This window comes from uncultured Dysgonomonas sp. (assembly GCF_900079725.1).
In the GTDB taxonomy this organism is placed as follows: Bacteria; Bacteroidota; Bacteroidia; order Bacteroidales; family Dysgonomonadaceae; genus Dysgonomonas.
On the sequence record NZ_LT599032.1, the window covers coordinates 5,157,797 to 5,215,467 of the forward strand.

55 protein-coding genes and 4 pseudogenes (2 of these 59 running past the window's edge) are annotated in these 57,671 nt (G+C 40.5%); 15 read left to right on the plus strand and 44 right to left on the minus strand.

Annotated features, from left to right (window positions below):
- From QZL88_RS20875 to QZL88_RS20900, 6 genes are all read left to right on the plus strand, one after another.
- Window positions 1-464, plus strand: partial view of a fusion protein gene (locus QZL88_RS20875; RefSeq protein ID WP_296944888.1) — the 3' portion only. The gene continues 538 nt to the left of window position 1, outside the view; the window shows 464 of its 1,002 coding nt (coding positions 539-1,002); the start codon falls outside the window, past its left edge; it ends in the stop codon at window positions 462-464.
- 50 nt (window positions 465-514) lie between these two features.
- Window positions 515-925, plus strand: coding sequence for a PcfK-like family protein (locus QZL88_RS20880; RefSeq protein ID WP_296944891.1), 411 nt, complete (start codon window positions 515-517; stop codon window positions 923-925).
- A gap of 11 nt (window positions 926-936) precedes the next feature.
- Entirely contained in the window at window positions 937-2,232 is a 1,296-nt protein-coding gene (locus tag QZL88_RS20885; protein WP_296944894.1) for a PcfJ domain-containing protein, read from the plus strand.
- Window positions 2,229-2,414 (plus strand): hypothetical protein, encoded by a 186-nt coding sequence (locus QZL88_RS20890; protein ID WP_296944896.1) that lies wholly within the window; start codon window positions 2,229-2,231, stop codon window positions 2,412-2,414. Before QZL88_RS20885 ends, QZL88_RS20890 begins: the two co-directional genes overlap by 4 nt.
- Window positions 2,404-2,583: an NADH-quinone oxidoreductase subunit F gene (locus tag QZL88_RS20895; RefSeq protein ID WP_296944898.1), complete on the plus strand. Its 180-nt coding sequence runs from the start codon at window positions 2,404-2,406 to the stop codon at window positions 2,581-2,583. The genes QZL88_RS20890 and QZL88_RS20895 overlap by 11 nt, the downstream gene beginning before the upstream one ends.
- 210 nt (window positions 2,584-2,793) lie before the next feature.
- The gene (locus QZL88_RS20900; protein WP_296944899.1) at window positions 2,794-3,174 is read left to right on the plus strand and encodes a hypothetical protein; all 381 of its coding nucleotides are present in this window, start codon (window positions 2,794-2,796) and stop codon (window positions 3,172-3,174) included.
- A gap of 81 nt (window positions 3,175-3,255) precedes the next feature.
- Here the strand turns inward: QZL88_RS20900 and arsA are convergent, their stop codons facing one another.
- The 34 genes and pseudogenes from arsA to QZL88_RS21070 all read right to left on the minus strand — a co-directional run bounded on the left by arsA (window position 3,256) and on the right by QZL88_RS21070 (window position 29,819).
- Window positions 3,256-4,974, minus strand: a complete 1,719-nt coding sequence (gene arsA / locus QZL88_RS20905; RefSeq protein WP_296944902.1) for an arsenical pump-driving ATPase — start codon at window positions 4,972-4,974, stop codon at window positions 3,256-3,258.
- A 92-nt stretch (window positions 4,975-5,066) separates the two neighbouring features.
- Window positions 5,067-5,417, minus strand: a complete 351-nt coding sequence (arsD, locus tag QZL88_RS20910; protein ID WP_296944904.1) for an arsenite efflux transporter metallochaperone ArsD — start codon at window positions 5,415-5,417, stop codon at window positions 5,067-5,069.
- A gap of 11 nt (window positions 5,418-5,428) precedes the next feature.
- Window positions 5,429-5,659 (minus strand): thioredoxin family protein, encoded by a 231-nt coding sequence (locus QZL88_RS20915; RefSeq protein WP_296944907.1) that lies wholly within the window; start codon window positions 5,657-5,659, stop codon window positions 5,429-5,431.
- Window positions 5,660-5,684: 25 nt separating this feature from the next.
- The gene (locus tag QZL88_RS20920) at window positions 5,685-6,434 is read right to left on the minus strand and encodes an isocitrate lyase/phosphoenolpyruvate mutase family protein (protein WP_296944910.1); all 750 of its coding nucleotides are present in this window, start codon (window positions 6,432-6,434) and stop codon (window positions 5,685-5,687) included.
- Window positions 6,435-6,445: 11 nt separating this feature from the next.
- Window positions 6,446-7,144 carry an aromatic aminobenezylarsenical efflux permease ArsG family transporter gene (locus QZL88_RS20925; RefSeq protein WP_296944913.1) on the minus strand — a complete coding sequence of 233 codons (699 nt, stop codon included), beginning with the start codon at window positions 7,142-7,144 and terminating at the stop codon, window positions 6,446-6,448.
- Window positions 7,144-7,575, minus strand: a complete 432-nt coding sequence (locus tag QZL88_RS20930; protein ID WP_296944916.1) for a nitrophenyl compound nitroreductase subunit ArsF family protein — start codon at window positions 7,573-7,575, stop codon at window positions 7,144-7,146. Before QZL88_RS20930 ends, QZL88_RS20925 begins: the two co-directional genes overlap by 1 nt.
- Before the next feature lie 32 nt (window positions 7,576-7,607).
- Window positions 7,608-8,642 (minus strand): ACR3 family arsenite efflux transporter, encoded by a 1,035-nt coding sequence (gene arsB / locus QZL88_RS20935; RefSeq protein WP_296944919.1) that lies wholly within the window; start codon window positions 8,640-8,642, stop codon window positions 7,608-7,610.
- A complete protein-coding gene (locus tag QZL88_RS20940; protein WP_296944922.1) occupies window positions 8,635-9,069 on the minus strand; it encodes an arsenate reductase ArsC in 435 nt (144 codons plus the stop codon). Before QZL88_RS20940 ends, arsB begins: the two co-directional genes overlap by 8 nt.
- A gap of 11 nt (window positions 9,070-9,080) precedes the next feature.
- On the minus strand, window positions 9,081-9,914 hold the full coding sequence (arsM, locus tag QZL88_RS20945) for an arsenite methyltransferase (RefSeq protein WP_296944925.1): 834 nt from the start codon (window positions 9,912-9,914) through the stop codon (window positions 9,081-9,083).
- A 67-nt stretch (window positions 9,915-9,981) separates the two neighbouring features.
- Window positions 9,982-10,308: a metalloregulator ArsR/SmtB family transcription factor gene (locus QZL88_RS20950; protein WP_006801256.1), complete on the minus strand. Its 327-nt coding sequence runs from the start codon at window positions 10,306-10,308 to the stop codon at window positions 9,982-9,984.
- A gap of 212 nt (window positions 10,309-10,520) precedes the next feature.
- Window positions 10,521-11,135: an NUDIX domain-containing protein gene (locus QZL88_RS20955; protein WP_296944931.1), complete on the minus strand. Its 615-nt coding sequence runs from the start codon at window positions 11,133-11,135 to the stop codon at window positions 10,521-10,523.
- Window positions 11,136-11,219: 84 nt separating this feature from the next.
- On the minus strand, window positions 11,220-11,684 hold the full coding sequence (locus QZL88_RS20960; protein ID WP_296944935.1) for a GNAT family N-acetyltransferase: 465 nt from the start codon (window positions 11,682-11,684) through the stop codon (window positions 11,220-11,222).
- A 2-nt stretch (window positions 11,685-11,686) separates the two neighbouring features.
- Window positions 11,687-12,130, minus strand: a complete 444-nt coding sequence (locus QZL88_RS20965) for a PH domain-containing protein (protein ID WP_296944938.1) — start codon at window positions 12,128-12,130, stop codon at window positions 11,687-11,689.
- 95 nt (window positions 12,131-12,225) lie between these two features.
- Window positions 12,226-12,804, minus strand: a complete 579-nt coding sequence (locus QZL88_RS20970; RefSeq protein ID WP_296944940.1) for a M23 family metallopeptidase — start codon at window positions 12,802-12,804, stop codon at window positions 12,226-12,228.
- A 168-nt stretch (window positions 12,805-12,972) separates the two neighbouring features.
- Window positions 12,973-13,428 carry a DUF3872 domain-containing protein gene (locus tag QZL88_RS20975; protein WP_296945151.1) on the minus strand — a complete coding sequence of 152 codons (456 nt, stop codon included), beginning with the start codon at window positions 13,426-13,428 and terminating at the stop codon, window positions 12,973-12,975.
- A 43-nt stretch (window positions 13,429-13,471) separates the two neighbouring features.
- Window positions 13,472-14,056, minus strand: a complete 585-nt coding sequence (locus QZL88_RS20980) for a conjugal transfer protein TraO (protein WP_296944942.1) — start codon at window positions 14,054-14,056, stop codon at window positions 13,472-13,474.
- A gap of 1 nt (window position 14,057) precedes the next feature.
- A complete protein-coding gene (gene traN / locus QZL88_RS20985) occupies window positions 14,058-14,999 on the minus strand; it encodes a conjugative transposon protein TraN (RefSeq protein WP_296944944.1) in 942 nt (313 codons plus the stop codon).
- A 45-nt stretch (window positions 15,000-15,044) separates the two neighbouring features.
- Window positions 15,045-16,427, minus strand: a complete 1,383-nt coding sequence (traM, locus tag QZL88_RS20990) for a conjugative transposon protein TraM (protein ID WP_296944946.1) — start codon at window positions 16,425-16,427, stop codon at window positions 15,045-15,047.
- The gene (locus QZL88_RS20995) at window positions 16,427-16,696 is read right to left on the minus strand and encodes a TraL conjugative transposon family protein (protein ID WP_296944949.1); all 270 of its coding nucleotides are present in this window, start codon (window positions 16,694-16,696) and stop codon (window positions 16,427-16,429) included. Before QZL88_RS20995 ends, traM begins: the two co-directional genes overlap by 1 nt.
- Before the next feature lie 8 nt (window positions 16,697-16,704).
- Window positions 16,705-17,328: a conjugative transposon protein TraK gene (traK, locus tag QZL88_RS21000; RefSeq protein WP_296944951.1), complete on the minus strand. Its 624-nt coding sequence runs from the start codon at window positions 17,326-17,328 to the stop codon at window positions 16,705-16,707.
- A 45-nt stretch (window positions 17,329-17,373) separates the two neighbouring features.
- On the minus strand, window positions 17,374-18,375 hold the full coding sequence (gene traJ, locus QZL88_RS21005; RefSeq protein ID WP_296944954.1) for a conjugative transposon protein TraJ: 1,002 nt from the start codon (window positions 18,373-18,375) through the stop codon (window positions 17,374-17,376).
- Between the two features lie 2 nt (window positions 18,376-18,377).
- Window positions 18,378-18,998, minus strand: a complete 621-nt coding sequence (locus QZL88_RS21010) for a DUF4141 domain-containing protein (RefSeq protein WP_296944957.1) — start codon at window positions 18,996-18,998, stop codon at window positions 18,378-18,380.
- Between the two features lie 64 nt (window positions 18,999-19,062).
- Complete coding sequence (locus tag QZL88_RS21015) at window positions 19,063-19,377, minus strand: DUF3876 domain-containing protein (protein ID WP_296944960.1); 315 nt, start codon at window positions 19,375-19,377, stop codon at window positions 19,063-19,065.
- A 13-nt stretch (window positions 19,378-19,390) separates the two neighbouring features.
- Entirely contained in the window at window positions 19,391-19,975 is a 585-nt protein-coding gene (locus QZL88_RS21020) for a TraG family conjugative transposon ATPase (protein ID WP_296944963.1), read from the minus strand.
- Window positions 19,953-21,635 (minus strand): group II intron reverse transcriptase/maturase, encoded by a 1,683-nt coding sequence (ltrA, locus tag QZL88_RS21025; RefSeq protein WP_296937715.1) that lies wholly within the window; start codon window positions 21,633-21,635, stop codon window positions 19,953-19,955. The genes QZL88_RS21020 and ltrA (QZL88_RS21025) overlap by 23 nt, the downstream gene beginning before the upstream one ends.
- Before the next feature lie 626 nt (window positions 21,636-22,261).
- A pseudogene (locus QZL88_RS21030) lies at window positions 22,262-22,888 on the minus strand (TraG family conjugative transposon ATPase); the annotation flags it as partial.
- Between the two features lie 94 nt (window positions 22,889-22,982).
- Entirely contained in the window at window positions 22,983-24,665 is a 1,683-nt protein-coding gene (gene ltrA, locus QZL88_RS21035) for a group II intron reverse transcriptase/maturase (protein ID WP_296937713.1), read from the minus strand.
- Window positions 24,666-25,268: 603 nt separating this feature from the next.
- Window positions 25,269-26,663 (minus strand): annotated as a pseudogene (locus tag QZL88_RS21040) (TraG family conjugative transposon ATPase); the annotation flags it as partial.
- Window positions 26,656-26,991, minus strand: a complete 336-nt coding sequence (locus tag QZL88_RS21045; RefSeq protein ID WP_296944965.1) for a DUF4133 domain-containing protein — start codon at window positions 26,989-26,991, stop codon at window positions 26,656-26,658. The gene QZL88_RS21045 and the pseudogene QZL88_RS21040, both read right to left, overlap by 8 nt.
- Before the next feature lie 23 nt (window positions 26,992-27,014).
- Window positions 27,015-27,317 carry a DUF4134 domain-containing protein gene (locus QZL88_RS21050; RefSeq protein ID WP_006844193.1) on the minus strand — a complete coding sequence of 101 codons (303 nt, stop codon included), beginning with the start codon at window positions 27,315-27,317 and terminating at the stop codon, window positions 27,015-27,017.
- A 170-nt stretch (window positions 27,318-27,487) separates the two neighbouring features.
- Window positions 27,488-28,231 (minus strand): hypothetical protein, encoded by a 744-nt coding sequence (locus tag QZL88_RS21055; protein WP_296944967.1) that lies wholly within the window; start codon window positions 28,229-28,231, stop codon window positions 27,488-27,490.
- A gap of 15 nt (window positions 28,232-28,246) precedes the next feature.
- A complete protein-coding gene (locus tag QZL88_RS21060; protein ID WP_296944969.1) occupies window positions 28,247-28,561 on the minus strand; it encodes a DUF3408 domain-containing protein in 315 nt (104 codons plus the stop codon).
- A gap of 37 nt (window positions 28,562-28,598) precedes the next feature.
- Window positions 28,599-29,057 carry a DUF3408 domain-containing protein gene (locus tag QZL88_RS21065; RefSeq protein WP_296944971.1) on the minus strand — a complete coding sequence of 153 codons (459 nt, stop codon included), beginning with the start codon at window positions 29,055-29,057 and terminating at the stop codon, window positions 28,599-28,601.
- A 6-nt stretch (window positions 29,058-29,063) separates the two neighbouring features.
- A complete protein-coding gene (locus tag QZL88_RS21070) occupies window positions 29,064-29,819 on the minus strand; it encodes a ParA family protein (protein ID WP_296944974.1) in 756 nt (251 codons plus the stop codon).
- 794 nt (window positions 29,820-30,613) lie between these two features.
- Here QZL88_RS21070 and mobA point away from each other — a divergent pair.
- The 5 genes and pseudogenes from mobA to mobC all read left to right on the plus strand — a co-directional run bounded on the left by mobA (window position 30,614) and on the right by mobC (window position 36,836).
- Complete coding sequence (gene mobA / locus QZL88_RS21075) at window positions 30,614-31,045, plus strand: conjugal transfer protein MobA (protein ID WP_296941389.1); 432 nt, start codon at window positions 30,614-30,616, stop codon at window positions 31,043-31,045.
- 2 nt (window positions 31,046-31,047) lie between these two features.
- Window positions 31,048-31,395, plus strand: a pseudogene (locus QZL88_RS21080) (relaxase/mobilization nuclease domain-containing protein); the annotation flags it as partial.
- A 565-nt stretch (window positions 31,396-31,960) separates the two neighbouring features.
- Window positions 31,961-33,766: a reverse transcriptase/maturase family protein gene (locus tag QZL88_RS21085; protein WP_296941388.1), complete on the plus strand. Its 1,806-nt coding sequence runs from the start codon at window positions 31,961-31,963 to the stop codon at window positions 33,764-33,766.
- Between the two features lie 291 nt (window positions 33,767-34,057).
- Entirely contained in the window at window positions 34,058-34,792 is a 735-nt protein-coding gene (locus QZL88_RS21090) for a hypothetical protein (RefSeq protein ID WP_296944976.1), read from the plus strand.
- A gap of 34 nt (window positions 34,793-34,826) precedes the next feature.
- Window positions 34,827-36,836 carry a conjugal transfer protein MobC gene (mobC, locus tag QZL88_RS21095; protein ID WP_291028664.1) on the plus strand — a complete coding sequence of 670 codons (2,010 nt, stop codon included), beginning with the start codon at window positions 34,827-34,829 and terminating at the stop codon, window positions 36,834-36,836.
- Window positions 36,837-36,909: 73 nt separating this feature from the next.
- Here the strand turns inward: mobC and QZL88_RS21100 are convergent, their stop codons facing one another.
- Window positions 36,910-37,083 carry a histone H1 gene (locus QZL88_RS21100; RefSeq protein WP_006801225.1) on the minus strand — a complete coding sequence of 58 codons (174 nt, stop codon included), beginning with the start codon at window positions 37,081-37,083 and terminating at the stop codon, window positions 36,910-36,912.
- A gap of 297 nt (window positions 37,084-37,380) precedes the next feature.
- On the opposite strand from QZL88_RS21100, the gene QZL88_RS21105 reads away from it, so the two are divergent.
- The 4 genes from QZL88_RS21105 (at window position 37,381) to QZL88_RS21120 (ending at window position 47,475) form a co-directional block, all read left to right on the plus strand.
- A complete protein-coding gene (locus tag QZL88_RS21105) occupies window positions 37,381-38,940 on the plus strand; it encodes a DUF3945 domain-containing protein (RefSeq protein WP_006801224.1) in 1,560 nt (519 codons plus the stop codon).
- Between the two features lie 35 nt (window positions 38,941-38,975).
- On the plus strand, window positions 38,976-41,084 hold the full coding sequence (locus tag QZL88_RS21110; RefSeq protein WP_291028663.1) for a type IA DNA topoisomerase: 2,109 nt from the start codon (window positions 38,976-38,978) through the stop codon (window positions 41,082-41,084).
- Between the two features lie 144 nt (window positions 41,085-41,228).
- Entirely contained in the window at window positions 41,229-41,672 is a 444-nt protein-coding gene (locus tag QZL88_RS21115; RefSeq protein WP_006801222.1) for a DUF1896 family protein, read from the plus strand.
- Window positions 41,662-47,475 carry an N-6 DNA methylase gene (locus QZL88_RS21120; RefSeq protein ID WP_296944986.1) on the plus strand — a complete coding sequence of 1,938 codons (5,814 nt, stop codon included), beginning with the start codon at window positions 41,662-41,664 and terminating at the stop codon, window positions 47,473-47,475. The genes QZL88_RS21115 and QZL88_RS21120 overlap by 11 nt, the downstream gene beginning before the upstream one ends.
- 34 nt (window positions 47,476-47,509) lie before the next feature.
- Here QZL88_RS21120 and QZL88_RS21125 read toward each other — a convergent pair whose 3' ends face one another.
- From QZL88_RS21125 to QZL88_RS21165, 9 genes and pseudogenes are all read right to left on the minus strand, one after another.
- Complete coding sequence (locus QZL88_RS21125) at window positions 47,510-47,830, minus strand: helix-turn-helix domain-containing protein (RefSeq protein WP_006801220.1); 321 nt, start codon at window positions 47,828-47,830, stop codon at window positions 47,510-47,512.
- Entirely contained in the window at window positions 47,827-48,141 is a 315-nt protein-coding gene (locus QZL88_RS21130) for a helix-turn-helix domain-containing protein (RefSeq protein WP_006801219.1), read from the minus strand. Before QZL88_RS21130 ends, QZL88_RS21125 begins: the two co-directional genes overlap by 4 nt.
- Before the next feature lie 199 nt (window positions 48,142-48,340).
- Window positions 48,341-49,171, minus strand: a complete 831-nt coding sequence (locus QZL88_RS21135) for an RteC domain-containing protein (protein WP_006801218.1) — start codon at window positions 49,169-49,171, stop codon at window positions 48,341-48,343.
- Window positions 49,172-49,654: 483 nt separating this feature from the next.
- Window positions 49,655-51,742 carry a heavy metal translocating P-type ATPase gene (locus QZL88_RS21140; protein ID WP_306539935.1) on the minus strand — a complete coding sequence of 696 codons (2,088 nt, stop codon included), beginning with the start codon at window positions 51,740-51,742 and terminating at the stop codon, window positions 49,655-49,657.
- A 305-nt stretch (window positions 51,743-52,047) separates the two neighbouring features.
- Window positions 52,048-52,446 (minus strand): heavy-metal-associated domain-containing protein, encoded by a 399-nt coding sequence (locus QZL88_RS21145; RefSeq protein WP_135107447.1) that lies wholly within the window; start codon window positions 52,444-52,446, stop codon window positions 52,048-52,050.
- Window positions 52,447-52,486: 40 nt separating this feature from the next.
- Window positions 52,487-52,753, minus strand: a pseudogene (locus QZL88_RS21150) (heavy-metal-associated domain-containing protein); the annotation flags it as partial.
- Between the two features lie 180 nt (window positions 52,754-52,933).
- Window positions 52,934-54,607 carry an efflux RND transporter periplasmic adaptor subunit gene (locus tag QZL88_RS21155; RefSeq protein ID WP_006801214.1) on the minus strand — a complete coding sequence of 558 codons (1,674 nt, stop codon included), beginning with the start codon at window positions 54,605-54,607 and terminating at the stop codon, window positions 52,934-52,936.
- Complete coding sequence (locus QZL88_RS21160; RefSeq protein ID WP_006801213.1) at window positions 54,594-56,099, minus strand: TolC family protein; 1,506 nt, start codon at window positions 56,097-56,099, stop codon at window positions 54,594-54,596. Before QZL88_RS21160 ends, QZL88_RS21155 begins: the two co-directional genes overlap by 14 nt.
- Window positions 56,100-56,112: 13 nt before the next feature.
- Window positions 56,113-57,671, minus strand: the 3' end of a protein-coding gene (locus QZL88_RS21165; protein WP_006801212.1) for an efflux RND transporter permease subunit. It continues 2,266 nt past the right edge of the window; 1,559 of the gene's 3,825 nt are visible here — the last part of the coding sequence; the start codon falls outside the window, past its right edge; the stop codon is at window positions 56,113-56,115.

The window sequence follows — 57,671 nt, forward strand, 5'->3', positions numbered from 1 at the left end:
GGAAACATGCATCCAACTTCGAGGAAACAGCCTATTTAGCGGAGTACAACGTAGATTATGAACATCGGGAAAAGTATTCGATGGGTGCAGGGTATTATTTAGGCGAAAGCAAATATAGTGGATGGATAATAGAAAAAGTGTCCATGTACAGCCGTGAGGGTATGATAAAGGAATTTGCCTACACCGCAGGGTGTGAAGATAACATCCGCATCAAAAAGACCGATGATACACCTCCACCGCCACCAAGCGACCAGAACAGCACAAGCAAGAACGGTTGCACAGTAGTAGAGTATTCAGCCAAAGCCCTTGCTGTATTCGGAGAAACAAGAGCCATCAAAGACGAACTCAAAGCGATGGGAGGAAAGTTTAACAACCGACTGACCTTTAACGGAAAAAGGTTGGCAGGATGGATATTTTCAAAATCGCAGGAGCAACGCTTAGCCTACTATTTCGGACTAGATTAATTAAATAATAACAAGGGGCAGAGCCTTTCTGCTCCATAATACCCAAAGATATGAAAGCAACAAACCATTTTCAAAATACGATAAAAGCATATTTAGACAAACGTGCCGAAATAGATTTACTTTTTTCATTTCGCTATTCTCTACCCGAAAAGAAGTTAGAGGATTGCGTTACTTATATTCTAAATCAAGTACAGAAAAGCGGTTGCAATGGTTTTCACGATGATGAGATATTCGGCATGGCGGTACATTTCTATGACGAAGATAACATCGAGGTAGGTCAGCCGATAAATGCCCATATAGCAGTAAATCATGTAGTAGTATTAACAGCCGAAGAAAAAGAGAAAGCACGTCAAGATGCTATGCAGAGGGCACAAGACGAAGTCTATCGAAAGATGACACAGCCAACCAAGAAAGCCAAAAGAGTAGCATTAAATCCCCAACCAAGTCTATTTGACTTTTAAATTATCGACCTATGAAACCAAAGAATAAACTCCAAAAACAAGTAGTAGAAGCAAGTAAAACATTGCCTAAACTAACTAAAATGCAAATCCAATGGGGATATGACCACGTTATCCAATATGTTGGACGCAGAACCGAAAAAGGAATCGTTACTTGTACCAAGTGCGGTCACACATGGCAAGGGATGGGAGAATTAGCAAATACCCTTTTGGGTTGTGAGTGCCCGAATTGTAAATCTAAGCTAATAGCCAAAACCACCAAGAAACGGACATTCGATGACAGTTATTATATGAACATCATCACGGCTCACAAAGGCTATCAAGTGATGCGCACCATCATGTTAAGTTATAAATCCAAAATAGGAGAACCGACAAAACTTTCATATTCCGAAGTGATGCAACGTTGGATTGCTCCCGATGGGAAACATTACACCTTTGCCCGATGTCGCCAGACGATGGGAACGTGCTGTATTGATTTATGGATATTTTATACCCCTTTGGAACTAAGAAATGAGAATACTAACAATAAGTTTTATATAAATATCTATGACAAGATAGGAAGCATGGGCGAGATATACCCACGTCAGAAACTTATACCCGAATTGAAAAGAACCGGTTATAAGAAAGCTTTGTATGGACAGAACTCATTAGACTTATTCCGTACCCTACTCAGTGATAGTAGAGCCGAGACACTTATCAAAGCAGGCTATACAAAGCTATTAGAGCGTATTATGAATATGGGTTGGAAGAATATTGATAGTTATTGGCAATCCATCAAAATAGCTATCCGCAATCACTACAAAATTGAAGATGCCATTCTTTGGTGCGACTATATAGATATGCTTCGATTCTTCGGTAAAGATTTGCACAATGCAAAATACATTTGTCCGACTAACCTAAAAGCGGAACATGATCGATATGTTATTAAGAGAGCCAAAGCAGATGCACAAGCCGAAGTCGAAAAGCAACTTGCAAAGGAGGATTCATTCAGAGAACAAAAAGGCAAATTTTTCGGACTTGCATTTTCGGATGGTACTATTAGTATTCGTGTGTTGGAGAGCGTAGCGGATATAATATTGGAAGGAGAAATGATGCATCATTGCGTAGGTGGTTATCACTCAAAAGCCGATTCACTGATACTTTCGGCTTGGATTGATGGCAAACGTATTGAAACAATTGAGGTATCTATATCTCAACTCAAAGTTATTCAGTCGAGAGGTGTTTGCAATAAGAATACTAAGCACCACGATAGAATAATTCAACTTGTAGAGCAAAATATATCACTGATAGAAACTCGATTAGCAGCATGATGAAAGAAAATATTTACACCTTATTTGTTGGCTTCCTAAAATTGGGAGAATTCAAATCTATTTTGGAAGCCAAGCAGTTTGCTCGAAGTAGTAACCTAACAGGGGCATTCAATCTCATTGGAGAGCATTATAGAGATAGTTGGTATGTGTTTAAAGCGGAAATTGAAGATAATGAGAATTAAAGATATAACAGGGAAGTCCATCGAAGTGACTCATCTGAATAAAGCTATCAAGCAGTGTAAATTGTGCCGAAATAGTCCATATCTGATGGATTCGGGGCATATAGTTGGAGAGAATCACACGTTTATGCTTTTACAACTCGAAGAACTGAAACAAAAAACAAAGACTTGACGGTGGAGAGAAATTTCCGCCACTTCTATTCTTATGAGATCTGCAAATTATTTTGAAGAAAATGTAAAATAATTTGCAGATCATTTCTTAAAAAGAAGTTTTGAACAGGTGGAAAAGTTTTCGCATTAAGCGCAATAAATTGATTATTTTTATTATACTATTGTGGTTGATAATTTATTTATTAACAATTTAGATTTTAGTATTATGCAAATGAAAGACTTAGAAACAACGCTGAGATTATCTGTTACACAAATTGCAGATAAGGATAGCGAAGGTAAAGAACGACTGGTGATTGAAGTTTTGGAGGACTGTAATTTGTTCGATTATATGGTTTTGGATACTACATATGATAACGATAATAGTGTATCAAACCTTTTGAGGCATTGTTATCTGTTTCCTAATCATGAAGTAAAAAAAGGAGAAGCCGTACTACTCTATTCTACAAAAGGGAAGAATTACAAGGGGCAGTTCTGTAACTCAAAAAGGACTTACCATGCTTTCTATTGGGGACTAGACAAATCAATCTGGAATAATGAAAAAGATAAAGCACTGTTATTAAAAATAGCAAATAGGATTGAAACAAGTGTATGACATATTTTTTATCCTTACTCAATTTTAACAAAAATCCCAAGAAAAACTCTTGGGATTTTTTGCTTTAATTTGTCTTATCTATCAGATAGATTCTTTCCACCCAATAACGGCAAAATTGCCGTTGGAAATTTCGCTTACTTTATCAATCCATTGTATCTCACTTTGTGCTTTTGTTTTCAGGAACGGGCTGTTAGTCGGAGTAAGCAAAAGACTTGAATTTACCACCCACCATTTGTTTTTTATTCCTGCCCGTTGCAAATCCTCTTGTAAGCGTTGAGCTTCAAAAACTGGCGTTGTTTCCGGTAGCGTAACTATCACTACATCCGTTTCCTTTTCATTGCGTAAACGGGGCAAAAGGTTCTGAACGGCAGGCGTGATATTTCCCTGCGTGCGTTCCACCTCCTTGTGATAGCTTTGTGTTGAATCCAGTAACAATAATGTATGCCCGGTTGGTGCGGTATCAATTACCACCACTTCATTATCGGCTTTCGCCACAATTTCGGCAAAGGAATTAAAGACGGCAATTTCCTGTGTACATGGTGAACGTAAATCTTCTTCGATATAGCTTAAATCCGCATTACCCATTGTTTCCCTTGCCTTATCCAGTATGTTTTTCTGATAGGCTGCCAATACCGCTTTTTCGTCTATATGGCTTACTGTGATACCGTCCACCTTTGTTTCGACAAAGGATAAATGGTTAGCCGGGTCGGTAGTAGTTAGGTGTACTTTCACGCCTTTTTTGGCTAATCCCCTTGCGATATTCCCTGCAATGGTCGTTTTGCCTACGCCACCTTTACCCATCGTAAAGATTACCCGTTTGCCTGAACTGTACAGGTCGTCAATAATATTGTCTATTGTTTGAAAATCTTTGGTATTGACTTCCTTTTGTATGGTTTCTGCCTGAACGTCACTATTCAGCATATTACGGATATTATCAATCCCTGTCATATTATAGGAACGAAGCGGGACAATATAAGTGTTCAGTTTTAATAATGCTTCGGAACGGTTATTCAGGGCGTTTTGCTGACGTTGGTATATCTGTTTTGAAACAGTATCGTTTTCATCGTAGTTCTCCAATACGCCGTTAATAATCAGGTTTTGAGAAATAATATTCAAGTCCAACAATTCTTTTGATGAACGTTCTACCTCTTTCAACGGGCTTTCATCCGGTCGGCTTACAAGTATTAACGTTGTCTGCTTGCTGTCTGATAAAGTTGCTACCGCATTTTTATAGACTTCTTTCCTGTCCTCCAATCCTGAAAGCTGACCTAAACAAGATGCACCGGAAGTATTTTCCGCTATAAAGGTATTCCATGCGGATGGCAGTTGCAGCATACGCAAGGTATGTCCGGTAGGTGCTGTATCAAAGATTATAAAATCATATCCTTTGCGTTTATCTTCATTGGTGATAAAGTCTGAAAACTCGTTGAATGCTGCTATCTCTATGGTACATGAGCCTGAAAGTTGTTCTTCCATATTGGTAATAACGCTTTCGGGCAGCTTACCCCTAAACGGTGCGATTACTGATTCCCTGTATTCGGCTGCTGCCTGTTCCGGGTCTAAGTTTACTACTGTCAGGTTGGGAACTTCTTTTATTTGTATTCCTTTATTATCTAAATCCATATTAAAGACATCCTGTAAATTAGATGCGGGGTCGGTACTGATTAAAAGGACTTTCTTACCACTATCGGCAAGGTTTACGGCTGTGGCACAGGCTATAGATGTTTTACCTACTCCGCCTTTGCCTGTAAAGAATATATATTTTGTCAGGTCAATACCCGATGGGTTATATTTTTTCATATCGCTTGTAATTTATTTATTGGGACAATAACATCCTTTTCTATTCGTATGGAATAGATTAATTCATTGAAAAATAAAAGGATAATGATTTATTATTTTACGGTGAGTTCTTCCTCTTTTACGTTCATCCATCCTGCTATCTGTGCATTGGTCGGGTATTGCTTTGTCAATACTATTTCGCCGTCCAATGTTGTGATAGGCAGAACATCCGCAGATTCTCTCATCAGGCATTCGTTGATTGTCTTGTTATCTACATATACCTGTGGATGGTCACGCAGGTTAAACCTTTCAATGGTAATCCCTTTCTTTTTCAGGCTTTCGATAACTACTGCAATACGCATCAGTTCCGGGTCTATGTTCACCCCGCACAATCCGGTAGGGCAGCATAGGGCAGGGTCGTAAATCTTCACTTCCTTGCGGGTATCTAATTTTAAATCCAACATTGCTTTATTATTTAATTGATTACTTGTTTTATTTCTTCTTCTGTCGGAACATAGCCCTTTATCTTTACTTCCCCGTCTACCACAACGGCAGGCAGTGACATGATGTTATATTTGACTATTTCCAATATATCTTCTTCTTTCTTCAAAGTCGCCGTACTGTTTGTATCTGCCATTACTTTGGCTACCCGGTCATAGGTTGTTTTGCAGTTGGGGCAACCTGTACCCAAAACAATTATTTCCATATTATTTGTTTTTTAATATTCATTTTTACTTCAAAATCTCTTTTATCTCTTTTTCGAGTTGTGTATAAACTTGTTTGTTTAAGAGGTTCCCTGTGCTGATACGTTTTATATTTAGTGCTTTTAATGTATCCAAATTAGGTAAATTCGGAGTGTACATTACATTCACAGGTAAATCAGTGCATTGAGTTATTTCTTTAATATTTTCAATTCTATCCAGATATGGAAAAAATAATCCGTCGATTCTCAATTCTTTATACAAATCAATTCTTGCTTTGGCATCATCTATTGCGTTAGGTAGTTTAAGCAAAAAGGAATCGCATCGTATGTTGACAAAGATGTCAATTTGGTGTTGATGCAATAATTTAATCACTGCTCCGATTTTTTGAACAAAAATCTCCTTGTTGGCTATTACCCTTTTTCTATCTATTATATAACTATCTTCAATGTTTATCCCAACAACCCCTAATTCATGTAGCTTTAGAATATTCTCGAAAATACGTCGCGAATCTGCTGAGAACCCACCTTCAATATCAACTGACAGGGGTAAGTCTACACATTGCCTAATTCTTTTTACAACATATAAGTATTCTTCAAAAGATATCTCTTCTCCATCGTCATAACCTAATGAGTTAGCAATTCCCGCACTCGTTGTCGCTATTGCTTTGAAGCCTGATTTCTCATAAACCTTTGCACTTTGCACATTCCAAACATTTCCTATAAGTAAAGGACTCGATAGATAATGTAACTGCCTGAAATATTCCGTATTATTATCCATATTTACTCATTTTATAGATTCATTACTATATAATATATCCCCACTACGATAAATACTGCCGAAACAATACGCCTGAACCAAACCTCAAAACTTTTCATCCTGTTATAGAATTTGCCTACATTCGACATACTGTAAGCCAATAAATAGGCAATGATTATAACGGGCAGCCCGGTAGCTATGGCGAACACAGGGGGCAGAATCAACCCCGATGCACTGCTGATAGTCATAGGGATAAGCACCCCGAAATATAATACACCGCTATAAGGGCAGAAAGCCAATGCGAACAATACACCCAGAAGAAAAGCGTTCAGGTAATTTTTCTTCATCTTCTTTTCGCTTACTTTCGATGTAAACCTGTTTAAAGACGGAATATTGAATTTGATAATATCGAGCATCAGGATACCAATAATGACTAAAGCTATTCCCAAGTATAAACCGCTAATGTTTTGCAGCAATTTTGCTACCTGAAATTTGCTTGCACCAAAATAAAATACCAATCCTAAAGCCGTATAGCTGAAAGTACGTCCAAGTGTATAGAATATACCATTGAATAGTACACGTTTTTTATCGGCTATATCTTTACTGAGGTAGGCTGTTGCTGTTATATTAGTTGCTAACGGGCAAGGGCTTATAGCTGTCATTAAGCCTAATATAAAAGCCGTAAGTATAGGAATATCCGAATTATCTACTATCTGTTGAAGAAACTCCATTAGTCAATACGTTTATTAACTTCTTCTTTTATTAGGTTGGTAAGTACATCAGGCGAGTTCACCGCATTGGCAAAAGCCTGTTCAGTCAAATCCGTTGAGTTTTCCCCTTTAGCGATAAGCAGGGAACTAAAAGCAATTTCGTACTTTTCCACTAAATCTTTGTTTACGGCTTCATCTATGTTTATTTCCGTATATTTTACTTTCGGATTATCCTTGTAATTCTCGGCTATTGCATTTTTAGTTACATTCTCAATCGCTATACAGGTTCTACAGCGTTGTTTGCCGTGAAAATAATAGACGTTCACAACCGAAGCGTCCGTTGTTGTTACAGTCTGTTCCTGCGTCGGGTTTTCCGCTTGTTTATTTTCGGTTTTGTTTCCGCAAGCTATAAAGAATACAGCAAGCAATACGATTAAGATACTTTTGTTCATACGATTAATGATTTGTTAGTTTTACATGATACTTATTTGTAATATTTCTTTTTGAGCCAAAAGGCTATATTTACCAAAAGGATAAGTACAGGCACTTCGACAAGTGGGCCGACTACGCCTGCAAAGGCTTGCCCGCTATGTAAACCGAATACACCGATAGCAACTGCAATAGCCAGTTCAAAGTTATTGCCTGTGGCTGTAAATGCTATCGAAGCATTTTTATCGTAAGACGCCCCCATTAGTTTGCCTGCAAAGAAGCTAAGGAAGAACATCACCACGAAATAGATAAGTAGCGGTATGGCGATACGCACAACATCTAACGGTATTTGTACTATCAGTTCACCTTTCAGGCTGAACATTAATACAATGGTAAATAATAATGCTATCAGGGTAATGGGTGATATGGCAGGGATAAATTTTTCTTTGTACCATTGTTCTCCTTTGATTTTAACCAATATCAAACGGCTTAGAATACCCATCAGGAAAGGAATACCTAAATAGATCGCCACTGTTTCGGCTATTGTACCTATGGATATATCCACAATTGCACCTTCAAAGCCAAATAACGGTGGTAACTTGGTTACGAATATCCACGCATAGAAACTATAAAAGAATACCTGAAAGATACTGTTCAGGGCAACCAATCCCGCACCGTATTCGGTATTGCCTTCTGCCAAGTCATTCCATACAAGCACCATAGCGATACATCTCGCAAAACCAATCAAGATGACTCCGACCATATATTCGGGGTAATCATGTAAAAAGAGAATGGCAAGTAAAAACATTAATACAGGGCCGATAATCCAATTCAGGATTAACGAAATAGATAATATTTTCACATTGGAAAATACTTTCGGAAGTTGTTTATAATCCACTTTTGCCAATGGCGGGTACATCATCAGAATCAGACCTATTGCCAGAGGAATGTTTGTTGTACCGCTCGACATGGAATCAATGTAACTGCTGAAAGACGGTATAAAATACCCCAATCCTACACCGATAGCCATTGCAAGGAATATCCAAAGAGTGAGATTCTTATCTAAGAAACTCATTTTCTTCTTACTCATTATCTTTCAATTTTTCGATATATAGTTTATAAAATGCTTCTTTTATTTCATCTCGTACTCGGATGTATTCCGAATGTATAAATTCGGGAGTCCCCACAGCTTCGGAAGGGTCGTCAAAACCGATGTGCAAACGGTTCTTTACTTTTCCTGAAAAAGTAGGACAACTTTCGTTTGCCCCTCCGCAGACGGTTATCACATAGTCCCATTCATCGTTTCGGTATTTATCCACACTGTCGGAAGTATGGTGGGATATATCTACTCCGGCTTCTTTCATTACTTCTATAGCTTTGGGATTAACCTTTCCGCTTGCATTTGTTCCTGCGGAATAAACAGACAATGAAGGATCGAAGGATTGTAAAAATCCGTGTGCCATCTGGCTACGGCAACTATTGCCTGTGCAAAGAATTAAAATTTTCTGTGTATTCATATCAAATATTTTTAATAGCATCCGGAATCACATCCGCATGCGCTTTCAGGTTTTACACCTGTTACTGTAATAGATAGTATCTTTGAATTATTCTCCTTATATTCATGGAATGATTTTTCATCAAGATGTTCTTTTAAAATATCATCCGGAACAACAATAGATTTTTCCTTTTGTATTTTCACCTGTAAAAAACCTGCGCTGAAAATCTTAACCATATACTGCTCTTTAGGAATTGCTCCTGCAATGCATCCTGCATAAAATTCTGCCACTTGTTTGATGGATGCAGGTAATTCGTCTTCTAAAACCACATCCGAGATGCAGAAATGACCGCCGGGTTTTAAAACCCTGAAAATTTCATGGAAGATTTTATCTTTTGATGGCAATAAGTTTAATACGCAGTTGCTTATTACAACGTCAACAGAATTACCGCCAATAGGCATATCTTCTATATCTCCTTTGCGGAAAGTAACGTTACTAAAACCTCTCTTTTGTGCGTTATCTCTTGCCTTTTCTATCATAGCATCTGTGAAATCAATACCGATGACTTTTCCGGTTTCTCCTACTTCAGCATGGGCAACAAAACAATCATTTCCCGCACCGGAACCCAAGTCCACAACAAAATCACCTTTTTTTAATCCGGCAAAGGCTGTAGGAAGTCCACACCCCAGACCTAAATCCGCGTCGGCTTCGTAGCCGTCAAGCTTGCTGTAATCTTCATTCATGATGTTATACACATTATCAGAAGAACAGCATCCCGGGCTACAACACGAAGACTGGTTATCATTTTGTAAAGCAAGTGCGCTGTACTTTTGCTTTACCATTTCTTTAATTTCTTTGTTTTCCATATATAATAATATAATTCGTAATTACACATACAATTCGCAATAACACGAACATTGGAGATAAATTTTTTTATTTGGTCTTGCAGCTTTCTTCATTGTTGATTTCAACGAAAAATGCAGAAAACATTTTTCTTGCTTTCTCCCAATTTTCTTCGTTTATACAGTATTTGACTGTCGGCAATGTAATTGTACCCTGAATCAATTCCGCATCTTTCAATTCGTTCAGATGTTGCGAAAGGGTGCTTTTTGCTATTGGCAATATTTCGGACATATCGCCATGATAGCAACATGATTCGTTGGCAAGCATTTCTAATATAGCGATGCGGATAGGATGCCCCATTGCTTTAGCGAAACGTGCGAGTTGTTCTTGTTCGGCAGTAAGTTCTTTCTTTGACATATCTCTATTTATATTTATAGTTCGCAAATATACGAATATATTTTTAATTCGCAATACTACGAACGACGTATTTTTATTTTTTAATTAAGCTTTATATAAGTACAATAGAGTGAAGTTATAAAATAAATAATCTCTGAGATAGTTAATAAAAGTAGTCAGATTATTATTTTTCCTCATTTACGAACTTATCCAAACCAGAAATAATGTTTTCTTTATCTTAGTTTTCGGAAATGTTTAATCCGAAAAGTATAATATTCAGGACATAATGCACATAGGTTCGAACGGTTAAATATTTTTGTGGAAAGTTGATAACTGTTATTCACTGTTATGAAACCATTGACCTGAACTTCATAATGTTCATCAACCATTACTTTTTCTAATTCTGATACAGGAACTTCGTAAATACCCATAACTTCATCTTCTTGAAGTGTAAAATCTTGTGGCGAAAATTTACCTTCTAAAGTGAAAATATTGGTGAACTCGTTGTCGATAATGTTGGGAAGCGTTATACTAATTGGCAGATAACCCAGATATTTAAGGTCAGAAAAATCTACCTTAATACCAAGTTCTTCTTCAATTTCACGAATACCATCAGATAGGCTTTCTGTTGAGAGAAGATGACCTGCAGCAGTAATATCGAATAACCCTGCGTAGTCTTTTTTTGTATCAGAGCGTTGTTGAAAATAAAGATAAGTTTCAGAACTATCCCGATAATAAAACCAACAATGAAAGGTTTCGTGCCAAAGGCCGATGCGATGCGTCTCATCTCTTGTTGCAATTCCTATTTTAGTGTAAGATTCGTCGAATACACTGAATCTTTCTTCCATCCTTTTTATATGATTTATTTTACACTCTACTTATAATAGGCTATTTGGTTAAGTTAATTTAGTAGGTTGGCAAACCTAACGAATTTATTTATTTGCATAATACCTCATAGCCGAATATTCAATTTCTTTAAAGCCGAGTTTTTCATAAAGTCGTTTCCCGGCTTTAGTGGAATAGAGGTCAAGAACCGATACGAAAATATTATCGGCATCAACAATCAGAGAGTTCATTAGAGAGGTTGCATAACCCTTTCCCCGATGTTCAGGATAAGTAAATACATTCATTATCGTTCCGTATCTACCGTTCGGATTATTCAGTCCCGGAGGTCTTTCATCGATGATTAGGAAAGCCGTAGAAACAATCTCTCCATCAATCTCCATGATATAAGCCGTGAAGTTCTCTTGTGGCACGTATTCTTGAAAATACTCTCGTAGTTTAGGTTCTAATTTAGACTTATCTTCGGCACTCAATTCGACTTCTGTTGAAATATAATCGAATCGGAGCTTCACGAGTATATCAATATCGACGACGATTCTCACTCTATCATCCATAGTTACCCTATCTGCGTATTTATTTCTTTCCTAAAAGCCAATGGATCGGCTATATATGGATATGAGCTTGTCGCACCACCCGTTGTTACAGTAATTGTACCGAAATTAAATATCCTACCAAAAATACTCTGTTTGATGTGCAGACCCTCACACTTAGCCAATACCAGATCTACAGCTCTGCGACTGACAACTCCCGTTTTAAGTACCACTCGCTTATTAGTAACAGCATAAGCCGAACCTGCTTTTACAAGCAGCCTTTGCACAAGCGATACCACTCCGATAAATAACAGGAATATCCCACCATAATGTAATACACCTGTTTCCGAACCAGATAACCACCAGCCCAACAATAGGAGGATGAGCGGTTGCACAAACAGGAAGAAGTGCAATTTTGCAACATATTTTATCTCTTCTCCGGATTGTAGATTTTTCTGTATGTAGTTCATAAGCTATTGATTTGTTCCAAAGTTAATAAGTTTCGTTTATTTCTGATATTTAACAGTTATATTTTTCTGTATTTTTTTCGTTATAGGTTTGTCTCTCAATACCTCAAACAATAGCACCATCCAATCGGATTCAAATAACGTTTACCTTTTCTTACTTCATAATGCAAGTGGCTTCCCGTTACTATTCCCGTACTACCCACACAAGCTATTTGTTGGGTAATGCTTATTCGTTCCCCCACATTTACCAATATCCGACTTAAATGTGCATAGAATGAACGAAAACCACCTGCGTGTTGAATCTCTATAAAATAGCCATACCCCACATTGTAACCTTTGCCAATCACTATTCCGTTACCTGTGGCATACACCGGAGTTCCTTTTACTTGTGGAATATCAATTCCTGTATGAAATTTTCGTCTTTTGTAGCATGGGTGCTTTCGCATCCCGAACCCTGATGAAATACGCCCAGACTTCTTTATTGGAGATATTACAGGATAGTCAGATAATTCGTCAATAGTCATTTGTAAAGAATCTGCTATTTGCTGAAATTCTATAATGGAATAAATCGGCTTCATACATTGTTCTATTTGTGATTTTCTGTTTGAAGAATTACTTTGCTGTCCCCATGCAGGCAAATGAAGTAAAGCTATCAATAGAATTGTTATATATTTCATTGTCAAGTCTTATAGGATAAACGCCCAAATAATCTTCGAGCGTTTATCTGATTGTTCACTATTCAATTTCTTCACCCCACAACTCAATGTCTGTAGGAGCAGTTACATAAGCATAAATCATATTTACCCAAGTAACTATGTATGAGATTACCATCATCGTCATCATGGCTATTCCGTTTCAGTTGGTAAATCTTCCTCGTTACCCCGATCATTTTGGAAAGAAAATGTCTTTTGCACTACCTGTCCGTGGCTATCTTCAATATATACATCTATCACTTGTTGGTCAGTGCTGTGAGATGTGTAATACATCCGAAACGTTTCCTTTTCCAATAGATATAAATCGTTTGGAAGAAGAACTGTGCCATTATCGAGCCGAAGCTCACCTTTGCCATCCACTTGAAAATACCGAATGTAGAATTTAGTATCTTGAAATTCCCCTTCCTTTACAATCTGTGCACGGATTTCCGCCACCTCTCCCTGAACGATTTTTTTCTGAACTGGCATACAAACCAGATCAAATGCGTAAACCTTGTTAATATCCATATCGTTACTACAGGCTAAGGCCAGCAGCATTATAGCTGCTAGCCACGCTGTTATCCCGAAAAAAGTCTTTATTTTTTTCATCATTGTATTTGTATATTTTGTTAAACAAAAGAGGCTGTGCCTCTTAGTTGATTATAAATTTGATTCCTACACCGAATTGTCCGTGAAAATGTCCCGTAGAGTTGCCCCAGAGGATGCGTTCTCGCCCCGTAACAAGTAGCACAACACGATCTGTCAGGTACGTTTCAATCTCCAGTGTGATAGCCCCGCCATAGATAAAAGCATCTTTATGTTGAAGTGTAGAGCCATCGTACAAGGTCTTTTCGCCCCAGTTCGATGTTTCATAGCCTGCAAGGGCAGAACCACCCAACGAAAGGAAAATTGTTTTAGACCGATCAGTCAGAAAATTGTAGTAATAACCTCCCTCAGCCGTGAATTGAGCTATCGGTAATCGTGTTTCCCTATATGGATAATAGCGTTCCAGATATTCTGCACCGAATACCCATTTGTTGCCGTTCTTGGCATAAGTCGCCATTGCCACACCGAAATAATATCCCGCTTCATTATCGTTCTTGGATGAATAGATTCCATCCACCATTCCACCTGTGAGTTGTATGCCTCGCATACCCGGCAGTGAACGTTGTGCGTGTACTTGGTCTGTAAAGACCAGACACAACACAATCGTTAATATAAGATATAACCGTTTCATCCTACTTCACTTTTAGTTCGTTAATAACCTTTGCCCGAACCAAATCGGCATTATCCAATGTAAACCGCTGATGGCGTCCGCCCTCCTGTTCGTTAAGCTCTATCACCAACATTTTGTCATCGGGAATCGTAAACTTTGCCAAAGTGAAAATCATGCGTTCTGTCTGCTGTCCGCCTATCAGCATCAAATTATTGTAGGCACGAAGTGGCCAAATTACTTGCTCTTGAATAGCGGTACGTTTGGCTACTTTTTTATCCACAATCTTAAATGTGATAAAGTCCACATTGAATGGTACGTTGGACGAGTTCTTTAGTTGGAGATGAAAATATAACAGTCCGTTATGGGTATAAATACCTTTCAGCGTGTGTTGTATTCCGAAACGCTTCGAGCCGATGTGCTTTATCTCCCGGTCATTATTCTTGTGTATAGACTGCATAATCAGTTTGACAAGCAAGGGAGATTCCTGCCCTAATTCCTGCATATAGACCGCCAAAGCATTGTTCGGACGGTTCACTGCTTCGCCATCGTGCAGAAAGTCAGTCATTTCAACAGACAGTTTTACAGGTTCATCCGCATATTTTACGTTAAAGGTATAATATGAACCATCTTCTGTTATGACAGACAGATTACTCTCTCGCGAAAAATCCCGCAAGGCGGCTTTCACTCTCAAAACGTTATCCGTTCCGTCCGCTTTCGCAGCAAGAAGATCTGCTGACCCTAAATCGACATAACGAATTGGAGCAGGAAAAATAATGTGTACTGTTTTATTGAAAGTGACCTCCAGAGCATAGGGCGGTATCATTCTGTCAAAGGTCAACGGACGGGTAAAACTCTCGTAATAGTCTCCCGTTGTCGGCTTGGTATCTACCACAATGGTATCTTGTTGTGCATTAGCTGTAAATATGCTCCCAATAAGGGTAAGCATTAAAAAGAATCGTTTCATACTTTTAATTTTTAATCGTTTATACTTGATTTTTTAGTGGTTTTGTTAATTTTCTTTGGGTAGTAACAATAGCTTGTAGTTTGCTTTGAGGGTAACTTTTACCACACTCATTTTTTTACTTACATATTGTGCTGCCCCTTGTATCAGCCCTTTACCCATATCGGCGGCTAGCTGTGAACCTGCATTGTCCGAAATCATAATACTTGTTCCTGCTGATGATGCCAGTGTAGAAGCTACTTCCTTGGCTGCTTTTACTTCATCGTTATTCGGTACAAATATGCCTGATTGTCCATCCATATCGTACACTTTCAGCTCGACAGGAATAATGTTTCCGGCATACTGAATGGAGTTGATCGTTACCTCCAGACGTTCGCCACCAATCCGGCAAGCTCCTGTTACTAAGGTATTGGCAGGTATCAATATTTTGCCTGCCCTCATTGGTTCTAAAAGACGAAGTTGTACTTCTTTGCCATTGGTCAGGGTTACGGTTTGATTTACACAGGCACGGATGCTGTTCTTATCCTGTATTCCCTCATTGCCTGCGGCAGTCAGAAATCCCATGTTTCGGGGCTGACTATATGCGGCGATAAACTCATCATTGGACATTGGAGCAGATAGTAGAGATACGACATTCTGATGCACTTGCTTAACGGGTTGTACTTTGACTTTCTCGCCTGTACGTGTTATGTTTACATCTTCTGTTGGTTGTTCTCCCTGCTGTGCAGGCATATAGCGTGCTGCCATTTGGTAAGATTTTTCAAGCAAAGCTGTTTGTTCGTCCTCTTCCGCTTTTTTCGCTTCGGCTTCTTCCTGCTTTCGTTCCAATTCCTGTATTCGCTGTTCCATCGTAGACTGTGACTGTCTGTCCGTTCCAGCAGGCTTTTCGTACCAATCACCCAATTGCTTGTTGATGTCCTGATAGGCAGTTGCCGAGGATTGCACAGTACGAGGAGTTGAACTTCGAGGCTGTTCTGCTTGCAATGAAGTATTGTAGGCATTGTCCTTTTGTTCATAATCGTTCTGCTGTGCCTCGTTGAACATCGAAGAAAAATCTTGTAAAGACTTCATTTTCTCTTGCTCCTTTTGCCGCATTGCTTCCCGTTCGTAGGCATCTCGCTTCCCTTCTACTATGCCCTCATCCTTAGGTACGGGCAGTTCGGCATTGAAACCTGTCAGTCCTATCGCCTGCTCTTTTCCATCATCCGACGGAGCGAAGATGAGCCACATTACACCACCGAAGATTAAGAAGAACAGTGGCATAATCAACATCTTTTTTCGCTTATTTCTCTCTGCTATCGAAAGTTCCGGCTTTGGTGGTTTGGGCGATTCTTTTCTCGCTTCCGGTTTACTATCCGTTACGGATGGTTCTACTTCAGCAATAGCCTCCGTTTCGGGTGGTGTTCCTTTATTCAAATCTTCCTGTTCCATTATTCTATTGATTTTAGATTGTTAATACTATCTCGCTGTTGTTCCAATTGCAGTCTCAGCGATTCGATCTGCTCTATCTGCATCTTTTCTGCTTTGTTTTTACCAAAATTGTAAATAGAAGAAAAGGTCATGTAGATGGAAAGACCACCGAAAACAAGGAACATGCTTATCACAAGGATAATCCGTCTGTCGGGGGTAAGTCTGCCGAGCAAGCCCCGCAGACCATCCTCCAACCATTCATTGATGCGATTCATTATTTTTCGTATCATAGCTTTACCTACCTTTCCGATATCCGAATATCCCGATTCTCCACAATTTCGAATTTCTCCATTGTGAAACCGTGAGGGTTATTGTCCGAGCGTACCGAGTTGATCAAATTGCAACGTGTAACCAGACTGCGTTCGGTGAGGTTACTCTCCCGGATAATCATTTGTTTGGCATAGGTTACCGCCTTGTAGGGATAGCTGTCAAAATCACAAGCAATACTATCGACTTGTACAATTTGATTGATATTCCCGGACACGATACGATTGTAATACCCTTTTTCTGCCATGTCCTGATAGTATTTGAAAGCCGATTTATCGACAAGGAACAATGCCCTGTTTACGTTGCTTTCGATGGCTTTTTTATCGGGTGAGAGAGTGAAAAACAGCTCGTGAAAACGCTTAACGTGTTCGCGTGCTTCCACAGGTCTGTTTTGTGTCATATCTTGGGACAAGGCAAGCATTAAGGACTTGCCACCGTCCAATACATAGATACGCTGGCGTTGTGCTTCGGCAAAATTATACGACGACCATACGGAATAGCCCGTAATGACGGCACACATACAGACAAAGACAATACCGAACAAGCGTATCTGTTTGAAGGATGTTTCTATATTTTTTAAACTTTTGAACTCCATTTGTTCGTTTTATTTTGAATTAATAAATGAATACAGTGTATCTGATTATTTCTTACCCATCAGGCGACCAGCGACGTTACCTGCCGCAGCTCCAGCAACACCTCCTGCCATCGCAGCCCCTTTACTCGCCATTGTGTTTACTCCACGGGTAGCACTACCGCCACCTGCCTGAATAACCCAACCTGCCACGCTCGGAATAGAGAAATATCCGATAATGCCGATGATGAAGAATATGATATATACCCCGTTACTGGCATCCGGTACATAGGACGGATCTCTCAACATATCTATATCCATTTGTAGCATAAGTGCCTGAATCTTGGAGAGCAGTGCCGAGAACAGGTCGGCAATAGGTAGCCACAAGTAGATAGAAATGTAGCGGGAAATCCAATTAGTCAGCGTGGATTGAAAACCGTCATAAATCGAAAGGGCAAATGCCAACGGCCCTAAGATTGACAGCACTACCAAGAAAAAGGTGCGTAAGGTATCAATCGTAAGGGCTGCGGCATTGAACAACAACTCGAAGAAATCCCGGATCAGTTGGCGAAACCACATTTTCATATCATACCACGTGCGTTCTCCCCACATAGATATTATTTCGGGAGTGTCCCAGATACCGAGTTCTTTCATTTTTTGGTCGTACACCTCATCATCGACCAGCCATGCTTTCCCTTCACGTAGCCGTGCATCGTACTCCAATTGTTCTTTCTCCGCTTGCAGGGCATGGACATCTGTCATTTGTGTCTCCAATATGGTATGTGTTCCTTTGACCACAGGGGACATAACAGCGTTAATCGTACCGAGCACAAAAGTTGGAAAGAACATAATGCAGAGTCCAATAACAAAAGGTCTGAGCAAAGGATATACATCTATCGGTTCTGCCCGTGACAAGGCTTGCCATACACGGGAAGCTACATAGAACAGTGCACCGAGTCCGGCTATCCCTTTGGCAACACCGACCATATCGCCACAAAGCGGCATCATATCCTGATACAGATTGCGGAGAAGCTGATGCAGGTTGTCGAAATCTATTGCAAGCAGTGTCATGATTACCAATATTTATCGGATGGATTACCATACAAACTTTGTACTCGCTCCAGATCGCCTTTCTCCTGACTGCGGATGAAAGAAACGGAAATGCTTTTCTTGGAAAAGTAGCGGACAAGGTTGCGATGTTCAAGCATCTTGGCGTGTATATCATCTATGATGGACATACGCTCGGCATCGGTCATCGAAAGTCCGTTGGAGAGGGAAACGACATTCTTTATATCAGAAAGCAGGTTACCACTTTCATTCAATAACTTGGCATACCCATTTGATATAGCCTCCAACTCGTTAACGCTAAAATTTCTATCGGATAGCATCTTGTTGAAGTTGGTAGAATAGATCTGCGATATTTCGCTGACCAATTCTACTGTTTCTTTCACTTTGCGGGCATCCTTGATCAGATTGTGTACCGACTGCAATTTGTCGTAATACTGTTTCCCCTGGTCGTAGATTTTTTGCATTTCTTTGAAAGAGTTAATCACATTACTGGCTGTTGTGGCTGTTTTGGAAACAGTCATAATATTTTGCGCCAGATTGGAGGGATCGATCACCGTCCATTGTGCTTTTGCCTGATAGGTGCACAGTCCCATGAGTGCCACAAGGCAGAAAAGTATTTTCTTCATATTCGTTATTTTTAATTGTTATTACTCGTTTACCGTCCGAAGGTCGGAGGTAGCCCCAAATGAGCTAATCCTCCTCCCTGACATACTCTCCGAAAGCGGAAAGGTGCAAGACCTCCTGCTCCCGATTGTAAGTAATCTCGATGTGCCCGTACAGGTTGATGTAATATTTACCAAACCATCTTTTTAATGCACGATCACAGACTACCAGCGGGTTGTTGTAAGTAAGCCTAAACCGAGTACCTCCCCATTTTTGAATAATATTGGGATAGATATATACTTTCGTATGCCCGTCTCTACTTACCCAACGCCCCGTAATCTCCCGCATGGAAAAGTCTGTAGAAGTGGAACAAGAATCGGTTATATTACATGGACTGAACATAGCTTTTCGTTTTTTACTTGCGTTTACTTTCAGCTATTTGTTTTATAGCCAACTCAATATTACCGTCCAACTCTTCGGTTTTCCGAGCAACTTCCAGCTTCTCCGTTTCTTCCGTTGTGAACGTAAAATACTCTTCCAGACTCACTTCGGTGGCATATACAGCCGACTGAACACCGCCCAATCCAAACCAGACTTCTTTATATTTTCGGTTCGGATTATTGGACATATTGATGGATAGCACCTGACTTTTTTCTTTTTCGGTCAGCCCCAAGAGAGCTTGGATGCTATCAAATTTGTTCATGTATTTACGTTGGTCTAAGAGAATTTTGCAGTCGGAGTTGTTGATGATGGACTCTTTCACAATAGGCGAAGCGATAATATCGTCCACCTCCTGAGTGACAACGATTGCCTCACCGAAGAATTTTCGAACAGTCTTAAAAAGGTACTTAATATACTCTGCCATACCTTCTTTAGCGATGGCTTTGCCGAGTAGGTCAGCTCCCTTTCGGGAGCTTTCCCCTCTAAGAACCGTACGTGAAAGTTTCCCTTCATACGGCTCAAGCAACTTAAAATTTCTATTTACTAGAAACCAGCTCATTGTTACATCTTTTTAATTGGTCATTCTTTCTGCGACAGCTATCATGCACTAAATAATTCTGCTTTTCCGGGGTGGTTTTCTTTTCAGTAGTACCCCAAGAATCATCTATGTCAATTGGCTCTCCACATAAAGGACATATTCCTTTTTGCTTTTTCCATAGATACAGCAAGGGCTTTGTATCATTGAGATTTTTGAGCATTTTGTACTCTTTTCTCTTTTTGAAGTAAGTATCCCATTCAGGGTCAAATGGATTCGATTCGGCTTTCACTTTCACATAGCGAGTGATCTTTGTATCATACAAGCGTTTAAGGACGATCCTGTCATCTTTTCCTTTCTTCTTGAAATTCGCTACAAAGCACCAGTTTCTGTTTTTGATTCTTGTAAAATACCTGTCCGAAACCCAAGTTCTTCCTTTCTTGGGATGCCTTCTTCTTGCCCATTGCTGCAACTTTTCGTATATCAAGTAATCAGCTTTTCTGAAGGTGTCCGATGCTACACAGTTTTTGTAGTAATTTACCCAACCTACGATTACAGGATTCATTAGCCGTATAAGAGATTCTTGTTTACTGCCCTTGTTGGAATCAATAATTCCTCGGATTTTCTTCATGAATTTCTTTAGACCTTCCTTAGATGGTTTGATCAGAAGTTTACCATTATCGTATTTACGGATGTTATACCCAAGAAAATCAAAGCCTTCGCTTATGTGAGTCATCTTCGTCTTTTCTTCTGAGAGGGTAAGCCCTCTTTCTTGAAGAAACTCTACTACCAATGGTTTGATTTCTTCCAAAGCTTCTTTGGTTCTGCCTGTGATGATAAAATCGTCTGCATAACGTACCAAATGAACTTTTGGATAATAGGTTGTTGTTCTGTTTACGAACTTTTTATGATACTTCTTTGCAAGCATAACTTGCAATCCATCCAAAGTCATATTAGCCAGAGTTGGAGAAATAATCCCCCCTTGAGGTGTTCCTTCGTTTGTCGGAAACAGTTCTTTATTGAACACAAAGCCACATTTAAGCCATTTCTTTAACATCAGCTTATCCATTGGAATATTGTTGATGAGCCAGTCATGGCTGATATGGTCAAAGCATCCTTTAATATCTCCTTCCATAATCCATTCGGGAGAGGTTCTCTTTGCCAATACACAGAAACATTGTTCTCTTGCATCAGCAGTACTTCTTCCTTTACGGAATCCGTAAGAATTACTGTCTGCCGTGGTTTCAGCAACAGGCTCTAATGCCAGCAGATATAATGCTTGCATTGCTCTGTCCTTCATTGTAGGAATACCAAGAGGTCTTAATTTTCCATTACTCTTTTTAATATGTATCCGTCTTAGCGGTTGGGGAGTGTACCCTCGTCTTTTCAGATCACTGATTGCCTGAAATTTAGCATTTGGAGTTGACCATGTTGCACGATCTACTCCCGCAGTTCGACTGCCTTTATTAGATGTAACACGTTTTACAGCCAATGCTTTGGCATAAAACGAATGCGTCAGCGTCCACTGCAAAGCTTTCACTCTGCCGTATCTGCCTTCTTTCTGAGCTTTTACAATACGCGCCTGTAGCTTATCAACCGCAATTTGGCACTTGTCCCAATCAATATCGAGCCAAGTGTTCCACTGTTGGTCAGTAGATGCACACGATGTTTTAATGTCGTTCATTTGCTTTTCTTCTTTAAATAAGTTCTAAAAGTTTCTTGTAAAAAAGTCACCTTGCGGAAGTCTGCCCACTTTCGTGTGAGGCGATGTTTCAACCTCTATCCATCCCATTACAGAATGGCATTCGCTTTTTCCACATTCCTATACCCGCATCCCATTCGGCGTTCCTTACGGTCGGCTTACCTACCAATGGTAGGAGAAATACGGGCTTACCATGTTCCCTATAAGTGACAAATGAATGGGTTAGAATCCGTCTATCCGCCGGCAGTGCTTATGTTCGTGTAACCTTAGCGTGGAGAAGGTTAGCCGACTGCATCCCTTTTGGGTTAGAGCCCAGCATCATTAGCGGCTCATTCGAAGTTACGACGTTTATCAACGGTTCACATTACATTATTCATACCATTCAGCCTAGCTCCCAGAGCGTATAATGCTTACACTCGTTGTCATCCCCTCACGGTTCAGACTCCTCCTTTCGGAAGGGCTTCATTGTCAGGACAGCTCTCATACGAATTCATTACTTACTATCGCACGTGCCCTAGGCTACTGTTGACGAAACAACAGGTTCAATCAGATTATTACTCGCTAGTAATAGCTGTTGAACAATCACTCACAAGACTTACATGTCACAGCCATGCTTCTTCAATCAATATCATCTTTCTGATTCCCTGTAAGCGACGCATTTTATTGATGAAAACTTCCATAATGATAATCGTTACGATAGGAAACAATATTTTGTGATCCTTAATCGCATCTATTTCAAAGACAATGAATCGTTTAGATAGTAAATCGAGTTGTTTTTCAGAGTTCAACAGGAAATCATATTCACCACCCTTATAATAGGGTTCAAGCACATTGAGGAAGTTGGCTAAGTCAAAATCTTTCTCCCGTACCCGTTTGGCATCGAGGATAGCAGCATAGTCCAATTTGACAAACTCGTAGAAGGTATTGAACGACGGCAGAACAGATTCGTCTATTTTGATACGTTCTATATACAAGCTCACGGCATTGGAAAGAGCTACCTCTTCCGAACGTGTGGGAGGTTCATTATCCCGCTTCCATAAAGTCATTATCAGGGTTTTGATGCTTTCTCTTTTCTCGATATCAAAGACCCCATCGTCGGTATAAAATGGATTAAATGAGATGGGATTTTTTTCCGTATATGTAAAATACACTCCATCTTCTCCATTGGTACGACGGTTGATGAAATTGCAAAGTCCCTGATAGGAGTTCCCCGTATCCACAAGCACGATGTGCGTGTCGAGTAGGTCGGGGGCATTACTGCCCCTTTCCCCTCTAAGAACCGTACGTGAGAGTTTCCCCTCATACGGCTCAAGCAATTCAAAATTTCTATTATGAAACCGGCTCATTTCTTCTATTTTTAAGTAATACACTTCTGCGACAACTATCATGTACTAGAGTTCTTTTGATATGGTTTTCTATGGTTTGTTCCATGATACTCCATTCTTTCTCTCTGTTTATTAAATTCTCGCAAATTGGACAAATACGGTTTTGTTTTTCCCAGATATATAGGAGTGACCTTCTGCCTTTAAGGGTGTTGAGCATCTGATAAGTTTCTCTTTTATCAAAATATTCAGCCCACTCTGAGTCATATGGATTAGCCTCTGATCTAATCTTCACATAGGATTCTGTTTTTGTATTGGTTAGTCGCTTTAACGAGAAGTACTCACCATTCTTTTTACGACTATCACTTACTGAAAAAGTCCAGCTTCTACCATTTACCCTATGATAGTATTTATTGGCAACCCAATATTTTCCTTTAGCATTATGTCGTCTTTTCGACCACCTCCATAGTTTTCTGAAAATTTCAAAATCTGCTCTACCGAATATTTCTGATGCTATACTATATTTATAATAGTTAGCCCAACCTATAAGCATCGGGTTTAAAAGTCTTATAATTGTCTCTTGTTTCGCCATTTTATTTGTTTCAATAATATGTCGAACCTTATCCAAAAAGACTTTTACCTTTTCTTTTGATGGTCTCACAAGCATTGTTCCGTTATACTTTCTGAAGTTGAATCCAAGAAAATCAAAACCATCATCAATATGAGTAATCTTCGTTTTCTCTTCAGATAGGGTAAGTCCCCTTACTGCGAGAAACTCTTTTAATAATGGCATGATTTCAGATTCCAATACACTTCTGTCTTCGCTTGTTATGATGAAGTCATCAGCATATCGAACAAGATTGACCTTTGGGTGATATTTTTTATTCCTTTCACCTTTGATTCTTCTTGCTTTATACTTCTGTGCAAGTAGTTCTTGTAGACCATCTAAGGTCATATTAGCAAGTGTTGGAGATATGATACCACCTTGTGGCGTACCCTCGTCTGTCGGGAACAACATTTTATTAAAGACAAATCCTGCTTTTAACCATTTCTTTAGCATAACCTTATCCATTGGGATATTTTCCAGAAGCCATTCATGGCTGATATGGTCAAAACAACCTTTTATATCTCCTTCCAATATCCACTTAGGACAATAATCTTTTGCCAAATCAATAAAACATTGTTTCATAGCATCCTGCGTGCTTCTTCCTTTGCGGAAACCATACGAATGGTTATCAGCAGTTGTTTCAGCCACAGGGTCTAATGCCATGAGATATAATGCTTGCATTGCTCTGTCTTTCATTGTTGGAATTCCTAACGGGCGTAGTTTTCCATTACTCTTTTTAATATGTACTCTTCTTAATGGTTGCGGAGAATATCCCCGTCTTTTCAATTCAGTAATCGCATTTGCCTTGGCTATTGGGGTATTCAAAATTTTACCATCTACCCCAGCCGTAGCTTTTCCTTTATTAGAAGACACTCTTTTTACAGCCAATGCTTTAGCATAAAAAGAGTGAGTAAGCACCCACTGTAAGGCTTTCACCTTATTGTGTTTACTTTCCTTTTGAGCCTTTACAATACGTGCTTGTAGCTTCTTAACCTCACGTTCACACTTATTCCATTCAATGGATTCCCATGCGATTGATTTTGTTCGGTCAGTTGATGCACACGATGTTTTACTTTCGTTCATTTGCTTTTCTACTTTAAAAAGTTCTAAAAGTTTCTTGTAAAGAATTACCTTATGTAGAAGTCTGCCCACTTTCGTGTGAGGTAACGTTTAAACCTCTATCCACTTCATTACAAAGTGGCATTCGCTTTTTCTACTATCCCATATCCGCACCTCTATCAGCTTGCCTTACGGCTCACTTTCCTAAGTAAATAGGAGAAGTACGGGTTTTCCGAGTTCTGCATAAGTAACACGAACGGGTTAGGCTCTGTCTATCCACCGGCAGCTCTCATATTCGTGTAATCCCACAAGGGAGAGGATTATCCTGGCTGCGTACCTTTTGGTTCAAGCTTATCAGCATTCTTTAGCTTGTTCTTTTCGTAACGATGTTTATTGACAGTTCACATTTGTTAGCCATACCATTCAGCCTCGCCCCCAGAGCATATAATGCTTACGCTCGTTGTCTTTCCCTCACGGTTCCGACTCCTCCTTTCGGAAGGGTTACTTTCTCAGGATAGCTTCGTACAAAACAATTACTCATAATGCACGTATCCTTAGGCTACTATTGACGAAACAATAGGTTTAATCTTGTTGTTAAACAATTACTTATGCAACTTCTCGTCGCACACCTTGTTCCCAATATTGACGACACATATGATTGGTAAAAAAGGATTTACCACTACCCGAAGGTCCCAAGATAAACTTGTTGCGGTTCGTGATAATTCCTTGCTTCATGGGTAGGTCGGAAATATCCACATGGATGGGTTTTCCGCTTACCCGATCTGCCATCTTGATACCAAAAGGCGAGGGAGAACTTTTGTAGTTCGTTTCCTCTGTGAAGAAGCACAAGGCAGGTTCTATAAACGTGTAGAAACTTTCTTCGCTGGGAAAGTCACCCGCATTGCCCGGCATCGCAGCCCAATAGAGTGTAGCGACATCCACCGTGTTGTGGCGGGGTTTGCACTCCATAAGTGCCAATTGTGAACCCACATCGTTACGGATATTTTTGAGTTCTTCCGCATCATCAGACCATGCCATCACATTAAAGTGTGCCCTGACAGAAGTAAGTCCGAAACTATGGGCTTCATTCAGGTACTTGTCGATCCACTCTTTATTGATCTGGTTTCCACGACTGTACTTCGATAACGACTGCATATTACGGGCAGATTTTTCAAACTGCCGCAGGTTCTCTGCCGAATCGTCCAAAAAAATGTATTGGTTATATACATGGTCACAAGACAGCAATAATCCCACAGGCGAGGCAAAGGACAAACGGCAATCACTACGGTCTGTAGATAGCTTTTCATATCGCATATCTGTACCGACCGTTCCGGGCAAGTCTTCTACATCGGAGATCGTATGCAGACATACCGTTTTATCTCCGATCCGCAACCCATCTGCTCCTAACTCCAGATCTTGTAAACAGGTTGTATCTTCGAGTGACAGGGCAAAATATTTTTCGATCAGCCCTGCTTCTTTTTCTGTTCCCGTTATTTCATCTGAAGCAATACGTGTCAGGGTAATAAATCCCGAATCGTTTAAGATACGCTCGAACTGTCCGACTGCCTCCAAGAAGCGTACTGCCATCTCTTTATTGACTTCTTTCGGGATGATATACCCTCGACAAAGCGATGAGAAGTTGCTTTGCATCCGCATCCGATCCTTTGTCGTTTTGGTCAAAAATAAAAAGCAAGAATGATTAAGGAACGGACGTTCGTTGAAGTGGCGTTCAAATGAACGGGACAGAAAACTCATGTTCTCCTTGTCGGTAGCAGGTTTGTAATTCTCTTTGACAAACCAATCCTGTTTGTGGATAACCGAGTATTCGGGCAACACCTTGATGGCTTTCGTCCAAGCCGAGTGTATGGCTTCGTATTCGCTACCCGTAACAGTGAACAGTTCCGGTAAATCAACACGGAAGGCTACCGTTATATCCGCATCTTTTGAAATAATACAGTCATGTTCGACAGAAAGCAAGGGAAACTTACTTTCGATGGTAGCTGCTTTTAATGTATTACGCATCCCAGACCTCCTTCTTTTTTGGGTATTGGAACAAGCGACGGGAATTTTTACGATTAATTAGAAAACGGGGATGTTGCCGTTTGGCGAGCAACTTCATAAGCCCGTGTTCTCCATATTTCGCATTCAGGTTGAAAGTCAGCCATACCAATGCGGAAGCAGCGATAACGCCGAAACCGATACATATCCACTGATCTACCCCTGCCATATACATCACTACAAATACGATGAATACAGCCAGTAGACCACCTGCGAAGATGAAAAGATATTGTGCTTTCAAACCCTTAAATTCCACACTCTTGCCAATGCCCTTGTTAATATTATACTCCATTTGCTTATGTATTTGAAGCTTGATTACAGGAAGAAGGAGCGTAGAATGGTAGCAGCCACGATAAGGAAGATACACGCACCGAACCACGAAGCGGCTGTTTTGCTCGTATCGGGATCACCCGAAGAGAATTTATTATAGACTTTTATACCTCCGATGAGTCCCACAACTGCACCGATAGCGTAGATGAGCTTTGTCCCCGGATCGAAATACGAGGTTACCATATTGGTAGCTTCGGTGATACCTCCGATGCCGTTACCTTGTGCGAATACTGATGATACAGCAACCATGATAAAGGCTGCTGACAGAAGAAATTTTTTCTTTGTCATACGATTTTTGATTTAAATAGTACAGGGGGTGGAATAGTCCCCTGTACTGAATGAATAATGTTGTTTAACTTTGATTTTTTAGTGGTGCGGTCATAGACCGTTTTGTTTGGCTGACGCACGCTAACCGTAATCTCTTTGCTTCATGCTCTTTGTTTTAATCGTTATCTACTTTACGCAAATTTGCGTACTTCAAATTCTTTAGGTGCTCTGACTGCCGGTTCCTCCAATTCTCCAGCTTCTTGTTGTTTGCGATGGAAGGCAGCAAAATAGTCATCCATCAATGAGGATACGACCACTTTCTTTTTAGGTTCTCCCGAAACGACCTGTTCAAACATATCGGTCTTGCGTATCTCGACCAATACCCGTCCGGCTTCTTCTTTTTCTTCGGATGTTGCATTGTCGGGAGTCTCTACTGTTCGTACCATACTCGCCAAATTATTGAAGTCAAGTCCCAACGCCATTGAAACCCCGGCTCTCCCTTCAGTATCTTCCTCTTCACTTTCTGTTTCGTCTATTTCTTCAGAATCATTGTCTGGCTCAAATTCGGGGGGAGTGTTCTCAATCTCTAAATTGATTTCATTTGAATCTTTGTCTGATAAATTATCGTTGGAAAAGACTTCATCGAGTTTATCCAAAGGGATTGCCACCGAGGTCTTTTTTTCTTCTTTCTCGACAAATATAGAAGCATTTTCTTTCTCTTTTTTACTATTAATCAGAGTGGTAGCTTCTGTCCGGGATTGTCTAATGTCAAATTTGCTTTTGCCGATAATATCCTCTTTAGGTGCTGCACGAAACGGATTGAAAGCGGGCTTTTTCGCCGCATTCTTTTTTCGTTTCTGCATCGGCTCTCGAATTAGATAAAGAATGACAAACAATACGTACAGGACGATAGCTGAAATAATATATTGTTTCATGGTTCTGTTACTGAGTTATAGAAATTGGTCGAGTTGTTTACGATAGATATCGTCAAGCAATTCTTTATGGGTTTTTAAATGCTCTGTAATTATATTGTCAATGTAGCCCCCCACACTAATTTTATTTCCGGTTAATGCTAATACATGAACAATCCGACTAATAGAGGCATGTACTTCTTGACTAAGATACACGCATTGACGAGCTCTAAATTCTTGATGCTTCAAAAAGGTATCTTGATATTCCATCTGCTGATCTTGCTTACCATTCGGTATTTCATTCTCTTTAGGTTGTCCCGATTTTGCTTTTTTGAAAAAACTATTTCTTTTCATAACTAATTTTCTTTTACTGATTAATACTATTTTTTGATTAAAATACTTTTTCGATATTATTATCATACAGTTCGGTTATATCTTCCTGATAAGTAGTGAAATGATGTTCCAATACATTGTAGATATAACTGAATAAGGAAACATCATTCTTGGCTATGACGTGCAGTATCTTAATGATTCTTTCGTGATGCTCTTTACAGATATAAACTGTTTTTCCGCTTCGTGCAGCTATTGCCGACTCATGTATAAAAAGGCTTTGATAATCCGCCTCTGCCTGTGCTTTTGATTTTCGTTTACGAGGTTCTTCGCGTGGCGGCTCCTTGATGTTTTCCGCTGTAGGTGTTGCTATTTGTTTTACAATCTGTTCTGCTTCGAGAACAACTTCCTCTACCGGAACAGGTTCGGGAGAATAAGCCTGTAACTTGCGTTCTCTTCTGCCTGTACGTGCGATGATGTCCTGAGCATTCAACTTCGTATCGGTTTTCTTTTCTTCCATAGCGGCTTACTTTAGAATTTCAAGCAATTCGTCTGAAAGAGTATCTATATTACTGCCTTTTACAAGAGACTTATCTACAGGGAATAGAGTAGATCGGAACAAAGCTTTGTGACTTTCAGATTGTTCACGTCGGAATCGCAGACTATTTGGGATAAATGTATTAAGGGTTGTAAATTGCAACTCGTTAATGACTGCCTCATACACTTCATAGAGTTCAGATTTCTCCCGTCCGTCTACCAGATTCCAAAGCAGGTAAATTTCCTTAATATCGGATTTACCACTACCCATAATATCATCCCGTACAGTTACCATGTAATCAAGCGTACTCTCCATAACCACACGGTCAGCAGCGATGGGGGCTATAATATAATCCATTCGTGCAAGCGTATGGATTAAATCTACATTGTTGAGTGTTCCCGGCAGATCAAAGAATATAAAATCAAAATCACCCTGCGGAATCAGATGCTCGGCATCAGCGATAGCTTCTTTCGTGTTACTCTCAATAATAGGATAGGCTTTCTTGTTTTCTAAACGGGTAAATTGTTCGTACAGCATTCCCTTGTAATATTCGTCATTTTCGCACATCTTAAAATCCCGCTCTCGCATATCTGCAATGGAATACTGAGGGTAATCGCAATCAATCACTGCGATATTCTTTCCTTTTACATAGTGCAAATAGGATGCAGCCAATACAGTAAGAGTTGTTTTTCCGGCTCCTCCCTTTTGGGTTGAGAATGCCACATAAATAGGTTTCTTTTTCATTTCAATTAATTTTTAAATGGTACAATTGTTTTATCGTATAGCCGTACCCAAGGGGATACATATATTTTTAAGTCTCAATCGTTGTACGGTGGTACGTTTGTTTTCTGCAACCAACTATTGTATAGCGGTACATACAACCAACCGTATGTTGTGTCATTTCTGTGTTGGTACGTTGTAACGTCCCTACGTTCTTAGGTTGGTTAGTTCGTAAATTGGTTGGTTTGATCTTCCTTATCCTACAAACAACTTATGTATCAGAAAATCTACCACCCAACTATTCTACTGTTTTACGTTTTTACGTCCGAATAGCCATATGTAATTTTCTCTTTTGGTACGACTGATTGTAGGTCTTTATATCCTGCCGTACAATCAATTCTCCGACAAATAAAATCTATATTTTTCAGACTTACACTATGTTTTCAAGAGGTGGTAGCTTCTGTCCGCATCTGTCTATACCTATTGATTTTCAGTTGATTGTTTTACATCATAACTTTGCTACATGAAATGTTACGGGGTATTCATGCCTATTAAAAAAAGAGTTCCGGCACTCATAAATTGCCTGACAGAGATCAGGCTTATATCCCAAAAAGTTCGGGATAGGGAGATGCCCTTTACGGGCAAAAAGTATTTGCATTTGGGCAAATAGCAAGGTATGTTGAGTGCATCGCAAAATGAATTTTGCAGCACACAACCCTTGCTCTTCCAGAGGGGTATTTTCCTCTCCGAAGTCGGGAAAAATAAAGACGGCATGGACCGTCCATAGCGTTCATAAACCACTCAAAAAAATCAATGTTATGAACGAAGAAAAAAGGAATCCCCAAAATCGGGGAAAAGGAGGTAGACCCCCGAAGAACGACCCGGCAAAGCATCGGCTGACAGTGAACCTGACAGATGAACAACACGCCGGATTCCTTGCCCTGTACGAGCAGTCAGGCGTACAATCCTTGTCCGGGTTTATCGCTGCCCGCATCTTTGGGGATGAATTTCGTGTAGTGAAAACCGATGCCTCGGCAGTAGAATTTATTGCAAAGCTCACTGCTTTACACTCACAAATACGAAGTATTGGAGTCAATTACAATCAAGTTGTAAAGGAGTTACATTCCAATTTTGGAGAGAAAAAAGCCTTGGCATTACTCTATAAATTGGAAAATGCGACCATTGAACTGGCTGGAATCGGGCACGAAGTGTTACAGTTGTGCGAACAATTTAAGGCTAAACATCTTTAAAAATGGTTGCCAAATTTAGCCACGGAAGCAGTTTATATGGTGCACTTACCTACAATCAAAAGAAGGTAGACGAAGGTTTAGGTAAAGTTTTGGCTACTAATTTACTCATCGAACCTACCAATGGAGTCTTCAATGTATCCGATTGTATGCAAGATTTTGAACGATTTATGCCTTCACATATCCGGACATCGAAACCTGTTATCCACATTTCGTTGAACCCACATCCGGACGATAAACTGACCGATAATCAGCTTGCCGACATCGGGCGTGAGTATATGGAACGGTTCGGATATGGCGGACAACCCTACATGATTTTCAAACATGAGGACATTGGCAGGGAACATATACACGTGCGCCCATAAGGGTATATAATAAATGTATTGGTAGCGCGATACCAGACACGAGTTTACAAGTCTGTCATCAACCGGCTTATCTGGCGGGGAAACCCAAAGGGGAGTGTAGCATGCCGGCAAATCCATAAGTCAACTAATCGTCATGTTGCGACTGAATGGGAAGATGAAATGATAAGTATGAGGATAAAATCCGTATTGATTAAACGATAGCCTGAGCGGACAAATGCGGGTCTATGACGAAAGACGGTTACTGGCGTCATATTGTGATACTCCGTTATCATGTGGACATAGTGGAAGCGTAAACTAATCACAACGCAATTGCAGTAAGCAATAAAAGGTGGATGTCGTATCCGACAACTTATCGAGCTATAGTTATTATATGTCTAAATGGGGATTGCCTAACCCAAAATGCCAGTTGTAAGGCTATAAGGTTTCAGACCTTTGAATATTTGGCATGGCAACGGAGTCTCCGTAGTAGTCCGAGCAAGGGAAAGCCTTGTACATGGCAAAGGGAGACAGCTAATATTTTTTAATACAATTAACGGAAAATGTGTGAGACATTATGAGAGATCCAGAAAGAGTATTAAACAGTCTGGCGAAGCAAAGTAAAATCGCAATGTATAGATTTGAAAGGCTATATCGGATTCTGTTCAATAAGGAAATATATTATGTTGCCTACCAAAAGCTATATGCAAAGGAAGGTAACATGACTCCTGGTGTTGATGGCAAAACTATTGACGAGATGAGTATATCCCGTATTGAACAATTGATTGAATTGCTCAAAAGTGAGCAGTATCAGCCTGTATCATCAAAACGGATTTATATTCCGAAGAAAAACGGAACAAAACGCCCTTTGGGGATACCTTCTTTTGATGATAAACTGGTGCAGGAAGTCATTCGTATGATTTTGGAGGCAATCTATGAAGGCAGCTTTGAGAGTTGTTCTCATGGATTCAGACCAAACAGAGGATGCCATACAGCACTATCCCGTATCAAGGATACTTTCACTGGTTCCAAATGGTTTGTTGAAGGAGATATAAAAGGATTCTTTGATAATATCGATCATGATATTTTGATAAGAATACTTGAAGAAAGAATTTCTGACAACAGATTCATTCGGTTAATCAGAAAGTTTCTGAATGCGGGATACATCGAGGAATGGATATTTCACAGAACATACAGCGGAACACCACAGGGTGGAATTATCAGCCCAATATTGGCTAATATCTATCTTGATAAGTTCGACAAGTATATGAATGAATATATCCAAAACTTTAATGAAGGCAAAAAACGCAAACCCGATACAGTTTATTCAAAATATGCACTGAGAAAAATCAGAGCCGAGCGAAAACTTAAAACTGAAACAGATGAAAAGAAACGGGAGTTCTATCTGAATCGCATCAATGAATGCTGTAAAGCCCGTAATAACCACCCAAGTTTGGATGAAATGGATAGTAGTTACAGAAGATTGAAATATACCCGGTATGCAGATGACTTTTTGATTGGGATAATCGGAAGTAAGGCAGATTGTGTGAAAGTCAAGAAAGATATCAAAGATTTTCTTGAAGAAAAACTCAAACTTGAATTATCCGATGAGAAAACATTGATAACCAACACAAAGAAGAATGCAAAATTCCTCGGATATGAAATCGGAATCTACAAAACAGATCAAACAAAACGGATTGGTAAGGGTACCGCTCAAAGATATTACAGGTCAAAAGTCTTTTTAAAACTATCTATGGATACAATGAAAAAGAAACTCTTCGAATATGACGCTATTAAACTGACTTATCATAATGGGAAAGAGAGATGGCATCCCAAGGCAAGACCTTGTATGAAGAACAATGATGACTTAGAAATACTCTGCCAGTACAACGGTGAAATACGAGGCTTTTACAACTATTATTCATTGGCGAATAACAGCTATACTATTGATTCTTTTTATAATATCATGGAATACAGTATGTACAAAACCTATGCTTGCAAATATAAATCATCAGTTCGTAAGATTCTTCGAAAATACAGTAAAAACGGAGAATTTGGGATTGATTATATGAAAAAGAATGGGAAAGCAGTACGATGCGAATTTTATCATGACGGTTTTAAGCGGAAGCCTTTAAGTAGAATTAAGTTCAATGATGATCAACCGCTTATTAAAATCACAAGAACGAGCCTAATCGATAGGATAAAAGCTAATAAATGTGAGATATGCGGAACAGAATCGGTATTGTCGATGCATCATGTGAAAAAGCTCAAAGATCTACAAGGAAAAAAGATCTGGGAAAAACACATGATTGCCCGCAGGCGAAAAACCATTGCGGTGTGCCACGATTGTCATTGGAAGATTCATACAGGGAGGTTAGACTGATAATATTAGTGGAGAGCCGGATACGTCGAAAGGTGTAAGTCCGGTTCGGGGGCGAGTACTTGGAAACCTAGCATAGAAATATGTAAAGGCGCTGGGTACTTAGCCTACATTGTTTCGACCCGTGTACGCACGGATGGCTCAATAATCAGCGACAGCAAAAATTACGAACGCAGCAGAAAGATCACCGATTCTTTAGAACAAAAGTACGGTCTGCACTCAAAAGAAAAGAATCAGGGCGAGGCATGGCAACTTGCTCCAATAGACGTTAGCCAGGGGAACTTAAAAAAACAGGTGGCAAACATCATAAAACCGCTCTCTGAAATGTATTCTTTTCAGACTTTGGGAGAATATCGTGCTTTACTTTCCTTATATAATATAGGAGTAGAGGAAATAAAAGGAGAAAACAAAGGTAAAGCGTATCGGGGATTGGTCTATTCGGCATTGGACAGTGATGGCAATCGTGTCGGTACACCTTTAAAATCCTCTCTGTTTGGTAAGGAACACGGTTTGGATAGATTGGAAAAACGATTTGAGAAGTCAAAAGAAACAATCAAGGTAAACGGCATAGCCAAACAAACCCGTGCTACTGTTTCTGCGTCCTTTGCAAGTACCCGCACAGAGAGCGAGTTCCGAGCGGCTTTGCGGGAGAAAGGTATCGATCTTGTGTTACGACGCAACGATGAAGGACGCATCTATGGGGCTACATTTATTGACCATAACCAGCGAGTGGTTCTTAACGGTTCTCGTTTGGGTAAGGAGTTTTCGGCAAATGTTCTCAATGAACGCTTTGCAGATAATTCACCTCGTGAGGATATGCAAACGCCAAAACCATCCATTGCTACAAATCAAAGTGCCGAGCCTACTACCAACAAGCATCCACAACCGCAATCGGCTCACTCCGAGACGGGCGATGCTGTGGGGAGCTTATTCTCTGTCTTTACTCCCGAAGTCGAGGGGGCAGACAACAAACAGCCAAGCCTAAAGCGTAAGAAAAAGAAGAAACGCAGATACGGCAGGCAGCTATAAAATTTAGAATTCTAACAATTTAAAAATAACAATTATGCAAAATGAGGATGATTTAAGAGGACTTGCTAAAGTCATGGAGTTTATGAGGGCGATCAGTATTTTGTTCGTTCTGATGAATATTTATTGGTTCTGTTATCAGGCAATACACGAGTGGGGAATTAATATCGGGGTAGTAGATAAAATTCTAATGAATTTTAACCGTACCGCAGGTTTGTTCAATTCTATATTGTGGACGAAAATCTTTGCCGTGGTATTCCTTGCCCTGTCCTGTTTGGGGACAAAGGGAGTGAAGGAGGAAAAGATTACATGGAATCATATCTATGTATGTCTTATTTTTGGTTTTGTATTTTTCTTTCTGAACTGGTGGCTTCTTTATCTGCCTCTTCCCAAAATAGCCAATGCAGGCTTTTATATTTTTACCATTGCAGTAGGATATATATTGCTTTTGATGGCGGGTACATGGATGAGTCGCTTACTCAAAAACAATCTGATGGACGATCCGTTCAATAACGAAAACGAATCGTTTATGCAGGAAACCAAGTTGATGGTAAATGATTATTCGATAAACCTGCCCACAAAGTTTTGGTACAAAAAAAAGCAGTGGAAAGGTTGGATAAACGTAGTAAACCCGTTTCGTGCGGCTATTGTGTTGGGTACTCCTGGTTCGGGTAAGTCATACGCCGTTGTAAATCAGTTCATCAAACAGCAGATTGAGAAAGGCTATACAGGCTATATTTACGATTTCAAGTTTCCAGACCTTTCGACTATTGCTTATAACCATCTGTTAAACAATAGAGAAGGTTATAAGAAAGTACCGACCTTTTATGTGATAAACTTTGATGATCCAAGTCGTAGCCACCGTTGCAATCCAATTAACCCGTCATTTATGGATGATATTTCAGATGCTTATGAGAGTGCATACACCATAATGTTAAATTTGAACCGGACGTGGGTGCAAAAACAAGGAGACTTCTTTGTAGAATCTCCGATTATCCTTTTTGCTGCCATTATATGGTATTTGCGAATCTACAAGGATGGTAAATACTGTACTTTTCCTCATGCCATAGAATTTTTGAACAAAAGTTATGAAGATATTTTTCCGATTCTGACTTCGTACCCAGACCTCGAAAACTACCTTTCTCCCTTTATGGATGCGTGGAAATCTGGAGCTGCTGACCAGCTTCAGGGGCAGATTGCGAGTGCTAAAATACCTCTTTCTCGTATGATTAGCCCGCAATTATATTGGGTGATGTCGGGCGATGAATTTACCTTAGATATCAACAATCCCGATGACCCGAAAATATTGGTAGTAGGTAACAATCCTGACAGACAAAACATCTATGGAGCGGCACTTGGATTGTATAATAGTCGTATTGTGAAACTCATAAATAAGAAGGGGCAACTCAAATCATCGGTTATCATTGATGAGTTACCGACAATTTATTTCAAAGGATTGGATAACTTGATAGCCACTGCCCGAAGTAACAAGGTTGCTGTCTTGTTAGGTTTTCAAGATTTTTCGCAGCTAAAGCGTGATTATGGAGACAAGGAGGCTGCCGTAGTAATGAACACAGTAGGTAATATATTTTCGGGGCAGGTGGTCGGAGATACAGCAAAAACCTTGTCTGACCGATTCGGAAAAGTATTACAGAAACGCCAGTCTATGACCATCAACCGCAACGATAAATCGACTTCCATTTCTACCCAAATGGATAGCTTGATACCAGCATCCAAAATATCCAATCTGACACAGGGTATGTTTGTGGGTGCGATAGCGGATAACTTCGACGAGCGGATAGAGCAAAAGATTTTTCACTGCGAAATTGTGGTAGATAACGAGCGGGTTTCAGCCGAAACAAAGGAATACAAGAAGATACCTGTTATCACCAACTTTGTAGATGAGAATGGTGTAGACCGAATGAAGGAAATGATAAAGGAAAACTATGATCGCATCAAAGCCGAAGCTAAACAGATTGTAGTTGAGGAATTGCAACGTATCAAGGACGATCCCGACCTTTGCCATCTCCTGCCGAAAGAAGAATAGGTTTTATCAAAAATAAGAAAGCCGGATAATTGAAAATATTATTCGGCTTTTTATATTCCTTAAATATAGAATCTTATTTTGCAGCTTCAATAGATGCTTTACGAAATTCTTTCAATGCTTTTTCTATTGCTAAAGATGTTTTTCTGGCACGAGTTCCTGCTGCTTTGTTTCCGCTTTCTACTTGTAACGATGCATCTTTTTGGAAGTCTGCAATTAGGGAGTTGATGTTTTCTACTAAATTTTTCATTGTTTTTTATTTTTTATTCGGGGCAAAGATAATAATTATCATAAATCATCTTCGTTCTCTTTCTCTAAATCTGCTACAACTTCTTTTAATGATATCCTAAAAATAACAATTACAAATATACAGTTCTTTCGCTATTTAGATAATGAAACAGGTCGATAAATAAGAACCTTTCTAAAACCATCCATAGACAAGCACAGACACAAGCATCCACCTCTTTAAAACCTTGCAATCAGTCCATTAGTAAGATGTATTTTCGCTTTGCATTAATGTTAATGCAGAATAAAAATATCATTTATTATGGATCAAAACAAAGTAAAATCCGAAGAGCCTAAAGTCTTATTGACCCAAGGCGAAGATGGCAAACTCAAAGTCATCACAGGGGAGCAGGACGGTAAACTCAAAACCGTTGAACCCACCAAAGAGAATGCCGACCAATTTTTGAAGGTCGATACCAACAGTAACTTTCTGGAAAATTTCTTCAAGAAGATGTCGGCACAGTTCAATCACCCGTCACATACGGGTGTGTATGCCGTCGGGGTGTCAGCCATAGATAAAATAGCGGCTTTTCTCGACAAACTTATCCGTATCGACCACACCGACAAAGCCCTCGATCCGTATCGCCTTAAATTTGATGGTAAGGTAAAGATACATATTGAGCTTACAGGTAAGTTTCAGCCTTTAGACCTCAACAAACTCAATTGGAAAGAGACTGAGAAGTTGGGACTTTCGGGTGACAAATTGCAGGATGCCCTCAAAGCGATGGTTTACGGACACAAGTCTCCGGGATTGGTCGATATCAAACCTACTATTGACGGCAATGAGTTCCCGATGCAAGCTCGTTTATCATTAGAACCACAGGCGGATGGAAGTATCAAGTTGGTAACCCATCCCAAGCAGGAACAACCCGATTTTGACAAACCATTCATGGGAATAGCTTTTTCCGAGCAGGACAAAGAGCAACTCCAAAAAACAGGGCACGGAGCACGAGTCTACGAACTTGAACCCGTAGCCGGAGGTGAGAAAATCCCCTCGCTTGTATCTCTCGACAAAATGACGAATCGACTCGAAGCTGTCCCTATCTCTGAAATCAATATCCCGCAGACCTTGAAGAATGCTCCTCTTTCTCCTGAACAGCAACAAGGATTGAGAGAGGGTAAAGCTGTATGGGTTGAGGGCATGGATAAAAAAGTGAAGCCCGGAGAAGAACCACAGAAGATAGATCGTTTTGTGCAGTTCAATGCAGTCAATAAAAACTTCGATTTTAAGTTCAGTGACGAACAACGGCAACAGCATAAGGAGCAGCGACAAGCCAAACAGGGACAAGCACAGGAAAAGCCATTACCCAAAGCCCGTAAAGTTGATGAGGTATGGATTTATTCTAAGCAAGGTGGCGTACAGCTTAGTAAAGAAGAGTTTACCAAGCTGTGTAATAAAGAACCAATCTTTGTTGAGGGTATGCAATCCCGTCCGAAGCAACAACAAACAGATGCTTCAGGTGCACAAAAGGTAGAAGCTACCGATCAGAAAGGACAGAAATATAATGCATGGGTATGGGTTGACGAAAACAGAGATAAAGTCCGCCATACCTCTAAGCATCCCGATCAAGTACGAGCAATCGAAGCGAAGCAAGCGGCTAAGGATTCTCAGAAAGTTACTCCTGCTGCTGAAAGCAGAACACAAGTGGCTGTAAATAACGAAGGTAAGACCAACGAAGCGACCAAACATTCCAAAGAGCCGCTAAAACAAGGACAGACACAACCCACCGTCAAACAAGTCGAAAAGAAGGAGCAAAAACAGCAACAGGAACAAAAACAATCTCCTGCCGCTCCCAAGAAAAGTAAAGGGCGAAAAATGTAGTTTTTATCATCAACCACTAAAAAATCAATGTTAAAATGAAAATAATAATAGCAGAAAAACCCTCTGTGGCAAAAAGTATAGCAGCCATAGTTGGAGCAAATAATAAAAAAGAGGGCTATATGGAAGGTAACGGATATGCCGTTACATGGGCTTTCGGGCATTTGGTCGGACTCGCCATGCCGGAACATTATGGTATCACAGGATTTCAGAAAGAGAACCTGCCGATACTCCCAAAAGAATTTAAACTATTGCCCCGACAAGTTAAAGAGGGTAAGGAGTACAAGAACGATCCCGGTGTGATGAAACAACTCAAAGTAATCAAGGAGCTATTCTCTAAGGCAGATGAGATCATAAATTGTGCCGATGCCGGACGCGAGGGCGAATTGATTTTCCGATATATCTATGATTATCTGTGTTGTACTGTCCCATTTCAGCGATTATGGATCAGTTCGCTAACAGACCGAGCCATCAAAGACGGCTTTAAAACACTTCGCCTCGGAGCAGAATACGACAATCTGTATGCTTCAGCGAAAGCCCGCAGTACTGCTGATTGGCTCGTAGGGATCAATAGTAGTCAGGCTCTTTCTATCTCGGCAGGGTATGGCGTTTGGTCACTTGGCAGGGTACAAACCCCAACACTGGCGATTATTTGTAGTCGTTATCTGGAAAATAAAGACTTCAAACCACAGACCTATTTTCGGCTGAAATTACAAACAGAAAAAGAAGCTACTACTTTTTCCGTTCATTCGGTAGATAAATTCGACACCCGAACTCGTACCGAAGAAGTTACGGCAAAGGTAAAAGCCGCAGGAGCTATACAGGTTACAGCCGTAGAACGTAAGGAGGTCAAGCAGGAACCACCTTTGCTGTACGACCTTACCACACTTCAAAAGGAAGCCAACAGCGAGCATGGTTTTTCGGCAGATAAGACGCTGACGATAGCACAAAATCTGTATGAAGCGAAGAAAATTTCCTATCCCCGAACGGGCAGCCGTTATATTTCCGAGGATGTGCTGGAGGAAATACCGCACCTGATCGCTACGCTGCGGGCACACTCTCTTTTCGGAAAATACATAGACGGCAGATTCGACACTACGCTCAATACCCGTTCGGTGGACGATAAGAAAGTGACCGACCACCATGCGCTGATTATTACAGAAGAATCAGCAAGTAATTTATCCAAAGACGAACAGCTTATCTACGATATGGTTGCCGGACGTATGCTCGAAGCCTTTGGCGAACGTTGCATCAAAGAGAACACCACCGTATCACTTGATGCCGATGGCGTACACTTTTCCTGCAAAGGAAGCGTTACACTCGTCCCCGGCTGGAGGGCGGTATTTGATGCTAAAGACGAGCCAAACGATGAAGAGGATTCCACCACTTTACCTGTTCTTCTGGAGGGAGATAATCTTTCTGTTCGTGATTGCGAGATTCAAGAAAAGCAGACCAAACCCCGTCCATTGCATACGGAGGCAAGTTTGCTTAGTTCGATGGAATCCGCAGGCAAAGAAGTAGAGGACGAACAGCAACGTGAAGCGATGAAGGAATGCGGTATCGGAACACCTGCCACCCGTGCATCCATTATCGAAACACTATTTTCCCGTGAGTACATCGTCAGAGAGAAAAAGTCTCTTGTTCCGACCAACAAAGGATTGGTAGTCTATCTGGCAGTAAAGGACAAAAAGATAGCCGATGTAGCGATGACAGGTCAATGGGAGGAAGCCCTCAATAAAATTGCTTTAGGCAAGATGGATGCGGCTACATTTCACAAGGGAATAGAAGTCTATGCCTCGCAGATAACTACGGAGCTGCTTTCTACCACCATTGAACGCACGGATAATCACAATACTTGTCCTTGCCCAAAATGTAAAAACGGACAGATGGTATTTTATCCCAAAGTGGTAAAATGTAAAGATGAAAGTTGTGGACTGATCGTATTCCGCTCCATTGCCAAAAAAGAATTGACGGACGGACAACTCAATGATCTTTTGATGAACGGAAAAACCGCACTAATAAAAGGTTTCGTAAGCTCTAAGACCGGAAGTACCTTTGATGCCATCGTAAAATTTGATGTGGACTACAAAACAGTCTTTGAATTTCCACCACGCAAAGGTGACGGCAAAAAGAAACGTTCTAAGTAAAATCACTATCTTTACCACTGAAAGGTCTTTGTTCTACGATTCGGAATAGTCGTTTAACATTGATTTTTTAGTGGTGGCATCCGGGGCAAGGCTCTGGATGCCTTTTTTTTCCATCCTATTTCTCACCACTAAAAAATCAATGATATGGCGACAAAAACTAAAACGACAGTTACAGAACTGTCTTATTTCCGACTATCCCTATTATCTTATCTACGTGATACACATCCCGACAAAGCAACTGACCACAACTTTATTGCTGTACGTGGTGATGCCGCAGCAGAGACGTATAGCCAAGCTATAAAAGCAGGTCATACCCATGACTATGCAGAAGAAGCCTCTTCAAAGGTCTTATACGAAGGCTTATATTTCTCCACCTACCGAACCCTTGTAACTATCCTTTGGGAAGAATTTTCCGAAGAAATACCTCCCTCACAAGCCGAAGGCATAGCAATGGAGCTATTACCCTGCCTTACGGGTACAATTCAGAAATACAGCTTGTCTGATGATTTCGCCGATACACCTGAGTACAATCAGTTTTACACGGAACTGACTGGTGAAATACAAATACTTCTCGAAAATGGCTTATAATAAAAAAGCCCATCTTCGGGATAACATCGAGGCAATACGCATTGCTTTTGCTCTCGATAAAGAGAAAAGGCAGGCTACCGATGATGAAAAAATAAAATTGGCAGCCTATTCCGGTTTTGGAGGGATAAAAGCCGTGTTGAATCCCGCCGCCAAACAGGAAGATATACAATATTGGAAAGCCTCGGAGCATGATTTGTTCCCACTTGTAACCGAATTACATCAAGTGTTACGGGAAGGAGCGAAAGATGATGCCGAATACAAACGCTCTGTAAGCTCCCTTAAAAATTCGGTGCTGACCGCTTTCTATACACCCAAGCCCGTTATTGATGCTTTGACACTCGCTCTGAATAACAGTGGCATCAAACCTCAACGTTTTCTTGAACCGAGTGCGGGAACCGGAGCGTTTATATCCTCGTTCAAAGAAACTGTTCCTGATGCAGAAGTAACAGGATTTGAAAAAGATCTGCTGACAGGCAAGATTCTCTCACACCTCCACCCAGAGGATAAAATACGGATTGAAGGTTACGAAAAAATGGAAGGACGATACTCGCAGCATTATGATGTAATCGCTTCGAACATTCCTTTCGGCGATGTTGCTGTATTTGATCCTTTACTATCCAAACATGAGATACCCGCAGTGAGCCAATCTACAAAGGCAATCCATAATTATTTTTTCACTAAAAGTGTGATGGCTGCCCGTGAGGGAGGATTGATAGCTTTTATCACTTCACAGGGAGTTCTTAATTCGGAGCAGAATAAACCGATTCGTGAACACCTGATGAATAGTTGCAATGTCGTTTCCGCCATCCGATTACCCAATAACTTGTTTACAGAGGAAGCAGGAACAGAAGTCGGAAGCGATCTGATTATCCTGCAACGTAAGAATGATAATATCCTGCCGACCCAAAGGCAGCAGGATTTTATCGAATCTCGCAAATTATCGAACGGTATATCTGTAAATAATCTGTTCAAAGACTTCGACAGGGTGATACAGACCGATGTAAAAGTAGGTACTGACCCTTACGGAAAACCTGCAATGGAATTTACTCATTCGGGAGGAGCGGAAGCCATTGCCGCCACATTGTATCGGATGCTGAATGAAGATTTTACTCAACATTTAGATGTACAGCATTATCAAAGCCATGCACAGAGTACAGTAGAACAATTGCAATTACAGGTAGCTCCCACTGCGGAAATAAGACAAACACCCAATTTAGATGAAACTCGTTTTCCCGATGATCTTAACCCATTTTGGCAAGAAGTGGAGGATTTTCTGACACAGCCGACAGTACAACAATCCGAAACAACAAAACAAATCCAAGAGCCAAAAAGCATACAGGAAATATCTGTTTCGGATATGGTGGAATTAAGTCCCAAATCGGCTTATGAACCTATTGAAGAAGATTTAGTCCTTTTTTATCCGTTTGGAGAAGCCAGAAATCGCAAAGCATGGGCAGAACTGTTCGAGCAGGGGAGAAAAGTAACTGTGGAGCCACGCATTGACCAACCAAAAGAAGAGCAGAAAGTTGTACCTGCAACAACAGAGAAAAAAGATACAATCATCAAGGATCAAGCCAGCGGATTGTTTGTAAATACGAATACGGGAGAAGTAATAGAGCAAAAGGACGTATCCGTACCCGACATTCAGCAACAGCCTATTGTTACTTTGTACGACTTATTTGGTTTTTCAGCCGAGGAACGTTCACAGATTAAACAGCCCAAGCGTTCCCGTCGCCGTATGCCTATATCACCGCCTAAAGCCAGCCAGCAAAAGGAAGTACAACCTAAAAGTCCGGCAGCAAGTACACCAACAGAAACGCCAGAACAACGTGCAGATCGGTTGGAAAATGAAAGAGCGGAACGACTGAAGCCCATTCCGATGCCCATACCTGAAAACGGATTGCCGAAACATTATCGTGACGGCTCGTTGGTAACTGATGCAGATAATCGCATCGGCTACCTACGGGATATGGACGGACATCGACCTATGTTTCATCCGTTGGAATTGCCACCAAATCAACAAAAACGGGCATCACTTTATATTGAGATACGCGACACTTACAACCATCTGTATAACAACGAAGCCGATATACTGAAAGAGAATCCCGCATTACGGCAGATGCTCAATCGCCTGTATGATGATTTTACACAAAAATTCGGAAACCTGAACGATGTAAAGAATCTCGACCTCATCAAGATGGATGCCGCAGGGCGGGAAATACTTTCGTTAGAACGCTACCGAGAGGGCAAAGCGATAAAGGCTGATATCTTTGAACGTCCCGTAGCTTTCAATCCCGATGAGATTTCCAAAGTAGATAATGCATACGAAGCTCTTGTATCCAGTCTCAATAAATACGGAGCAGTCAATTTGGACTACATGGTTTCTCTAACAAGCAATACGCAAGAGGGAATACTTGACGAGTTAAAAGGTAAGATTTACTTCAATCCTCTTGTTGGAGGCTATGAAGTAGCGGACAAGTTTATATCGGGCAATGTTATCTCAAAGGCAGATGAGGTGCAGAACTTTATTGACCGCAATCCTGAACATAAAGCAGCCAAAGAATCCCTGACCGTTTTACAGGAAGCCATACCTAAGCCGATAGCCTTCGACGATCTGGATTTCAACTTTGGTGAACGCTGGATACCTTCGGGCATCTATGCCGCTTTTGCTTCACACCTCTTTGATACGAATGTAAATATCCATTATGCACAGAGCCGAGATGAGTTCAGCATAAATGCCAATACTAAAAATGCAAAGATCAGTGATCAGTATGCCGTCAAGGGAGAAAGCCGCACCTTTGATGGTATTGCCCTGATGCGTCATGCCTTGCACGATACAACTCCCGATATTACAAAAACGGTCAGAGTAGATGGCAAGGAGACAAAGGTACGGGACGGAGAAGCGATTCAGCTTGCCAATACCAAAATAGATGAGATGCGTAACGGCTTTTCGGAATGGCTCAGAGAGCAGACTCCCGAATTTAAAGACAGGCTGGCCGACCTCTATAACCGCACATTCAATTGTTTTGTACGTCCCGAATATGACGGCTCGCATCAAACTTTTGCCGGACTCGACCTGAAAGGTTTAGGCATTCCCGACTTATACAAGAGCCAGAAAGATGCCATCTGGATGCTTAAATTGAATGGTGGTGGGATAATCGACCATGAAGTGGGAGGTGGCAAAACGCTGATTATGTGCTGCGGAGCAATGGAGATGAAACGGCTCGGATTAGTCAATAAACCGCTTATCACAGGACTGAAAGCCAATATTCACGAAATCGCTCAAACCTTTTGTACGGCATACCCTGATGCAAAAGTGCTCTATCCCGGCAAGGAGGATTTTACACCACAGAACCGCAATCGTATTTTCAACGAAATGAAAAATAACAATTGGGATGCAGTGATTCTAACACATGAACAGTTCGGTATGATACCACAGTCCCCGGAGATACAGCGAGGCATCTTACAGGCTGAACTCGATAGCGTGGAGGAAAACCTCGAAGTATTGCGTTCACAAGGTAAGGAAGTTTCAAGAGGGATGCTTAAAGGTTGCGAGAAACGGAAAGCCAACCTTGAAACAAAGTTGGAAGGAATAGCCCACCAAATCGAAAACCGCAAGGATAATATGTCAGATTTTCGGATGATCGGTATAGACCATTTGTTCGTAGATGAATCTCACAAATTTAAAAATCTGACTTTTACCACCCGTCATGATCGTGTAGCAGGCTTGGGAAATACCGAAGGTTCACAACGGGCACTCAATATGCTTTTTGCTTTGCGTACCATACAAGAACGTACAGGCAAAGATTTAGGTGCTACTTACTCATCGGGAACTACAATTTCCAATTCACTAACAGAATTGTATTTGTTATTCAAATATTTGCGTCCCAAAGAATTGGAAAGGCAGGGTATCAATACTTTTGATGCTTGGGCGGCTATCTTTGCCAAGAAAACCAAAGACTACGAGTTTTCGGTTACCAATCAGATTGTTCAGAAAGAACGTTTCCGCTATTTTATCAAAGTGCCGGAACTGGCTTCGTTTTATTCTGAGATTACTGACTACCGTACTGCACAGGATATTGGCATCGACCGTCCTCAAAAGAATGAAATTTTGCACAATATACCGCCTACACCCGATCAACAAGAGTTTATCGGTAAACTGATGGAATTTGCCAAAACAGGTGATGCCACTCTCTTAGGAAGGGAACCGCTATCGGAACGGGAAGAAAAAGCAAAGATGTTGATAGCAACCGACTATGCTCGCAAAATGTCGCTTGATATGCGGATGATAGATCCGGTTAAGTATGGCGACCATATAGATAACAAAGCCAGCCATTGTGCCGCTTCGATAGCAGACTACTACCAAAAATACAATGCCCAGAAGGGGACACAGTTCGTATTCTCCGATTTGGGAACCTACAAACCGGGACAATGGAGCCCATATACCGAGATTAAACGCAAGTTGGTAGAGGATTACGGCATCCCTGCATCCGAGGTACGTTTCATTCAGGAAGCCACCAGCGAGAGGGCACGAAAAGCTATGATAAAGGATATGAATGAAGGTAAAATCCGTGTACTATTTGGCTCTACCGAGATGTTGGGAACAGGCGTAAACGCTCAGAAGCGGGCGGTGGCTATTCATCATCTTGACGCACCGTGGCGTCCGTCAGATCTGGAGCAACGCGACGGACGGGCTATAAGAAAAGGGAATGAAATAGCGAAACTCTATGCTGATAATAAGGTAGATGTAAAAATATATGCCGTAGAAAAATCACTCGATGCGTACAAATTTGGTTTACTGCACAACAAGCAGTTATTTATCAAACAGCTTAAAAATAATAATTTGGGTACTCGAACCATTGACGAGGGTAGTATGGATGAGAAAAGCGGTATGAATTTTTCTGAATATGTAGCTATCCTGTCAGGTAACACCGAATTATTGGAAAAAGCAAGGATTGAGAAGAAGATTGCTGCTTTGGACAGTGAAAAGCAGGCTTTCACTCGTGGCAAATCAGTGAGCCGATACAAGTTGGAGAATATCATGCAGACGGTTGAATCCAATAAAGGATATATTGATCGCATCTCCAAAGATGTGGAAGCCTTTAATAGTAGGGTGCAGGTTGCTCCCGATGGCACACGGCTCAATCCTGTAAAATTGGATGGGTTTCAAGCTGCCGATCCGGTTGCTATCGGCAAGAAATTGAACGAGATATCGGATAAGGCACGTACACACGGGGCACACGAGAAAATCGGCTCGTTGTATGGTTTTGATCTATTGGTAAAATCCGAAACTACGAATAAAGATGGTTTTGACTTGATACAAAACCGATTTTTCATACGTGGCGAGGGGCAGATACTTTATAACTATAATTATGGAAGTTTGGCGGCAGATCCAAAAACCGCCTCGCTTAACTTTCTGAATGCACTTGACAGTATGCCTAAACTATTGGAGAAGTATCAAACGGACACCGATAAGCGGATGCAGGATGTACCCGTTCTCAGACAGGTCGTGGAAGGCATCTGGGCGAAAGAGAATGACCTCAAAGACTTGAAAACGGAACTCACTGCTTTGGAGCGTAGGATAGAGTTGTCACTGAAGCCTATCGAGCAAAGTGAGGGACAAGAAAATGTTTCTGAAAAGAATCAGGTTCAAGCTCAGAATAGTCCAGAATCGACAGTGAATCAAGGTGGCCCTATGCCGAATACTTTGCAGGGAGTGAAAGAAGTTATGGGAGACAGGTTCGTGATTGCATCGGTGGGTAGTTCTCCACCAAAGGAAGAGAGAAGAGGTATGAAACTCTAAATGAAGACGACTGTAGAATTTCTGCGGTCGTTTTTTATTCTTTTTCTACCATTTCTTCATCAGTGTTATCTCTGAAATGATCACGAATAAATTTCTCTACGTTTTTCTCTGTATAAAATATCTTGTGATGAATGGTTATGTAGGTCAGTTCGCCAGCCGAACGGTAACGCTGCAATGTCCGTTTACTTACGTTCAGCATTTGGCACAAGTCTTGATTATCCAAAAGACGTTCGCCGTTTAGCACGTTATGTCGTCCGCTCATTATATCCATAAATTTATCCAATCGGTCAAAGCGTCCCATGAATTGCTCAAACCACTTTTGCATGAAATCTTTTATACCTTCGTTCTCGCTCATGGTTTGCCTCCTTTCTTATTGTTGTTTACCACAAGTCCCGGTAATAGACGTTTCACTTCTGCCAACAGATACCATACTCTACCTCCCCTGATTGAATAGGTTATTTCTCCGTTACTGCGTAACCGCTGCATAGTGCGTCTACTTACCCGTAATATGGTAGCAGCATCTTGATCACTCAGCCAAACCTCTGATGGATCAGATTGTTGTAGGATAGTATTTTCTTTTTCTTGTTTTTGTACAAAAGAATGAATCCGGTCAATTTTTTGTAGTAGACTTTTATAGGCTTCCGATTCTATACTTATTACTTTCATGCTCGTAACTTATTGGTTTGATGCAAAGTTCGAGCGTTTTTTGATACTTGATAACGAGGTCGGTACTACTCTTTTTGAATATTTCTGTAAGTAGCTTATATATAATCGAATATAAGTAAATTTTCTCCGAAAAAGAGAAATAGAAAATACAGAAAAGATCGGTATAATGCGTGTTTAAGCATACATACCGACCTCGGTATTATTCTTTTCTACCCATACGCCGCAATAGGGCATCTTTTAACTTGTCAAGAAATGGTGTAGGGGTATTCCGTATTTTCAAATCACCAAGAGTTCGCGAAAGATTGCTATCTAACTGGATATTAAATACATTTTGGATATAATCGTAAAGTTGTGTCAACGGTAGGTCTCCAAACATTCCGGCACTATCCCATGAAAATATTTGCTCCTGTAACTCGGCTTTACTACCCATCCAAGTCTTTTTAGTCGCAGGAAAGCCAAAAGAACAACTCTTCATACCGTTATCATCCAACAACTCCACTTCGTGCATCAAATAGACAGAAAGCATATCATTTGCTAAAATCTTCGCTACCTTAAAATCGCAGTTAGTCGAAAATTGGGGATCAAATTCATAATAAAATGTTTCGAGATATTGCTCCACGTCTGTTTTATCCCGCAGAAAATAAATAGCGTCTAAATGAGAAGAGTCTGATCGGTAATAACGGATAAAATCAAGCCTTTTACCATTATATTTGTTTATATCATTCAATAAATCACAGAAGTATTCCCGTTGTTTATTTATACCTATGGGGCGATTCATCTCAATATTATAGACTTTACGATAGAATATTAAACGGGAGCATAATCTAGGTTTAGTTTCTTTGAAAAAATAAATTTCCTCTTCCTCATCTTTAAAATCGTATGATAAAATAAATGCTTTTAATTGGTTGAATGCTTTGGCAAGTACGCGGGAAGCATCCAAAGACTTCGTAATCATACTCATTTCAGAACATTCTATTTGTTCAATCTTTATATCAATTTCTTTTTTTAGATGGGAGGTAAATCGAATCATAAATATGCATCTTTTTAGACCAAACAGTAAAACAGAATTCTATTACTAACTGATGTTACGCAAAAAAGAGAGAACATGCGATATGGATACCTCAGGGGCATCTTAGTTTCCCATCGTTAGATACACAATGTGCTTTGTGAGGCCTGAGATACAGGTATAATGTTTCCCTGCGTAACATCAGTTACTAATTGAACTACAATAGAGCACGAAATCTAATATCTCAAGTTTAATTTCTTTAAAAAACATTTTCATTAAAAATATCATTAGAGTTTAAAGAAAGAAAACAATTTCTCATTTTATTCAGACAATCGCTTAATAGTCTTATTATTGGTTCAGTTTCTTCAATGGAAATTCATCAAAATGATGGTAAAACACACCGACATATATACTACAACTTATCAGGTTATTTCATATGCCGGTGTGACACTTAACAGAATCAAATAAAAACAATTAATATTTCCATCAGGTATGAATAAATGGATTTTATTTCATTCGTAACATCAACGCATTTATTGCAACTATTACTGTACTGACGGACATTAGTACAGCCCCTACGGCAGGACTCAATATAATACCTACAGGAGCGAGAATTCCTGCTGCCAATGGTATAGCGATAATGTTATACCCTGCCCCCCACCATAGATTTTGCACCATTTTTTTTGTTGTGTTTTTTGCAAGTGAAAGAAAATGGATGATATCATATGGATTACTTTTTACCAATACCACGTCTGCTGAATCTATCGCCACATCTGTTCCGGCACCGATTGCCACACCGATATCTGCACGTGCCAATGCCGGGGCATCATTCACTCCGTCACCCACCATCATAACGTTTTTTCCCTTATGCTGGTATTCTGTTATGACCTTCTCTTTATTTTCGGGTAAAAGAGAGGCATATACATCGCTGATTCCCAACTGTCCACCAACAGACTTTGCTGAGGCTTCATTGTCTCCTGTTAACATGACCGGAGTAATTTTTTCATTTTGAAGTTTTTTTACTGTCTGTTTGGCTTCTGGTTTAATTTGATCTCCTTGTGCTATTAAGCCTGCTACATCATCATTTATTAAAAGGTAACTTATGGAATTGCCTTTTTCTGCCAAGTCATTAAACAAGGATTTATCATATGACACTGCATTTTTATCCAGATATGCAGCAGTAACAATTTTTGCATCCTGTCCACTTACAGTACCCGATAAGCCTGTTCCACTTATAAGAGCAACATTTTCGGCCTTTGGTATCTCCAATTTATCTTCTTTGGCTTTATCCAATATACCTACTGCTAATGGATGATTGGAATGTACTTCCATTGCTGCCATTGTTTTTAGTATATCAGCATCACTCCATCTATCCGAAAGACTTTTAACAACGGAAACACGGAAATTACCTTCAGTAAGTGTGCCTGTTTTATCCATGGTTACAACGGATATATCCTTTGCTTTCTCCAATGCGTTGCGGTTACGGATTAGTAAACCATGTGTTGCACCTAAAGATGTAGAGCGAGCTACTACAAGGGGGATAGCCAAGCCTAAAGCGTGTGGACAGGCAATGATAAAGACAGTTACCATCCTTTCCAATGCGATATTAATATCTTTGTCGATAATATACCAAACGATAAATGCAATGATACCTACTATCAATGCTATATAAAAGAGTGCTTTGGCTACTTTATCGGAAATGGATTCCGCTCGTGATTTTTCTTGTTGGGCTTGTCCTACCAATTTCATCACTTGTGCTAGGTAACCTGATTCACCTGTTCCTGTCACTTCTACTACTATTGATCCCGAGCCATTGACCGAGCCACCTATTACGATTGCTCCCTCGCTTTTCTTTATGGCTTTGGCTTCCCCGGTTACCATTGATTCATTAACAGATGTTTCACCGGATATAACTTTCCCGTCAGCAGGCACTTTTTCCCCCGCCTTTACCATTACATGCTGCCCTTCCTGTATTTGTTGAAGAGGGACATCATTAATACTTCCGTCAGGTTGTACCAGATGTGCACTTCCAGGCAACAATTCAGCCATTTTCTGCAATGCGTTTCCTGCATTACCCACAGCCTTCATTTCTATCCAATGACCGAGCAACATAATAACAATTAGTGTCGCCAATTCCCAAAAGAAATCCATTCGGTGACCCGGCACTTGCAGGATGTAATTGGTAACAAAGGCGTACACACTGTATATGTAAGAAACAGTGATACCCATTGAAATCAATGTCATCATAGCCGGATTTTTTGCTTTTAGTTCACTTACAGCTCCAGTGAGGAACGGCCATCCACCGTAAAAATATAGAAACGAAGCTAAGAACAGTACTACCCAATATGAGCCCTCAAACGAAAGGCTAAAAGGTAGTTTCATTCCCATCATAGGGGATAACAGAATAATCGGTATTGCTACGATAAGGGAAATCCAAAATTTCTGTTTAAGATTTCCCATATGAGCCATATGTCCTCCCGCATGATCGTGATTCTGATGTCCATGCCCACTATGGTCATGTCCTTTGTGCATACTGTTCATTTCTGTATGATCCTGATGATTATTATGCGACACGTTTTGAGCATTTTGAGCCATTTCTATAGTATAATTGCCAATTTTCGATAAGGCATCCTGCAATACTTCCGTAGATATATGTTTATCCATACTGATGATGGCTATAGGAGGATCAAGAGTAACAGTTGCATGAATGCCTTCAATAGCATTCAGTGCTTTTTCCACACTTGAACGGAAATGATTACAAGTCATACCGTTTATAATATATGTATGTTCCATGTTTGGCTTCTTTTTATAAGAGGAATGCTCTAATTGAGCATTCCCTTTAAATATAATACTCACTTATCCCGGTCATTTATTCACCGTTTAAATTATTTCTAACAGAATTACCTGTATTTGCAACAGCCGGGTAGGGCATTATACGTTTTTTTATCTGTTTTGTCCTTTTCTGTATCATGTCCCACTTTGGCAACGGCCTTACTTATTGCCTCGATAGATGTTTTCTTTTCGTCAAAGTTAAGATGTAATTCTTTCGTCTTTTTATCCCAAATAGCCGAAGACACACCTTCCACATTTAATGCGGCTGTCTCAATTCGTTTTTTACACATATCGCACTTACCTTCCACTTTGAGCATCGCATGAGATTCTTTCATTTCACTTTTTTCTTTTTGATGATGTCTGGCATGTATGGTATCTTTTTTTTGTAGGCTATCCTGATTGTTAGCAGTCAGGCTGTTTGCTGATAAGAATATTATCACTGTTAAAAATAAAACTATCTTTTTCATTTATTTTTTTATTTTGATTGATTAATTATTCGTATTTCTCTTATTTTCTGTATTTGCAGCAATCGGGCAATGCATCATATGCTGCCTGATCAGCTTTATCCTTATCCGTATCATGTCCTGCTTTGGCAATAGCCTTGCTGATTGCATCCAGATTAGTCTGATGTGGATTGAAGTTCAGATGTAGTTCCTTCTTTTCTATATCCCACATAGCCGAAGATACCCCTTCCACACCTTTTGCAGCAGTTTCTATCCGCTCTTTACACAATTCGCAAAGTCCTTGTACACCCAACATGGCATGTTCATCCTGATGATGTTCTGGGGCTGACTGGGTTGTCGGTTCCGTTTTGGATGTATCGTCACTTGGTGCGCTTTTTGAGTTACAGGCACTAAAAGACAGGATGCCTAATCCCAATACGATGACTAAAATATACTTCTTCATTTTATTCTATTTTTTAATGGTGAATATTCCTTTTTTAGGTTGTTATGTTTATTTCTTGTATTTGCAACAGTCCGGTAGTGCATCATAAACAGCTTTGTCTGCTTTGTACTTGTCTGTATCATGCCCAACTTTGGCTACTGCTTTACTTATAGCATCCACATTGGTTTTTGCCGGATCAAAGTTTAAATGCAGTTGTTTAGACTTCTGATCCCACGAAGCCGATGTTACTCCGCTAACACCTTTAGCAGCTTTCTCGATACGTTCTTTGCATATTTCACAGAGTCCCTGCACATTTATCATAGCATGTTCAGTTTTGGCAGTCATGCTTTGTTTTGAATCTCCCTGCATGGAGGACATATCGTGTCCTTCATGCCCGGTTGATGTTTCGGATTGGTTTGTACCTGATGAGCTTCCCGACATATTATGACCTTCGTGCCCTGTTACGGGACGGGATGCTTCAGCATTCATCATACTACGTTTTCCTTCGAGTTGCGCACTGGCATCAATGGTAAAGGCTCCGTTGGTCACAATCTCATCTCCTTCATTCACACCCGAAAGCACTACATACGAATCGCCAAGTGACGGGCCGAGTTCAATTTCATGTAACATAAATGCCGGAGATTGTGTATTCGGTTGCTTCACATAGACAATCGAACGTTTCCCTGTCCAGAGCACAGATGATTTTGGTATGACAATTTCATTGTTGAATTGTTTCAACGGAGCTTTGATAATGGCATTAGCATACATCTCCGGCTTTAATTGCATGCCGGAGTTGGCTGTTTCTACCCGAATTTTAGCTGTACGGGTCGTTCTATCCAATATCGGATCAATAAAGGATATTCGACCTGAAAATGTTTTGCCGGGCACAGCCTGCAACGTGAAATCAATTTTATCCCCGACTTTAAGGAAAGGCAGATCTACTTCATAGGCATCAAACATAGCCCATACCTGTGACAGGTTAGCAATATCAAAAAGTACACTTCCCTGATTAATATAATCTCCCTGATTCACTTTTTTGCTGACTACAATACCGCCGGTATTGGCTTTTATTTCTACCAATGCAGACACATTTCCTGATTGCTCTATCCTCGCGATCTGTTCATCTGTCAATTTCCACAGGCGCAGTTTTTCCCGTGCCGCCTGAATTAAGGCAGGTTGTACCGATTGCATTTTAGCTGCTTCCAATAATTCCTGCTGCGCACTTAATAATTCAGGGGAATAAATTGTAGCAATCGTTTGTCCTTGCCTAACACTCTCTCCTGTGAAGTTGATAAAGAGTTTTTCAATCCGCCCACTAACATGGGATGTTTGTGATTGAGACAATCGTTCATCAGCTTGTATTGTACCATACAACTGAACATCTTTTATTGGATTTTGGCGGCTGATAACGGTTGTTTGTATATTAGCCAGTGCCACAGCTTCCTTAGACAGTTGAATCGCACTCGGGTCAACAGCTTCGTCTCCGCTACCGGATGTTTTCAACGGTATCAGATCCATACCGCAAATAGGGCATTTACCCGGTTTGTTTTGTCTTATCTGAGGGTGCATGGCACAAGTCCAAATTTGTTCCGCACCCTCTTCGTGAACATGCTCAGATGATTCATTCTGATTATTGGATGAAGCTCCGAATATCAGCCAGCCGATAAACAGCCCGGCAATGAGTATCAATCCGTACTTGATATAATTATTATTAATAATCTTTTTTAATTTATTCGTTTCCATAATATATGCTGTTTACGTTTTGTTCAGTATCCTTAAATGAAATCAGTTTTTGAATAGATGCCACCATTGTATTGTAACTTGCGACTGCCTCGGCTTTTTTGAGTTGATAATCCAACAGTTGCCGTTGAACCTGTATAACATTGGTTAGATCGCTTTTTCCAACAACAAACTCCTGTACGACCAAATTATAGGTTGTTTCAGCAAGGTCTGACTGTTTTTTATATAGCGAAATTTTACGGGAAGCATCATCCAGCAGGTGTTTTGTCTTATACAATTCCGACTCCAGTACATTGTACGTATTGGTATATTTCTCTTTACTGGCTTGCCACCAGAATTTACTTTCGCGCTGTTGAGCCTTGTACTTGTTACGATAGAGGGGGATACTAACGGAAACCATTGGCATAATCATATCCTTTCCGTTCATATCGCCCATTCCGAACATCGGATCGCTTGTTTTCTTATTAAGCATATATTGCACACCTATACCGAACATCGGATAACTCATCTTTTTATCCATTTCTGCTTTAGCTTTGTAAGCAAGCCCTTCTTCGGTAATCATGTTCAACATAGGGTTCTGATCGTTGATCTTTGTCATAGCAGTTTCGGGATCGAATAGGAATGGAAGTTGCTCAAAGGTTTCGGGTATCTGTATTTCGCTGAGAGCGGAGCGGTTCAGTAAAGCGTTGAACTTTGCTTTTTCCGCTTTTATTTCCGAAAGAATGCTCTCTATATTATTATCCAATTCAGCTATTTCCAACTGGATACGCAGCACATCAGACATACCGCCGGAAGCTGTACCACTCATGCCTGATGTCATACCACCACCGGAGCTGCCCATCGAAGACATACCTGCATTTTGAGCAGTTGGCTGAGAGCCACCACTACTTCCCATTGAGGACATGGATGACATACCACTTCCTCCTGCCGGAGGCGTACTGGTTGGTGGGGGCGGGGATGAAATTGAATATCCTGAACCTGAACCTGCTGATGGCGATGAAAACTTACGTAACGCCAGTTGTTCCAATTGAGTCAGCAGGGCTTTGTTATCCCTGTTGTTCATCAGTTTTTGTTGTAAGCTGCAAAGTAGATACCATTGGGTATAAACTTCCAGATAAAGGTTATCCCTTGTTTCACGGAATTTCTCAAACGACATTTTTGCCATGTGGGTGGCTTCGGTCTGTGCCGCTTTCTTTGTACCAAACCAAGGGAACATCTGCATCAGTTTGAACTCGGCAACCTGTTTCCCTCCGATAATATCCATCGGTTCAAGGAAAAAGCCCATTTCAAGTTCGGGATCTGCATAAGCTCCTGCTTGTGGTATTTTTTGCAGAGATGCCTTATAAACCATAAAATCCGCTTTAACTCCGGGGTTATTAAAGGCAGCTATTTTGAGGTAATGGCTGAGTGAATCAGCGGTTTGTGCTGAAACTGAACCGGTGCCCATTATCATCAACAACAGCATTGTTAAATATTTGATTCTTATTGTTGTCATAATACGATTTGTTTTATTCTTTAATCTTACCGTGTTTCTTTATCGCCGATTCACGCCACCAGCATTGAAACACCGGAACTACGAACATGGTCATCGACTGGATAAGCATCCCTCCGAAAGTAGGAATGGCCATCGGAACCATAATGTCCGCTCCCTTACCTGTCGATGTCAATACGGGAAGTAATGCGATGAGTGCGGTTGCCGTAGTCATAGCGGCAGGGCGTACACGCCTTAATCCGGCGTGAACTACAGCCTCTCTGATTTCATCTTTGGTATGTGGGTCGCGTTCGAGGAAAGTATCATGGATATATGTACCCATCAGCACCCCATCATTGGTAGCGATGCCGAATAAAGCTATAAATCCTACCCAAACAGCAATACTCAGGTTTATCTGATGCATTTGGAACAGGTCGCGCATATTCATATCCCCAATAGAGAAGTTCATAAACCAAGGCTCTCCATAAAGCCACAACAGGATAAATCCTCCGGCAAAGGCTACGATTACCCCGGAAAAGTGGATCAATGATGCTGTAACAGTCTTAAACTGAAAATACAATATCAACAAGATAGCCAGCAAACTTAATGGTATAACAACCAATAGTCGGTTAGCAGCCCTTTTCTGTTGTTCATAATTTCCAGCAAACTTATAAGATACACCTTTGGGCAATTCTAACTGTCCGGACGCTATTTTATCTTTAAGTATCTTGTCAGCTTCTTTAACAACATCTACTTCGGCTTTTCCGGCTACTTTGTCAAAGATTACATAGCCTAATAGAAAGGTGTTTTCACTCTGGATCATTTGCGCTCCCTTGGTATATTCTATATCTGCTACTTCCTTTAAAGGAATCTGAGCTCCGGTTGCTGTTGGCACAATCAGTTTAGCCAGTTCTTCGGGGTTATCCCTCAATTCCCTCGGATACCTTAAACGCACAGGAAAGCGTTCACGTCCTTCTACAGTTGTGGTCAAAGGCATTCCTCCCACTGCTGCACTGATTACATCTTGTAAATCAGCCACGGTAATGCCATAACGTGCCATATTCTGACGGTTTAATTTTATTTCAATATAGGGTGCTCCGACGGCACGGTCATAGAACACAGTAGATGAAAGTATAGACGGAATATCTTTCAAGGCTGCTTCCAATGCTTTTCCTCCTTGCTCAATGGATTCCAGATCGGGCCCTGATACTTTCAATCCCATCGGTGCGCGCATACCTGTCGAAAGCATCACCAATCGGGCTTCTATCGGTTGTAGTTTAGGCGAGGATGTAAGTCCCGGCATGTGAGAAACATTTACGATTTCCTGCCATATATCATCCGTTTTTTTGATATGGGGACGCCACTGACGAAAATAATCGCCCTTGCTGTCCGTGATAAGACTATCGGCAGGTAACAGGCGAAAACCATCTTTCGGATTATAAGCGCCTCCACCTTTTAAAAGGAACTCACCATTACGGTTTACTTTAAATCGTTGCCTGTGTCCATTTTCGTCCAGAATATATTCACTACGATAGTTAATTGTGTTTTCAAACATTTGGGTTGGAGCAGGGTCGAGTGCCGAATTGACACGTCCCC

What these genes read in the sequence shown, in the direction of transcription:
- QZL88_RS21130 (WP_006801219.1), bottom strand. Translation starts at nt 48,141, where the DNA reads ATGAAAGTAATAAGTATAGAATCGGAAGCCTATAAAAGTCTACTACAA.
- QZL88_RS20940 (WP_296944922.1), bottom strand. Translation starts at nt 9,069, where the DNA reads ATGAATACACAGAAAATTTTAATTCTTTGCACAGGCAATAGTTGCCGT.
- QZL88_RS21140 (WP_306539935.1), bottom strand. Translation starts at nt 51,742, where the DNA reads ATGGCTCAAAATGCTCAAAACGTGTCGCATAATAATCATCAGGATCAT.
- mobA (WP_296941389.1), top strand. Translation starts at nt 30,614, where the DNA reads ATGAACGAAGAAAAAAGGAATCCCCAAAATCGGGGAAAAGGAGGTAGA.
- QZL88_RS21045 (WP_296944965.1), bottom strand. Translation starts at nt 26,991, where the DNA reads ATGGAGTATAATATTAACAAGGGCATTGGCAAGAGTGTGGAATTTAAG.
- QZL88_RS20955 (WP_296944931.1), bottom strand. Translation starts at nt 11,135, where the DNA reads ATGGAAGAAAGATTCAGTGTATTCGACGAATCTTACACTAAAATAGGA.
- QZL88_RS21125 (WP_006801220.1), bottom strand. Translation starts at nt 47,830, where the DNA reads ATGAGCGAGAACGAAGGTATAAAAGATTTCATGCAAAAGTGGTTTGAG.
- QZL88_RS21145 (WP_135107447.1), bottom strand. Translation starts at nt 52,446, where the DNA reads ATGAAAAAGATAGTTTTATTTTTAACAGTGATAATATTCTTATCAGCA.
- QZL88_RS20920 (WP_296944910.1), bottom strand. Translation starts at nt 6,434, where the DNA reads ATGGATAATAATACGGAATATTTCAGGCAGTTACATTATCTATCGAGT.
- QZL88_RS20880 (WP_296944891.1), top strand. Translation starts at nt 515, where the DNA reads ATGAAAGCAACAAACCATTTTCAAAATACGATAAAAGCATATTTAGAC.
- traN (WP_296944944.1), bottom strand. Translation starts at nt 14,999, where the DNA reads ATGAAACGATTCTTTTTAATGCTTACCCTTATTGGGAGCATATTTACA.
- traJ (WP_296944954.1), bottom strand. Translation starts at nt 18,375, where the DNA reads ATGACACTGCTTGCAATAGATTTCGACAACCTGCATCAGCTTCTCCGC.
- QZL88_RS20995 (WP_296944949.1), bottom strand. Translation starts at nt 16,696, where the DNA reads ATGATACGAAAAATAATGAATCGCATCAATGAATGGTTGGAGGATGGT.
- QZL88_RS20965 (WP_296944938.1), bottom strand. Translation starts at nt 12,130, where the DNA reads ATGAACTACATACAGAAAAATCTACAATCCGGAGAAGAGATAAAATAT.
- QZL88_RS21155 (WP_006801214.1), bottom strand. Translation starts at nt 54,607, where the DNA reads ATGGAAACGAATAAATTAAAAAAGATTATTAATAATAATTATATCAAG.
- mobC (WP_291028664.1), top strand. Translation starts at nt 34,827, where the DNA reads ATGCAAAATGAGGATGATTTAAGAGGACTTGCTAAAGTCATGGAGTTT.
- ltrA (WP_296937713.1), bottom strand. Translation starts at nt 24,665, where the DNA reads ATGAACGAAAGTAAAACATCGTGTGCATCAACTGACCGAACAAAATCA.
- QZL88_RS20950 (WP_006801256.1), bottom strand. Translation starts at nt 10,308, where the DNA reads ATGTCAAAGAAAGAACTTACTGCCGAACAAGAACAACTCGCACGTTTC.
- QZL88_RS20900 (WP_296944899.1), top strand. Translation starts at nt 2,794, where the DNA reads ATGAAAGACTTAGAAACAACGCTGAGATTATCTGTTACACAAATTGCA.
- QZL88_RS21105 (WP_006801224.1), top strand. Translation starts at nt 37,381, where the DNA reads ATGGATCAAAACAAAGTAAAATCCGAAGAGCCTAAAGTCTTATTGACC.
- QZL88_RS21085 (WP_296941388.1), top strand. Translation starts at nt 31,961, where the DNA reads ATGAGAGATCCAGAAAGAGTATTAAACAGTCTGGCGAAGCAAAGTAAA.
- traM (WP_296944946.1), bottom strand. Translation starts at nt 16,427, where the DNA reads ATGGAACAGGAAGATTTGAATAAAGGAACACCACCCGAAACGGAGGCT.
- QZL88_RS21050 (WP_006844193.1), bottom strand. Translation starts at nt 27,317, where the DNA reads ATGACAAAGAAAAAATTTCTTCTGTCAGCAGCCTTTATCATGGTTGCT.
- QZL88_RS20930 (WP_296944916.1), bottom strand. Translation starts at nt 7,575, where the DNA reads ATGAACAAAAGTATCTTAATCGTATTGCTTGCTGTATTCTTTATAGCT.
- QZL88_RS21020 (WP_296944963.1), bottom strand. Translation starts at nt 19,975, where the DNA reads ATGAGCTGGTTTCTAGTAAATAGAAATTTTAAGTTGCTTGAGCCGTAT.
- QZL88_RS21060 (WP_296944969.1), bottom strand. Translation starts at nt 28,561, where the DNA reads ATGAAAAGAAATAGTTTTTTCAAAAAAGCAAAATCGGGACAACCTAAA.
- QZL88_RS21135 (WP_006801218.1), bottom strand. Translation starts at nt 49,171, where the DNA reads ATGATTCGATTTACCTCCCATCTAAAAAAAGAAATTGATATAAAGATT.
- QZL88_RS21110 (WP_291028663.1), top strand. Translation starts at nt 38,976, where the DNA reads ATGAAAATAATAATAGCAGAAAAACCCTCTGTGGCAAAAAGTATAGCA.
- QZL88_RS20885 (WP_296944894.1), top strand. Translation starts at nt 937, where the DNA reads ATGAAACCAAAGAATAAACTCCAAAAACAAGTAGTAGAAGCAAGTAAA.
- QZL88_RS20970 (WP_296944940.1), bottom strand. Translation starts at nt 12,804, where the DNA reads ATGAAATATATAACAATTCTATTGATAGCTTTACTTCATTTGCCTGCA.
- ltrA (WP_296937715.1), bottom strand. Translation starts at nt 21,635, where the DNA reads ATGAACGACATTAAAACATCGTGTGCATCTACTGACCAACAGTGGAAC.
- QZL88_RS20960 (WP_296944935.1), bottom strand. Translation starts at nt 11,684, where the DNA reads ATGGATGATAGAGTGAGAATCGTCGTCGATATTGATATACTCGTGAAG.
- QZL88_RS20915 (WP_296944907.1), bottom strand. Translation starts at nt 5,659, where the DNA reads ATGGAAATAATTGTTTTGGGTACAGGTTGCCCCAACTGCAAAACAACC.
- QZL88_RS21120 (WP_296944986.1), top strand. Translation starts at nt 41,662, where the DNA reads ATGGCTTATAATAAAAAAGCCCATCTTCGGGATAACATCGAGGCAATA.
- arsB (WP_296944919.1), bottom strand. Translation starts at nt 8,642, where the DNA reads ATGAGTAAGAAGAAAATGAGTTTCTTAGATAAGAATCTCACTCTTTGG.
- arsA (WP_296944902.1), bottom strand. Translation starts at nt 4,974, where the DNA reads ATGAAAAAATATAACCCATCGGGTATTGACCTGACAAAATATATATTC.
- QZL88_RS20895 (WP_296944898.1), top strand. Translation starts at nt 2,404, where the DNA reads ATGAGAATTAAAGATATAACAGGGAAGTCCATCGAAGTGACTCATCTG.
- QZL88_RS20975 (WP_296945151.1), bottom strand. Translation starts at nt 13,428, where the DNA reads ATGAAAAAAATAAAGACTTTTTTCGGGATAACAGCGTGGCTAGCAGCT.
- traK (WP_296944951.1), bottom strand. Translation starts at nt 17,328, where the DNA reads ATGGAGTTCAAAAGTTTAAAAAATATAGAAACATCCTTCAAACAGATA.
- arsD (WP_296944904.1), bottom strand. Translation starts at nt 5,417, where the DNA reads ATGTTGGATTTAAAATTAGATACCCGCAAGGAAGTGAAGATTTACGAC.
- QZL88_RS21115 (WP_006801222.1), top strand. Translation starts at nt 41,229, where the DNA reads ATGGCGACAAAAACTAAAACGACAGTTACAGAACTGTCTTATTTCCGA.
- arsM (WP_296944925.1), bottom strand. Translation starts at nt 9,914, where the DNA reads ATGGAAAACAAAGAAATTAAAGAAATGGTAAAGCAAAAGTACAGCGCA.
- QZL88_RS20925 (WP_296944913.1), bottom strand. Translation starts at nt 7,144, where the DNA reads ATGGAGTTTCTTCAACAGATAGTAGATAATTCGGATATTCCTATACTT.
- QZL88_RS21015 (WP_296944960.1), bottom strand. Translation starts at nt 19,377, where the DNA reads ATGTTCAGTCCATGTAATATAACCGATTCTTGTTCCACTTCTACAGAC.
- QZL88_RS21055 (WP_296944967.1), bottom strand. Translation starts at nt 28,231, where the DNA reads ATGAAACAATATATTATTTCAGCTATCGTCCTGTACGTATTGTTTGTC.
- QZL88_RS21100 (WP_006801225.1), bottom strand. Translation starts at nt 37,083, where the DNA reads ATGAAAAATTTAGTAGAAAACATCAACTCCCTAATTGCAGACTTCCAA.
- QZL88_RS21065 (WP_296944971.1), bottom strand. Translation starts at nt 29,057, where the DNA reads ATGGAAGAAAAGAAAACCGATACGAAGTTGAATGCTCAGGACATCATC.
- QZL88_RS21160 (WP_006801213.1), bottom strand. Translation starts at nt 56,099, where the DNA reads ATGACAACAATAAGAATCAAATATTTAACAATGCTGTTGTTGATGATA.
- QZL88_RS21070 (WP_296944974.1), bottom strand. Translation starts at nt 29,819, where the DNA reads ATGAAAAAGAAACCTATTTATGTGGCATTCTCAACCCAAAAGGGAGGA.
- QZL88_RS21010 (WP_296944957.1), bottom strand. Translation starts at nt 18,998, where the DNA reads ATGAAGAAAATACTTTTCTGCCTTGTGGCACTCATGGGACTGTGCACC.
- QZL88_RS20890 (WP_296944896.1), top strand. Translation starts at nt 2,229, where the DNA reads ATGATGAAAGAAAATATTTACACCTTATTTGTTGGCTTCCTAAAATTG.
- QZL88_RS20980 (WP_296944942.1), bottom strand. Translation starts at nt 14,056, where the DNA reads ATGAAACGGTTATATCTTATATTAACGATTGTGTTGTGTCTGGTCTTT.